Raw genomic sequence first — 57671 nt, 5'->3', positions numbered from 1 at the left:
CATGCTGGTCAATAAAAATTTACCCGAAATCAACTCTTACTGGGCCAGACTGATGTTTTCCGGCCAGGGATCTCCACCGTTGCAGGTAGAATCCGTCGATGAGGCACTTGATATTATCGCCAGCAAAAAAGGGGCCATTGGATACATAGACAGGAAAAAACTGGACAAGAGAGTAAAGTTGATTTATGACCCGACACAGTAAACGAGCATCTGCATGTTAAGACTGCTACGCACCAGTATCGTCTATCGCAGCGCATTTTTTGTGCTCGGCATCGCTTTACTTGTCGGCATTTTTTTTGCCGTACTGAGCTATCACTTCTCTGCTCAATCAGAGCAGAAGCTGGCAAACCAGCGCACCCAGGCTTCGCTCAGCACCATAGAGAACACGGCAGGCATAGCATGTTTTGTGCTTGACCAGAATCTGGCGGCAGAACTGGCGCGCGGCCTGTTGAAAAATGGCGATATCAGCCGGGTGCAAATTGTCTCTGAAGGCAAAGTGCTGGCGGAGGCCGGCAAACCAGGTCAAGGTGCGACAGGGCAATCTGCACTTACCATCTTGCAGGGAATTAACTCATCAAATCAGCTGGTGCATGCCATCCATTCCCCTTTCAATCCCAAAGAGAAAGTCTGCGACATATATCTGGAACTTAACCTTGATTTCATCAGGGAGCAAAGCACAACCAAAGCGCGCTTCATTGTCTATCTCTTGTTGCTGCAGGCCTTGGCCATGGCCTCGGCTGTGGTCTATGTGGTCCATACCATGATTACGCGCCCCATCAAAAACATCTCAGACAGATTGCATAAACTTGCGCCAGAATCAGGGGAAAAACTGCAACTCCCTGACGGTAGCGAAAAGGATGAGATCGGTCAGTTGGTACGTGACGTCAACACCCTGGTGGCCAGCCTGTTGACAACACTGGATGACGAGAGAGCCCTGCGGATAAAACACGCCATAGGCGAGAAAAAATTTCAGACCATTTTTGAAAATGCAGAGACTGGCATTTTTCAGCTTAATTTTTCTGGCGAACTGCTATCTTACAACCCCGCTTTCATACGCATGTTCGGCCTCAAGGATATACCTGGAGCTGACGGCTATTCAAATGCCCTGACCTCATTGCTGGAGGGTCAGGAGCTGCGTCTGCATCTGATGATAGATGCCGCGATCAATGAAGCAAAAGTGATGTCCGATGACTTCTACGTGCAACTGGCCAGCCCCTCCGGCAAGAAATGGGTCAACCTTGTCATCAGCCCAGCCGACGACGGTGTCTTGCAGGGGTTGGCCAATGACATCACGGCAAGCAGGCTCAGGGAAGAAAGCGCCAATCAACTGGCCGTAACTGACCATCTGACTGGTCTCAACAATCGCCTGGGATTTGAAAAAGAAATCGCCCGTCTGGCCAAGGAACATGCCGGTGGTAACGCACACGGATTTTTCCTGCTGATGATAGATCTGGACAAGTTCAAACAAGTCAATGATACCCATGGACACACGGTAGGCGACCAGGTATTGATCCATTTCGCTAACCTGGTCGCCAACACCGTCAGAAAATCAGATTTTGTCGCCAGGCTCGGGGGTGATGAATTCATCATCCTGTTAAAAAACCTGACCAATCTGACAAAAGCCGAAGAAATTGCGCAAAAAATCATCGCACAGGTTTGCCAGCCCATAGAGATTACCGACGATTTGTCTGTGCAAATCGGCGCCAGCATAGGTGTCAGCTATACCGGACCAAATGACTTCAACCCAGATGAACTTGTAGAGCAGGCAGATGCCGCCATGTATCAGGTAAAACGTAGCGGCAGAAATGCATACAGAGTCGTTGACCTCGACATCTACAACCCCAGTCAGACAACAGGCTCAGCATGAGCAGTCAGTATATCTGTGACTGCCGCCTGATATAGCGCATTGGGTCTGAAAGCGGCTTCCCGCGAACAGGTGTAGGTGAACTTGATGACGTGATCATCATCGCACTGTATCGCCTGCCTGAACAGCGCCGGCCATGGATCAAAGTGAGTATAGGATTGCACTATCTTGTTGAGGCAGGCGTCAATACTGAGCAAAGCCGGCGCACCAACCGACACATAGGCAACACATAAAGCCAGCCATATGTCCTGCAACCTGCTTTTTAATTGATCTGCCTGCATATAAGGCAACAGTTGGCGGGCAGCATTTACACCGGTAACCATGTGCAGGATAGTAAAGTCCCTGGTCTGCCAATAGGCAGAAATAGCCCAAAGCGCCAGTTCATCAAGTAAATCTTCTGAATCCGGCATGGCAGGGAAATTTTCTTGAAACAACTCGTCATTGATGACTGCCTGCATTTTCTCGACAATCATGCGTCCTGGATAAATCTTGCCAGCCATTGCTGTCGACAGGCTTTCAAAACCTGCGGCGGCCGATGCGGCGGCTACCCTGCCCTCCATATCAATCTCAATTGCAAAGTTTGCTACTACCAGTGCGGCCAGTCCGGCCGCCATTTCATATACATGTTCCGTCTGCAAGCCGTAGGCCAGACGTATCAGTGCGTGAAACGCTGTGGTCGCAGGTGCAAAGGGAATGATTGCCAGAACTTCCCTGATCACTTCACCTGCCCCCCGTTCAATCATGCTAGCCGCAAAACATTCCTGCAAATCACGAAAACTGCTCCGCTGACCCAGGTATTGCGCAAAATATGGGTACTCGACAACCGGCCCCAAAGCTGACGCTGGCAAGGCATACTGTTCGCGCCAGTGCTCAAAGAATGCCCGGAGCCTGTCTGGCCCCGCTCCCATGGCAGCCAAAGCCGTCAATGCCATGGGACAATGATTGGTCGTTCCCCTGCCGTTCAGGGCAAATTCACGGTTCTTATCCAGCAATGCAATCAGGGTATGGTTGTTGCTCAAAGTATTCATGCCGTCTCACTATGGTGAATGATGGATACACATAGTATGCAAGTTAAAGTAAACTTTAAGTCAAGCGGATTTTTTGAGGAGCAAAAGATGATTCCCATTGACGAGAATAAGCTGATCAGCATAGGTGAATTAGCCAGGCGCTCTGGCATAGCCGCCAGTGCATTGCGGTTTTATGAAAGCCGGGGATTGATTGTCAGCGTGCGCAGTTCATCGCAGAGGCGACAATTTCATCGTGAGGTGTTACGCAGGGTCGCCTTCATCAAGGCGGCGCAAACGGCGGGGTTGACACTGGAAGAAATAGAAAACACGCTGGCATCACTACCTGATCAAAGAACACCGACCAAACAGGACTGGGAAAAATTGTCCCGGTCCTGGCAATCCCTGGTGGAACAGCGCATCAATGCCCTGGTTGCTTTGCGCGATCAACTGACATCCTGCATAGGCTGTGGCTGTCTGTCGCTCAAGGTGTGCGCTTTATACAATCCCCAAGATATTGCCAGCAATAAGGGCGCGGGCCCGCGTTATCTGATGGGCGACAGACCCAGGAAATAGGTACCCGTCACAACAGTAGGCTCTGATGCGACAAAGGCCTGACCTGCATGGGTCTTCTGGCAAATCTAATTGATGGGTTATGCCGCCTGCTTAAGGCTCAGCATCGGTCTCATTTGTTTCATTTGCTGTCCCCAGCAAACTTTGTGCTGTATCGGTCGGCAAGGCTTCAACGTTTTTCAGTTTTCTGGTCATTTGCCTGGTCCTGACTTCTGCCTGGTCTATATTTTTTGCGGCTTTTTCCAGCGCCAGCTTGGTCGCCGTCAGCACATCGGCAAATTTGCCAAATTCAGTCTTGACAGCACCCAGCACCTGCCAGACCTCAGACGAGCGCTGCTCCAGCACCAGACTGCGAAAACCCATCTGCAAGCTGTTCAATAATGCCGACAGGGTTGAGGGGCCAGAAATCGAGACACGGCAAGTGCGCTGCAATTCATCCGCCAGGCCAGGTCTGCGCATGACCTCGGCATACAAGCCCTCGGTAGGCAAGAACAGGATGGCAAAATCAGTCGTCAATGGTGGCGACAGGTATTTTTCAGAAATGGTCTTGGCTTCCAGGCGTATGGCTCTTTCCAGCTCTTTACCGGCTTGTGCCACACCTTCGGCATCAGCGCGCTCTGCGGCATCAAGCAAGCGTTCATACTGCTCTTTGGGAAACTTGGCATCAATGGGCATCCATACCGGCGCCTTATTGTCTTCTTTGCCTGGCAGCTTGATGGCAAATTCCACCCTCTCCCCCGTGCCCGGCACGGTCTCTACATTTTTTGCGTACTGGTCCGGTGTCAGCATTTGTTCAAGCACCATCTCCAGTTGCACCTCTCCCCAGGTGCCACGTGTCTTTACATTGGTCAGAACGCGTTTGAGGTCACCAACGCCGATGGCCAATTGCTGCATTTCGCCCAGGCCCTGATGCACTTTGTCGAGGCGGTCTGACACCAGCTTGAAGGACTCGCCCAAGCGCTGTTCCAGTGTCGCATGCAATTTTTCATCGACAGTCTTGCGCATTTCTTCGAGTTTGCCGGCATTATCAGCTTGCAGTTGCTGGATTTTTTGCTCCAGCGTTGCGCGGATTTCGTTCATGCGCAGGGCATTCGATTCTGTCAGGCCCAGCAAGCTCTGATTCAAGCTGTCGCCAAACCGTTTCAGGCTTTGCGCCTGCTCATCACGAGCGACCTGACCCTGCAAAATGAACGCCTGCCTGAATTGCTCCAGTTGCTGGGCATTGGTTTCATTGAGTTTGACCAGTTGCTGGGAGAACGCATCGATCTGGCTATTCTGCATGGTCGCGACACTGGTCAGTTGCGACGCCAGGTTTTGTTGCAGTTGACTGAAATTCCCCGCCAGTTCTTGTCGCCCGGTCTGTGCTGTCAGCTGCACCTGCTCCCGCAAAGCGCGCTCACTGCGCTCCTGCGTCAATTGCGACTGCTGCTGAGCCCCACGCAATTGCTCCTGCAATGCCTGGATAGCCTGCACATCATCACCGACCCGGGCAGTTTTGCCACGCAGAAGCAGCAACAGATTCAAGATCACGGCAAAAGCTGCCAGCAGCAATATCAGGACTTCAAACAAACTCATAGAAGGAAGGCTTAGAGAAAAAATTGGTCGGTTTTCAGATACCCGCTTAACCGGGTCGATTACGCATCCAGTCTGCAGTCTGGTAAAACGATTGCATCAGGTGTTGCTGCAAATCCTGTTCCACTTCCATGTCCTGCATGGCCCAGGCCATGCAGCGCAACCACTGGTCACGCTCACTGCTGGCAATGGCGAACGGCAGGTGACGTGCACGCAGACGAGGATGCCCGAACTGCTCAATGTACAGATTGGGGCCACCCATCCAGCCGGACAAAAACCAGTACAGTTTGTCGCGTGAACCATCCATAGGCGTCGGATGGAGTGCTCTTATGCCAGCAAATTCTGGTTCCAGTTCCATCAAATCATAGAAACGATCTACCAGGGCACGCAGCTTCTCTGCACCACCCAGCAATTCATATAAATTGACCTGGGCTTCTTCATTATTCTCAACTTCAGTATTCATGTCATGATTATTGCTAAATCAACTACAAGTCAGAGCGCCGGCCTTGCCTGACTCACCCACAATTGCACAGAAGGCCGTTGCCATTGATGTGCTGCGAACCTGGCCAGTTTTTCAGGCACGTGGTCACCGTGCATGGCCAGGCGGTTAATCATCAAGGCAAGATCAAGATCAGCGACAGACCAGTCGCCAAACAGATTATCGGCATTGTCTTGCAGCAAGGCTTCTCCAGCCAGGAACAATTGCGCCGCGGCTGCCTTGGCAGCATCAGACAAGGGTTCCAGCTTCTTGCCATAAAAAATAACCTGTGTATTACGTTCTACCCGTATCGGCATCAAGGCGCTGCGTATCCAGGCCTGTACTTGTCGCGCCCTGGCGTGGTCTTTAACATCCTTAGGGTAAACTGGCTGCTGTGGAAATACTTCATCCAGATATTCGGTAATCGCAGACGACTCAGACAGGGCAAAGCCATTGTGCACCAGGGTAGGTACGCGCTGGGTCAGGGATGTGGCAGCATAATCCGGTGCGTGCTGGGCATTGGCTTCCAGATCGACGGTCAACAAATCAAAGTCCAGGCCTTTTTCATGCAGCGTGACGAATACCGACATGGCATAGGGACTGGTAAATTGTGAGTCCACGTAAAGCTTGATATCTTGTTTTTCCAAGTTAAATCTCTGTTATATCAAAAAGGTATTTGGTCGTGATTCCATCAGGCCTCGCGCAAGCTCTGCAGCGGCGGCTGGTTCAATACATTACGCAAACCCAGCCAGCCGCCGATCAAGGCACAGCAGGCGCCGACAACAAGTCCTGCCAGCCAGACCAACGGCGAAAAACTCCATTCAAAATTGAAGCTGAAGCGAGCCAGCACCCAGCCTATAGCCGACGCACCACTGGCAGCCAGCACACCTGACAGGCCACCTATCAGCAAAAACTCTATCCACTGCGCCTGTGACAATTGCTTGCGTGTTGCACCCAGCGCACGCAACAATGCAGCTTCGCGCATGCGCACATCCTGCGAACCTGCCAGTGCGGCATACAAAACCAGCACACCTGAAGCCAGGGTGAACATGAACAGAAACTCGACCGCAGTAATGACCTGATCAAGTACGTCCTGCATTTGTCTGAGCATGTCACCAACATCAACCACGGTCAGGTTGGGAAAATCCTGCATCATACGATTGACAAAAGTCTTGTCGGTCGGCGGCAAACGGAAGGCGGTAATCCAGGTTTGCGGCGTATCTTCCATGGCCTTGGGATTGATAATCACAAAGAAATTGACGCGCATAGACCCCCAGTCCAGCTTGCGCAGGCTGGTGATCGCTGCCGTCACTTGTTGCCCGGCAATATCAAAGGTCAGCTTGTCGCCCATCTTCAGTTTCAAGGTTTTGGCTATCCCCTCTTCCACCGATGCTTCTGCCTGGCTTGTCTTGCCATCGTCATACCATTTGCCAGCACTGATCTTGTTCTGGGCCGGCAATTCGGTCATGGTCGACAAATTGAATTCCCTGTCCACCATGCGTCTGGCCTGGTCTTCGGCATAGGTATCAGCCGTGATCTGCTTTTCATTCACTTCTATCAAACGTCCTCGTATCATGGGATACAGGCGCGGTTGACCAAATGAAGCCAGACGACTGGCGATGTCTTCTTTCTGGTCAGGCTGGATATTGATGATGAATTGATTCGGCGCGTCTGCCGGTGTGGCTTTTTTCCAGGCAGTGATCAGGTCCCCACGCACTACCGTCAGCAATAACAGCGCCATCAACCCCAATGCCAGAGACACAACCTGCACCACCGTAGCACCAGGCCGCCTTTGCAGGGCAGTAATAGCGAAACGCCACGCAGAATGCGGGAACAGACCGCGCATGCGCTTGAGTGAAAACATCCCCAGCCAGGCGACCAGTGCAAAGACCAGCAAGCCTATCAGGAAGCCGGCTGCCGTCATCAGGCCCAGCTTGAGGTCCGATGTCTGCCACAGCAGCAACGCAATGAACATCCCCAGGCCGGAAGCATAGGTCAACAGAGTCATGGCCTTGGGTGCATCTTGCTCACGTCGTATCACGCGGTTATGCGGTACATTGCGCAGTTGCAGTATCGGTGGCAAGGCAAAACCGAGCAAAAGTAACAGTCCGGTCGCCACCCCCTGCACGGCAGGCAGGAAGTTGGCATCGGGCAAGTCCTTGGAAACCAGTTTGCCCAGCCATTCCAGCAAGAGGTAATGACCGGCATAACCGAGGGCCACACCAGCAGCACTGCCAAGGAGACCCAATATCAGGAATTCGATCAGATACATGGAAGTGACCTGATTTTGCGTCAGGCCCAGACAGCGCAGCATGGCGCAGGCATCCAGGTGGCGCAACATGAAACGGCGTGCCGCCATGGCAATAGCGACGGCAGCCAGCATGGCTGACAGCAGACTGACCAGAGACAGGAACTGGTCAGCCCGGTCCAGTGTCGCACGCATCTCCGGACGGCCAGACTCCAGGGATTCCAGGCGTATGCCCTTCAATTTATTGCCATCTATCCTGGCCTGCAATTCTTTTTGGTAAGCAGAGATCAGCTTTGCATCTCCTGCCATCAACAAACGATACGTCACACGGGAGCCATTCTGTATCAGTCTGCTGGCGGGGATATCACTGAGTGCGATCATCGCACGTGGTGCGAAATTCATGAAACCTGCGCCACGGTCTGGCTCCGTACCTATGGTTTGGGTTACTGTCAGTTGTAATTCACCGAGCTTCAACTTCTGCCCAACGCTCAAGTTCAGTGCAGACAACAGCGCCGGATCCACCCAGACCGTGCCTGGCTGAGGTATGGTCCTGGTGACGACTTCCGTCTCGCCCTGATTCAATTTGACATTGCCGCGTAGAGGGTAGTCCGTACTGACAGCCTTCAGGGAAACCAGTTTGGAAGCAATGGCGTCACCCTCACCCGCCAGCGCCATGCTGGGGAAGACCACCGTTTCAGCTATCTTCAGCCCCCGTTTTTCCGCCTCGTTGCGCCATTCCGGGTTAATGGGCTGATCAGCCGCAACCAGCAAATCTGCCCCTAGCAGTTGATGGGCGTCACGGTTGAGTCCGCTGCGCATCCTGTCGGTAAAAAAACCAACCGAAGCCAGAGAGCCAACGGCGATCATCAGGGCAATCAACAAGAAACGCAGTTCACCGGCACGCCAGTCACGCATAGTCATACTGAGAGAGAGTCGGAACATGGTTACCTTGCCATCACAAAATCAAGAAAAAACTTCAGTGTCGCCAGCACAATAGTCGTAGTGTGTTGGCGGCAGGAATAGTTCAACAAAAATCACTGCAGGAGTAGACCATGCTCTTGCAACTTATACCGGATCCAGGGCGCGGCTGAAATCTTCAAGCAAATCCTGGGTATCTTCAATACCGACAGATACCCTTATCAAAGAGTCAGCAATGCCCATTTCTGCACGACGTTCGGCGCCCATTTCAAAGAAGATGGTGTGCGCAACCGGAATCACAAGGGTACGGGTATCACCAAGATGAGTAGCATTGATCGCCAGTTGCAGACGGTTAAGATAATCGAAGCAATCAATTTCCGGTTTCAGCTCAAAGCTGAACAAAGCGCCATAGGCACGGAACAGGTCACTGGCCAGGGCATGTTGCGGGTGTGATGGCAAGCCTGGGTAATGCACAACGGCGACGCGCGGATCAGCGTCGAGCATCTTTGCCAGGGCCAGCGCATTTGCACATTCCCTTTCCATGCGCAAGGCCATGGTCTCTGCGCCGACGGCAATCTGATGGGCCGCCTCCGGCGACAATGAGGCACCAAAATCACGCAAGGCCTTGGCCCTGAGTTGCGCCAGCCCTTGCATGCGCACTGACTGCTTGCGGAAATTGGCAGCAATATTCGGATAGGTAGCCCAGTCGTATAAACCGGTATCCGTCAGTACGCCACCCAGTACATTGCCATGACCGGCGATGGACTTGGTCAAAGAATTGATCACCAGACCCGCCCCTACCGTCTTGGGACGGAACAGATAAGGCGAAGTCATGGTGTTATCAACAACAAACAGAATACCTTTTTCCCGGCACAGATCACCAATACGTTTCAAATCTGCTATTTGCGTGCGTGGATTGGCGATGGTTTCAACAAATACCATGCGCGTTGCCGGCGTCAACACAGCTGCAACATGATCAACATCGGTCGCATCCACCATGGATACATCAACACCCTGGGCGCTGATGGTTTGCCAGAGGCTATTGGTATTACCAAACAAAAAAGAAGATGAGACCAGATGGTCCCCCTGTCGTAACAATGCCTGGAACACGGCGCCAATGGCTGCCATGCCAGTGGCAAAGGCAATACTGGCCTGACCATCTTCCATCTTGCTGATTTTTTCTTCCAGGGCAGATACTGTAGGGTTGCCCTGACGGCCATACCGGTAGCCCGATTGTTTGTTCTGGAAGACTGCAGCCAGATCACGTGCATCACTATAGCCGTACATGACTGAGGTATGAACAGGTTTGTGTATAGAGCCATGCTCTATTTCTTTTTGACGATCGCTATGCAGTATGGTGGTGGTAAAGCCGTATTGTGGTGTTGCGCTCATGGTGCTGACTAAGTCTAGGTATATGGATGAGAAAATAAAAACGAGTTCTGGGAGTGTAACCCAGAACCCGCTTTTTTTACGTTACCGCATACGCTGGCAATTCACTGCTGTGCCATCTAAAGCAGGAAAGCCTCTATCAACTCTGCCATTTTCTCTGGCTGGTCATGGTGCAGCATATGCCCTGCATCCATGATCATCTCTCTTTGCAATTGTGGAATATGTGCCAAACGCCTGTCGATTTCCACTCTTGCTTCTTCTTTCGGCCCCATCCAGTGCCAGACATTGGTGTCGTCAGCTTCGATCCACAATACCGGTGCAGTGATTTTTTGCCAACATGCCATGACTTCTTCCACTCGGTATAAAAGTGGGCTGCTTTGCTTATGCGCCGGGTCCCCCAGTATTTCCCAGCAACTGGCACTGGTTTCTTTGGCCCAATGACCTGATAGAAATGCGGCTTTTTCGTCAGACAGGCGTGGATTAGTCTTTTGCAGACGCGCGGCTACTTCTGCCTGCGAAGCATAGGTACGCAATACCGCCTTGCTCTCCAGTTCATCCAGCCATTTTCGGTAACGACCAGGCGCCTGTTTGGGATGCGTCAGGGGCATGCCAAAGCCCTCCAGGTTGATCAGCTTGCTGACACGCTCAGGGCGGATACCCGCATAAAGCCCGGCCACATTACCTCCCATACTGTGACCAAGCAAATTCACTGGCTGGTCTGGCGAATAGTGCCTGAGCAAGGCGTCAAGATCACCGAGATAATCAGGGAACCAGTAAGTATCCGTCCCGGGTGATGCAGTCAGGCCAAAGCCGCGCCAATCAGGCGCAATCACCCGCCAGTCCTGCTTGAGACAATCAACCACAAACTGGAATGAAGCAGAGACATCCATCCAGCCATGCAGCATGAAAATAACGGGGGAGTCTTGTGGTCCCCAATGACGCACATGATATTGCAATCCACGGATGTTAAGAAATGAAGAATGCGAAGGAGTGTATGCTGGCTTCATAAGAATGTAATATTTTTCATCAAGAAGAACGGACAAATGTCAGCCAGCCCGCCAGATTATCAAGTAGCATGATAACAAGCCAGACTTGCAACACGCTTGCAATATGTGATCGGCAAGCCAGAACAATAGCACGATCGTTCTATTATAGCGGAGACAGGATGAAGCATCTGAAAAAACAAAAAACAAAACTAAAAACAAATGTAAAAATCGACCAATATGAACAGCTATACCATGATTTCAGATGGGAGGTTCCTGACCACTTCAATATCGCCGAAGCATGCTGCCATCGCTGGGCTGCAGACGAGAAACGCGCCAAACGCACCGCTATCCTGCATGAAGACAGCGAAGGCAATAGCAGCCGCCTGACCTATGCGGAACTGCACCAGCAGGCCAACCAGCTTGCCAATCTCCTGCTGCAGGAAGGCGTACAGCGTGGCGATGTCATCGCCTGCATCCTTCCACAAAGACCAGAAACAGCAATCACCCTGATGGCCAGCCTGCAAATTGGCGCCATTGTCATGCCGCTATCTTTTCTGTTCGGGCCTGAAGCACTGGAATACCGGCTGCAACATAGCCAAGCCGTAGCAATAGTCCTTGATGCCACTGGCATCAAGGCTTTCGAAGAAATCAGGGATAAATGTCCTGAGCTGAAGACCGTCATTACCGTTGATTGCCAGAGCAGCGAAGACTTGCCCCCCAGCATAGATTGGAGCAGCCATCTGCCCTACATGTCAGCCTCGGGCACGATTGCCGACACCCGCTCAAGCGATCCTGCAATCCTGATTTACACCAGCGGCACGACTGGTGCACCCAAGGGTGCGCTGATTCCCCACTCTGCCATTATTGGCAATCTGACCGGTTTTGTCGCTTCACAAAACTGGTTCCCGCAAAAGCACGATGTGTTCTGGTCACCGGCAGACTGGGCCTGGACTGGAGGCTTGATGGATGCACTCTTACCCAGTCTGTATTTTGGCATGCCCATACTCGGTTATCAGGGACGTTTTACTGCCGAAACAGCATATTATCTGATGGAAAAATATCAGATAAGCAACACCTTCCTGTTTCCGACTGCGTTGAAAATGCTGATGAAGGCAGAAGCCAGACCAAGGAAGAAATACAAACTGGCCCTGCGCGCCATCATGTGTGCCGGTGAAGCCGTTGGCGATACCGTTTTCAACTGGTGTGAACAGGCACTTGAAGTTACCCCAAATGAAATGTTTGGCCAAACCGAGATGAATTACATCGTTGGCAATAGCCATCAACACTGGCCAGCCAAGCCTGGCAGCATGGGCCGTCCCTATCCTGGCCACAGAGTTGCTGTCATTGATGACGACGGCAATGAAGTCGCAGATGGGGAAACCGGTGAAGTAGCGGTGCACCGCTATGACTCTTATGGGCATCCCGACCCCGTCTTCTTTCTTGGTTACTGGAAAAATGATGAAGCCACGCGCAACAAGTTTACCGGTGACTGGTGCCGCACAGGCGACCTGGCCACGCGCGATGCAGATGGCTACCTCTGGTATCAGGGGCGTGCAGACGACATGTTCAAGGCTGCGGGCTATCGGATAGGCCCGTCAGAAATCGAAAATTGCCTGGTCAAACATGCGGCTGTGGCGAATGTGGCGGTTGTGCCCAAACCCGACAGGGAAAGAGGCAACCTGGTCAAGGCATACGTCGTCTTAAGCCAGGGTTACGAAGGCAACGATGATCTGGTCAGGGAATTGCAGACCCATGTCCGTGGCAAGCTTGCCCCTTATGAATACCCCAAGGAAATCGAATTCATCGATGCCTTGCCCATGACAACAACTGGCAAAGTGCAGCGCCGCATCCTGCGCCTGAGAGAACAGGAAAGAGCTGAAAAATAAGTACAGAAGCACTTTATTGCTGCGCAGCTACCGTGGTACTGATCAGTTCAGCAACCTGGTCAGCGACTTCAGCGATGGTTTTTCCATACACGGTGGAAATAAAGGCGGCACCATCGAATACATGCTCGCGTCCTATGGCCACATTGCCCGTCACTATGCGGGAGAATTCCTGCTGGACCAGCAATTGACCCGAGCGTGCGTCAAAAATGCGGACGTCAAGTTCTATCGCACGCGTCCTTTTCTGCGTCAAACCGAACAGATTGGTGTCTATTTTCGTACCTGCATTGCGGACTTCTCCGGCAACGATATACCGGCTATGATAAGTATTGCCGAGTTGGCGCACCAGTAAAGTCGGCGGCTCGTCCTGCTGCCATTCAAAAGACAGGAGATCCGGCGAGGTATGCACCTGATACCCGCCCGTCCGCATCAGCCGACGGGCAATTGCCCTGGGCAGGCCTTGCGCGATATTGTCAATGTCCTGCACCTGCACCGGTTTATTGACTGCAAACCCGGTCAGCAATAGCGCCTTGGAGGGTGGCAAACCGGGATCGGCCATTTGTGCATGAGAGTGCGCAGCAAAGAATGCGCCAAAGAATAGCAGCACGACCCGGCTTACCATTGAACAGTTACACATCATAAGGTTTCAGGCTCACTGATTGATCTTGTTTTGATTACGACAGTAACAGCAGCAACTTTAAGCATCCAGTAAAATCACCATGAGAAAACAATATTAATCAATCCAGATCATGAGCCAAATCATGGATTCCAGCCTTAAAATCAGCCTGGTCAAAGCCGACGATGCTGCCGCCGTCCTCGCTTTTGAACTGGAGAACCGTGCCCATTTCGAAACCTGGATAGCAAGCCGTGGCGATGCCTTTTACTGCCTGCAAGAAGTCCGTACCAGTCTTGAGCATGCCCAGTATGCGGCCAGCGTGCAACGCGAATTTCACTTCCTTGCCTGGCTGGAAGATGAAGTGGTCGGCCGTGTCACCCTGCGCGGTGTAGAGCAGGATCAGTACCACAAAGCCTCCTTGGGCTATCGTTTCAGTCAGCGCCACGGCGGTCGTGGCTATGCCACGGCTGCCGTCAATGCGGTTATTTCCAGTGCATTTGATGAATTGAAGCTGAAACGCATTGAAGCCATTGTCATCATTGACAACCTGCCATCACAAGCCATCATGCGCAAATGTGGTTTTACACAATGGGGGCATTCACATGCATCAGTACTCAGGAATGGTCATTGGCTCGATATGCTGCACTACGAAAAGTTGAGCAAACCATAAGGTACTGGCGTTTTACAGTTCATCCATGCCTTATTGCAGTTCATCGCAAAATGCCAGCGTACGATAGAGAAAATGGCGATACTGACTTATCTGTTGATTCTGACATGCCTCTGAACAAATCAGGAAGAACCAGATGAGACAGAACCGTCTACACAATTTCCGGAGATATCCATGCGCCACGTTTTGCTGTTGTCAACATTACTGCTGAGTTCTGCCGCCTTTGCTGACGAGCAAAGCCGCAACCTGCCCAATTTCAGCACCATCAAATCCCGCAGCGCCTTCAATTTGATCGTTGAAGTCGGCAAGGCACAGTCTGTACAAGTGAAAGGCAGCGAAAAGTTCATCAGCAATGTCAGCACTGAAGTGGTGGGCGATGAACTGCTGATTACCTACAAAGAAAAAAATTCCCTGAAAATCAGCGACACGGCACAGGTAATTATCACCGTCCCTGAACTCAGTAAATTCAAGATGGAAGGCGCGGGCAAGACAACCCTCAACAATATCTCTGGCAATAATTTCTCTCTCGCTTACGAAGGTGCAGGTATGCTCGTCGCCAGCGGTAAAGTGAAGTCCTTCAGTCTGAGAGCCAAAGGCGTTGGAATGGTCGAAACCAAGGACCTGATTGCCGAGCAAGTCGACGCCAAGGTGGAAGGCATAGGCTCCATATCAGTCACGGCAACCGATAACCTGAATGCATCCGTACAAGGCATAGGCAGCCTGACTTATTACGGTCACCCACGCAATGTCAATAAATCAGTAGACGGTATAGGCAGTGTGCGCTCCGGCGACTGAGCAAGCTCAGATGACAGGATGATGATCAACCAGCGCCATCCTGCAGAGCCTGCAATTCACGATCATCGAAACCGGCCGCCCGCCTGGCTTCCAGGTTAAATGGTCCGCGCAAAGGCGGCGCTTTGTATTTTTGGGCCAGTTCAGCGTAGGTGACGACGACGTCAAGCCCTCGCTCGGCACAAAGCTGCTTATACCAAAAGTTACCAATGGCGACATGACCGACCTCATCGCGCAGGATGATGGCCAGAATATCGGCCGCAGCCTGATCCCCTGCCTGAGCCAGTTTTGCCATGACAGCTGGCGTTGCATCAAGACCGCGCGCTTCCAGGGTGCGCGGCACCAGTGCAAGTCGCGCCAGCAAGTCTGCCCTGGTCTTCTCCGCCATCTCCCATAAACTGTTGTGGGCAGAAAAATCCCCGTATGCATAGCCTTGCGTATGCAAATGCCCCTCAAGCAACTGAAAGTGATACGCCTCTTCTTTTGCGACTTTCAACCAATCCAGGTAAAACTGGACTGGCATCCCTGCAAAACGCCAGAGTATATCCGCCGCCAGATTGACTGCATTCAATTCTATGTGCGCCAGCGCATGTAACAATACTGCCCGGCCCTCCACCGTATGCATGGCGCGCCGCCCCACTTTACCGGGCGGCACCAGTTCGGGTCTGGGCAGCCGCCCTGGTATTCCGGCAGGCTCGGCAATGACTGTATCTGGCAATATAGCCATATTATTATCAATAGAATAAAGAATAGCGCATTTACGCCCGGGGTCAGGCTCCAGCAAAGCAGTCAATGCCATCGCTCTTAATTCATTAGCAAGTTTATCTCTCATATCCTCGTGAAGTCAGGCAAGCATGCCCGCACAGGTTTACAATACGGGTTTCATACAATAATGCGCTATTTTACGGAATAAACATGCCCATTTACCAATTTGGTGACCTGATACCCGACATTGACGCTTCTGCCTACATCGCAGACAGCGCCAATGTCATAGGCAAAGTTCGCATAGAAGCCAATGCCAGCATCTGGTTTGACGTGACCATACGCGGCGACAATGAATTGATCACCGTCAGCGAAGGCAGCAATATCCAGGAAAGCAGTATTTTGCATACTGACCCCGGCTACCCTTTATTGGTCGGTAAAAATGTCACTGTCGGCCATCAGGCCATGCTTCATGGCTGTACCATCGGTGATGGTTCGCTGGTTGGCATACAGGCTGTCGTCCTGAATGGCGCAAAAATAGGCAAGAACAGCCTGGTCGGTGCCGGTGCACTGGTCACCGAGGGCAAAGAATTTCCTGACAATTCCCTGATCATAGGCTCGCCTGCCAAAGCGGTCAGAACCTTGACCGAAGACGATATCGCCGGGCTGAGACGCAATGCCGACACCTATGTGCGTCGTGGCCAGGCATTCAAGACCCAACTCAAACGCATAGACTGATTACCGCAATAACAATGACCGATACCTTACAAAAATTCATGTTCGAACATGCCGGTGTACGTGGCGAAATGGTGGAACTTACCCATGCCTGGCAGCAGACACTGGCACACCACGAACTCCCGGCCCCGGTACAAACCATACTCGGTGAGTTGATGGCTGCATCCGCACTCCTGTCAGCCAACCTGAAATTCGACGGCACCATGGTCATGCAGATACACGGCGACGGCCCTGTAAAGCTGCTGGTAGTCGAATGCGATGGAGAACTGAAAATGCGGGCGACTGCCAAACTGCGCGAGCATGCCAGCATCGCCGATGATGCCAGCCTGACCGATCTCGTTCACGTGCATAACCAGGGACGTTTCGTGATTACCCTGGACCCTAACAACAAAGTACCGGGGCAGCAAGCCTACCAGGGTATAGTCCCTCTCGATGGTGACAGCATCGCAACGGTCATAGAAAACTACATGCAACGTTCAGAGCAACTTGATACCAAGTTGTGGCTGGCCGCTGACCAGCATGTGACGCGTGGATTATTGCTGCAAAAACTGCCAAAAATCGGGGGGGCTGAAGCCCAGGTTGAAGACGAAGCAGAGGCCTGGAACCATGCAGTCATGCTTGGTGATACCCTGAAAAAGCCGGAATTGCTGAGCACAGGCATAGATATACTCATGCATCGCCTGTTCTGGGAAGAAACCCTGCGCGTATTTGATCCCTTGCATCCCCAGTTCCAATGTAATTGTACACGTGAAAAAGTAGGCGACATGCTCAGAATGCTAGGCCAAGAAGAAGTCAGTTCCGCCATTGCCGACCTGGGCGCCCTGGACATCAATTGCGACTTTTGCGGCAAGCATTATGGCTTTGACAGGGTTGATTGCGCCCAGTTGTTTGTTGCCACTACCTTGACAGAAGGTACCCTGACGGCGACAGAAATCAAACATTAATCAATTCAGCCTGAAGGTCTGGTGTCGCCTGTGGCATCAGACCTGCCCCTCCCTACATCCCACCATCATTCGTCACTCTGCAAGATAGTTTGATCACGCCGTTTCAGCAATACTCAAGAATTCATGCAATTGTTGCCAGTCTAAAAACCTGGAGACTCTCAATGATTCAACAATGGTACAAAACAAATCCGGCCAATCCCAATCTTGGCTTGGCCGCTGTACGCATAGGCGTTGCACTGATCATCCTGATGCATCCCCTGCACGGTTACACCCATATTGAAAACATACCGCACTTTGGTGAATTCCTGACGTCCCTCGGTTACCCTTTCGGGCTGGCGCTGGCCTGGATGGTTTTATTGATACAGACAGCAAGCAGTCTTGCCCTGCTGGCCAACCGCTTTGTCGTGCCCGCCTGCCTGGGGCATATCATCATTATCTGTTTCGGTCAGATCCACGTCCACGCACAATATGGCTGGTATGTGGTCGGCCCTGGTAATGGCGGCCTGGAATGGGGATTTATCCTGCTTAGCAGCCTGATTGGCGTCTTGCTGGCATATTGGCCTGTCCGTAGAAAAAACTGATTTCCCGATTCCGCTGAACTGATATGAAAACCATCATCGCCCGCTTGTAGCGATGATGGCTTTATCATTTACACAACAATTCACCCTCGTTTTATTCCCGGAATTATTTTCAAAAACCGTTTGACCCTGACATAAGGTGAGGCTCTATAGTCTCTTCATTCAGGAGATTCATCATGTTATTGAAAATAGGCGAACTGGCCAGCCGCACTGGCTTGACCATACGTACGCTGCATCACTACGACAAAATAGGTTTGCTCAAGCCATCCATACGTTCGGATGCAGGTTACCGTTTGTATGACAGTGCAGACGTCAAACGCCTGCACCGGATACAGGCTCTGCGACGACTCGATCTGTCGCTGGCAGAAGTTGCCAGCATCATTGATGGCGAAGGCGCCGATTTGCAGGATGTCATCGCTGACCAGATATCCAGCCTGGACCAGCAGATTGCCCAGAGTGTGGAATTGCGTGATCGCCTGCACGAGTTGTCGAGCCTGTTACAGGCCAAACATGAACCCAATCTTGAATACTGGCTATCCACTTTGGAAATGATGAGCCTGCTGGGCAAGTATTTCAGTCGCGATGAAATACTGCACATGCGCGAACTGGAGTCAGGGGACAAAGGCAAGATAGACTTGCGCATGCAACCAATGGTCATTGCCGCCAGGGCTTTGCTTGATCAAAAAATCCCGGCAAACGACCCCAGGGCCAAGCAATTGGCCCAGAAATGGGTGCTCACCATGAACGACCTGATTCCCGATCCACGCCTGTTGAAGAAATTTTCAACAATGCACAGAAAAGAACCTTCTCTGCAAGCACTGAGCGGTGTTGATGATGAAATGATGGATTACATCACCATCGCCTCGATCGAGGTTCGTTATGACATTTATCGCAAATACCTGAGTGAAGAAGAACTGAAATATTTTCGCCCTTCTTTCGTAAAGAACGCTGAAAACTGGACCGCAATCTTTTCTGAAGTACGACAGAGAATGGTTGCCGGCCTGCCGCCAGAACACCCTGAAGTCCAGGCCCAGCTCCTGAAATGGCGGGCTTTGTTCATGGATGCCTGGGGGCACCACCTTCCCACCATGCAGAAGGTCAGGGCCATCCATGAAAAAGAACCCGACCTGGCCATCGGTGGCGGCATGACGCCCTCGCTCATGGTCTATGCACGTCAGGGCCTCGCCCTGCTGGAACAGAACGCCAGCCTTGCTGGCAAAACTCAATGAGAACACTCATTGAAAAACAAGGACAACTCCATGACAGACATCAAAACCCCGCCTCCCCAAAATGCACGTGCCGCCATTTTCAAGAACAGAAATTTTCTCTGGCTTACAGGCGGTGGTGCCATCTCCATGCTCGGCGATCAATTCACCCTCATCGCCCTTCCCTGGCTGGTACTAAAGATGACTGGCGACACCTTGATATTGGGCATAGTACTGGCATTGATCAGCGTACCGCGCGCACTGCTGATATTGCTGGGAGGCGCCGTAGTCGACCGCTACTCGCCCAAATCCGTGATGATGCAGACCAAGTACATCAATACTGCCCTGCTGGGTGTATTAAGTGCCCTCATCTTTTACGGCAGGCTTGAATTATGGATGATCTATGCCCTGGCGCTGGGTCTGGGCATATCAACGGCGTTCAGCATCCCCTCAGGTACTGCCATGCTGCCACGCGTGATGCAGCCGGCGCAATTACAGGCTGCCAACGGCATCATGCTGGGACTAAGGCAATTGACCATGTTTATTGGCCCGGTACTTGCCGGTGTCTTGATCAGCGTGTTTGGTTCGCAACATCAAGGTATCGTCAGTGACGCAAAGGGGCTGGCCGCGGCTTTTTTCTTTGATTGCTTTACCTATGCCTTTTCGGCCTGGACGTTGAGTCAAGTTGTCATGAACGACAAGGCATCACCTGCCGGCGCAAGTTCAGCAACAGGCACTGCGCCGATCTGGCAATCGCTGGCAGAAGGTCTGCGCTATTGCTGGAATGAGAAACAACTGCGTAGCTGCTTCATCTATTGGTCGGCCATCGCCTTTTTCATCATGGGCCCGGTACAGATCGCCTTGCCGGTCATGGCCAATCAGTTGAGCAATGATGCCAGTGCCCTCGGTTTGCTGGCAGGCGCCCATGGTGCCGGCACCCTGCTTGGCATGGCCTGGTCCGGCATGAAACCAGGGCTGCGATTTGGCAATCTGGGCAGTACCATGCTTCTGATAGATTTTATTATCGGCGTACTGTTCATACCGATGGGCCTGATCCAGGCCAGCTGGCAAGGCGCCTGCATCCTGCTTGTCGTCGGCACACTCGGAGGTTTTTTGCATGTCGCCGTCTTCACCTGGATACAGAAACAGGTTCCGCTGAACATGATAGGCCGGGCCATGAGCATGTTCATGTTTATCTTCATGGGCATAGGACCGGTGTCAGCCGCCCTTACCGGCTGGCTGCTGCGCAGCATCAGCATACAACAGCTGTTCATGGCCAGTGGCAGCTTGCTACTGCTCATCGTCCTGATGGCAACACAAGTCCGCACCATGCGAGAGGTGGCTGACAAAAGCCAGCCAGCCTGATGCAGGCAGGTAAAATGAAATAATGCATGGTGCTATAAGTGACTCAGGCCGCGGCAATCAAACGCCACATTGCCTGGGTCACAGCTGACCCAACTTCATTCATGTCCAGCACAATATCGAAGTGATGTCTGTCTTCGACGGTCAATGTTTCCACCTGTGCACCGGCACGGTGGAGAGTATCTGCAAATGCGGCCGTCTGCCGTTGAAAACCCTGGGTCTCCAAGGCACCCACAGCCAGCAGGACTGGTGCATGCACAGACAATTTTAGCAAGGCAGGACTCAGGCTGGCCGCGCATTGTGGCGTCAGTTTCATCCACTCGTTGATGTGACTGTCGCACAATGGACGAATATCAAACAGGCCACTGAGCATGCTGGCGCTTTTGATGACATCCCCTGGTAAGGCATGGCTCTCCTGCCAGCCATCCGTCAGCAGCATTGCACATAAATGCCCGCCAGCAGAACTGCCGGCGATATGCATCCTGTCCCGATTGATACCATAGTCAGGTGCATGATGATAAATATGGGCAATGGCTGAGCGACACTGTCCTACAATCTGCTCGAGGCTGGCGTCTGGAGCCAACGCATATTCAATCGCGACCACACTGACGCCCCGACGCGTCCAGGACTGCGCCATGAAAGCAGAATCCTTGCGTGACAGGGCACGCCAATATCCGCCATGCAGGTAAATCAGCACCGGATTACCCTGTGCATTGGGCGGAGCATGGAAAATATCGATTTTTTCAAACATCGTATCGCCATAGGCAACATCAAGACGGCAAGGCAGGCTGTTAGCGGCAGCCTGACTCAAATCGGCATAGATTTTAACGAATACAGAAAAATCAGCGACGGTAGCCCTGGCGTTGTATTGCACATCTCTTTCCTGGTGATTTGAAAAAAACAAATCGAGGTTGATATCATGCCTGCTCATCACGACCTTCCCATTTCATGTGCATCATAAAAACAATTCCATTGTTAAATTGCGCCAATTTCAAAAGCCAATAAATTGAACTGCAATGAACCTAAGGAATATCTGATTAAGTTCTAATTTTCTTTGATTCTCACCTATGTAAAGGACAGGGAGTAAAAATCGTGCTCAAAGCATGCTGATCTTCAGAGATTGGGGAGGTGCTTCCCCAATTTCCCCACTTCTCGTGCGATTTCTCGCACCTTGGGCACACTATGCCCCTTGCATGCGCATCAAGCGCCTGCGAACCATGAACAGGTTCGCCAGTGCACAGGTCACAAACAAGCGATGCGCATTCTTTTGCAAACCACGATATCTGACTTTGGTAAATCCAAACACACGCTTGATGATGCAGAAGGCATGTTCAACCTTGGCGCGCACGCTTGACTTGCGGCGGTTGGTCAGACGCTCTTCCTCTGTCAGGGTGTGGCTGCGCGTGCCCCGGATATTGGTAAAGTCTTTTACACCTGGGGCTTTGCTGCGTGCCGCCTGCTTTTGGCCTGTGTAAGCTGAGTCGCCCCAATATCGTTTCTCACGCCCGTGGAGTAAGTCTGGTAATACCTGGCTATCATGGGCATTGGCTCCCGTTACAACAACGGCATGGATCAGTTTGGTCTTGCTGTCGACGCCTATGTGGCCTTTCATACCGAAATACCATTGATTGCCTTTCTTGGTCTGGCGCATTTCCGGGTCGCGTTTGCCTTCTTTATTCTTTGTGGATGAAGGCGCTGAAATGATGGTGGCATCAACGATAGTACCGCCCGACACCCTCATTCCCCGCTCTTGCAGGTGACGGCCTACTTCTTCGAAGATACGCTTGCCAAGGCCATGGCGCTCCAGCAGGTGCCGAAATTTGCATACTGTTGTTTCATCCGGCACGGGTTCATTGCCCAGGTCAATAGCGGCAAAACTGCGCATGGAGACGGATTCGTATAAGGCTTCCTCAACAGCAGGGTCCGACAGGTTGAACCATTGTTGCAGGAAGTAAATGCGTAACATGCGCTCCACTCCAACAGGCGGGCGTCCGTTACCTGCCTTGGGATAATGGGGCTCTATCAGTGCGCATAGCATAGCCCATGGCACAACCTGATTCATCTCGGAGAGGAATACCGCCCGCTTTGTTGTCTTGGCGTAGCGTTCAAATCCACCTTCGGCAAATGTCGTCTGTTTCATGGCGTCTATGATTCTATGGGGAACATGCTTATATTAACGTCTCTTAATCAGAGTTCGTTTACTTAATCAGAGATTCCCTAAGGCAAGGGACTATGTTGACAATGATTTTGCCTTTGCTGACACTGCTCAAAAAAAGTAGCAAGATAGCAACTTTATTTTCCGAGATGCAATTATAAAAAACCAATAAGATATTATTGGGGGACCAATAGCCTGAGGGAAACCAAGGGAAACATCTATCACTGGCTTATCCTGGATAGACAAAGAAGAGAAGTGGAAGTTGGCGAGCCTGGTCTGCGGCACTTGCGGGAAATGACTGTGGCTGCTTCGTTCCCGACCTGACCAGATTGGCCATGCCGCAATGCGCAGGGGCCCGCCAGCCGTAATTATAGCGCATAGATTACAAACTTGCAGCAATTCAGATCACCCCGCCCCTTTCTCAACTGTTCGCCCCTTATTCAACTTTATCCCGGCTTCCCGCATTCCATCCGCCAAACGGTCCGTTTCATCGCATAAATACCTGGCATCCATCACCACGCCTAAGATACACAGGCCCGCAACTGCATCCTGAACGGGACACAGGTTATTTTAAAAAAGAAAAAGGATAATTTCATGGAACTCTGCATACAGCAACTTTCGAAAAAATATAGCAATGGCGTACAGGCGCTGGACAATATCAACCTGACGATACCGGCAGGCATGTTCGGTCTGCTGGGACCAAATGGCGCCGGAAAATCGAGCCTGATGCGCACCCTGGCTACCTTGCAAGATGCAGATTCGGGCAATGCTCTTTTCGATGGCTTGAACATCAGTGAAAACAAAGACCAGATCAGGCGCCTGCTCGGTTATCTGCCACAAGATTTCGGCTTGTACCCCAAAGTCACCGCATACGACTTGCTTGAGCATTTTGCCATTTTAAAAGGACTGGAAAACCGCAGTCAGCGCAAAGCCGTTGTTGAAGCCCTGCTGCATCAAACCAATTTATACGATGTCCGGAACAAACAATTGGGTGGTTTTTCAGGCGGCATGCGCCAGCGCTTTGGGATTGCCCAGGCTCTGCTCGGCGATCCGCGCCTGATCATCGTCGATGAACCGACAGCCGGCCTGGACCCCGAAGAGCGTGTGCGTTTTCACAATCTGCTGTCAGACATAGGTACGGAAAAAATCGTCATTCTGTCCACTCATATAGTTGAAGATGTTGCCGACCTGTGCAATCACATGGCCATCATCAATAAGGGGCGCGTCATTCTGACCGGTGAACCACTGGACCTGGTTGAGCGCATACAAGGCAAGATATGGAAAAAATTCATTGAAAAATCTGAACTGGCCCACTACAAGAGCGCATATCAACTGATATCAAGCCGTCTGACATCTGGCCGTACACTGATACATGTGTATGCCGACGACCAGCCTGACCATGAATTTTCCGCAGTACAAGGTAATCTCGAAGATGTGTATTTCTCCGCCATGACCGGCCTGCTATCGGCACCACAAGCGACACAAGCGACCGCCCGGCTTATGCCCGCTACTGCAGCTCCAATCACAACCTGAGGAACGGACATGCTAACGATCATCCTCTTCGAACTGAGGCAAAAGCTGCGCAGCCCGTCCACATATGTCTATTTTCTCGTTTTCTTCGGTCTGGCACTCCTGTGGGTTGCCGCAGCAGGCGGCGTATTCAGCGGAGCATCGATTGACTTCGGTGGAAAAATACATATCAATGCACCGGTGGCCGTCTTCCAGAGCATCACATTTCTCGGATATATAGCCATGAGTACTGTCGCGGCCATCATGGGGCAGGCGACGCATCAGGACATAGAACATCAATCCTGGCATTTTTTTTATAGTGCGCCAATCAGCAAGTTTCAATACCTGGCAGGTCGTTTTCTCGGTGCCCTGTCAAGCTCAATGATTATTTTCGCAGGGATGGGTTTGGGTGCCTGGCTGGGCTGCTACCTGCCTGGCATAGAGGTTGCGCGCCTGGGTCATCCGCAGTTAATGTCCTATCTTATCCCCTACGCCTACTCCGTACTGCCCAATTTCATTATTTTTGGTGGCATCTTCTTTACCATGGCAGCACTGAGCCGCCGCATGATGCCGGTGTATATTTCCAGTGTTGTACTGCTCATCGCCTACATGGTGGCACGTTCCTTCATGCGCGATCTGGACAACAAGATGCTGGCATCCCTGCTTGACCCTTTCGGCTCTGCGGCAGTCAGCTACATGACCGAGTACTGGAGTATTGCAGACAAAAATTCCAGGCAGATAGGTTTGAGCGGCAATTTCCTGCTGAATCGTTTGATCTGGGCCGGTGTTGGCCTGGCCTGCCTGTCCATATGCTACTGGAAATTCAGTTTTACAAATGTCGCTGGTACCGGCAAACAGAAAAAAGACGTCAAGGTCACGACCACAGGTAATACCGCCATCCCCAAAGTCATCCCTTCGTTCTCTGGCGCCAGAAACTGGAGGCTGTTGTTTGCTGAGACCATGCTGAATTTGCGCGAATCAGTAAAGAATGTGTATTTCATTGTCATCATGTTGTCCGGTGTGCTCTTCATGTTTGCTATTTCAAACACGGCGACCAAAATGTTTGGCACACCAACTTACCCGGTTACCTATGCCATCCTGGAACTGGTCGGGGGAAGTTTTGCCCTGTTCATGCTAACCGTCACCACCTTTTATGCAGGTGAATTGGTCTGGCGCGAGCGTGATGCGCGTGTAGCGCAATTGCTTGATGCCCTGCCAACACCCAACTGGCTGACATTCACATCCAAATTGATGGCGCTGATTCTCCTTCAGGGCATCATGTTGCTCGTTTTGATGTTATGCGGCATCCTGATACAAACGTTCAAGGGATATACAAACTACGAAATCAGCCTCTATCTGTACCAGTTATTCCTCCTGGACTGGCCTGCTTATGCACTGTTGGCCATACTGGCGATGTCGATACAGGCGATAGTCAATCACAAGTACCTGGGCTATCTGCTGATGATCGCCTATTACGTAGCACTGATTGCGCTGCCCGCGCTGGGCATGGAACATCCCCTGTTTCGCTTTGGCTATGCGCCGTCCCTGCCCTATTCAGACATGAACGCCTATGGACATGCACTGCCGCTGATACACTGGTATATGCTGCATTGGGGAGGAGCCTGTCTGGTATTAATTGCGGCGTCACTGATGCTTTGGGCACGTGGCACTGGCACGGAAATCCGCGGCCGCCTGCGCCTCGCCAAACAGGCCTTCAATGCAAGCAATGCCACGCTGCTGTTTGGTGGAGCGGGAATATATGCGCTGAGTGGCGCTGCAATTTTCTACTTCACGAATATTCTGCAGCCATACAAAAACAATTTTGAAAAACAGGCTGAAAATGCACAGTATGAGAAGCGCTACAAGAAATTTGCCAACCAGACACAACCACGTATCACCGATGTCAAACTCAAAGTTGATATCTACCCTGCAACACGTACCGCCCATATAGCAGGGGACTATGAATTGGTCAATCGCAGCCAGGCTCACATTGATGAAATATTCTTCACGCTTTCTGACGATATCGATGTCGAGAAGTTTGTCATCGATAGCGCCAGCACAAAGCATATTGCGGACAAAGACCTCCAGTTCCACAGCTACAAACTGCAACGTGCGCTGGCGCCAGGTGAAAAATTGCATCTGCATTTTGAACTGGCAGTAACACCAAAAACTTTTCTGGGCATGAGTTCAGGCCGGACTGTCCTGTACAACGGCACTTTCTTCAACAGCACACTGATGCCTCACATCGGTTACCAACCCGCCCTGGAACTCAGCGATGAGAAAACCAGACGCAAACATGGCTTGCCAGAGAAAGAACGCATGGCAGAACGCGATGATGCCCGGGCTCTGTCGAATAATTACATCTCCAACGATGCCGACTGGGTCAATTTTGATGCTGTCGTCTCCACCAGTGCGGACCAGATGGCCATTGCTCCAGGCAGCCTGAAGCGTGAATGGCAGGAAGATGGTCGTCATTATTATCACTATGCACCTGAACAGCCCATCCTGAATTTTTATGCCTTTCTGTCCGGACGTTATGCTGTCAAAACAGCACACTGGAAAGATATCGCCATAGAAATCGACTACCACAAAGGCCATGAATACAATCTTGAGCGCATGATCAAAGGGGTGCAAAAATCACTCGATTATTACACGCAACATTTTGGCCCTTATCAGCACAAACTGGTGCGCATCGTTGAATTCCCGCGCTACGCCAGTTTTGCACAGGCCTTCCCCAACACCATACCCTATTCAGAAAGCATAGGCTTCATCGCCAATGTCAATGACAGCAATACCAGAGAAGTCGATTACCCCTTCTACGTGACTGCCCATGAGGTGGCACATCAATGGTGGGCGCATCAACTGATCTCAGGCAATACCCGGGGTGGCACGATGCTGGTGGAAACCCTGGCGCAATACTCTGCCCTGATGGTCATGAAGCAGACTTACGGTGAGGCCACCATGCGACGTTTTCTCCGATTTGAACTCGATCGCTACCTCCAGGGTCGCAGCCAGGAAAGAAAAAAGGAATTGCCTCTGGCCCAGAACGAAAACCAGAACTATATCCACTACTCAAAAGGCAGCCTGTCCATGTATTTGCTGCAAGACCTGATTGGTGAAGATAAAGTCAACCTGGCTTTGCGTGATGTACTTGCCTCGCATGCCAATAAAGGAGCACCCTACCCCAGCAGTACGGTTATGCTGAATGCACTGCGTAGAGTAACACCAGCAGACATGCACTATCTGATTGATGACCTGTTTGAATCCATCATCCTTTTTGAAAACCGCGCCATCTCAGCCAGTGCAAAAGCACTGGCCAGTGGAGAGTATGAAGTCTCGCTAGCAGTCAGCAGCAAAAAACTGAAAGCCGATGAACTGGGAACAGAAAAAGAGATCGCTTTGCAGGACTGGATAGACATTGGTGTTGATGACAAGGACGGCAAGCCCCTGATTCGGGAACGCAAGCTGATCAATCACAAGGAAATGTCTTTCAAGCTCATCGTCAAAGGACTGCCAGGTAAGGCTGGGCTTGATCCCGATAACAAGTATGTGGACCGAAAACCGGACGACAATATGGTGAAGGTGGAAATGGAGAATAAGTAAGCATCAATGATGCGATGCACAAAAAAAGCGAACTCAGGTTCGCTTTTTTTACGCTCTCTACACTTAAACCTTATTACCAGAAAGTCACTAGATGATAGATATCAAGATCGAATTCTTCCGATCAATAAGCTGTAGCGGTTCCAGTCTGCAAAAATACCTTGTGGCAATATCAATTCCGTTAAAAATAGCCATTAAAATCGAAAAAATATCAATCACGGAAAATATATTTTCAATTTAACTTTTCAATTGAGAACTTTAAGACCAAAATATTGCCCAAAACCCGGCACCTATACTTATAAGATTCGCCTGTGCCGGCAATGTATATCAAATAAACAATATTCCTCCTGAGTCACAAGCTGCAGTACTTCCATCAAATTCAACCTGGACGTTAGCCATGCATAAACATCTTATTCGTAACTTGTTCGCTGTTGCATTGATACTGCCTGCTGCTGTTTATGCAGCGCACCCCAGCGAAACAGAAGCAGACCGCTGGAACCTGAAAGACATGTACCAGACCAAGGCAGACTGGGATAAGGACGCCATGACACTGGAAGTGCAGTTAAAGCAGATCCAGACCTGCAGCGGCCATCTGGGTGACAGTCTGGCACGCTTCAAGACTTGCATGGACTTGAATTCTGACCTGCTGAAACGTTTTGCCAAATTGTCGAGCTACGCTTTCCAGTTCCGTGACCAGGATACTGGCGACAATGCCGGCATGGACCTGGGCCAGCGCTCCGACATTCTTGGCAGCAAGGTGGAGGAAGCAACGTCCTTCCTGCGGCCGGAAATCCTGAGCATGGGCGCGAAAAAGATCGAAACCTTCCAGTCCAAGGACAAAGGTTTGCGCATTTATGCTCATCTGCTTGATGACATCCTACGCTCGGGCCAGCATACCCTAGATAAAAAAGGTGAAGAAATCATCGCAACATTTGGCATGGCGACCAATACTGCCAGTGCCGTGTATTCGACTTTTTCAAATGCAGAAATGCCCTGGCCCAAGGTCAAGCTGTCAACCGGCGAAGAGGTACGCATAGACCAGGCAGCTTATACAAAATATCGAGCAGCACCGAACCGTGCTGATCGCCAGCTGGTATTTGATGCCTTCTGGGGTAAATGGAAAGAATTTGAACGCAGCTACGGCGTGACCTTTTACGAGCAACTGAAGCGGGACTCTGCCTATGCCAAGGTACGCAACTACCCGGATTCATTGACACAGGCACTTGACAACAACAAACTGCCACGGGCAGTCTACGACACCCTGGTGAGCCAGACGCGTGCCAACCTGCCTACCCTGCACCGTTATTTCAAATTGCGTGCCAAACTCCTGGGAGTTCAGGATTTGCGCTATTTTGATATTTACCCGCCTCTGGTGTCGGGCAATTTCAAATACCCGATTGCAGACGGTATCAAACTGATGCTGGAATCGGTCAAGCCACTTGGCGATGACTACGCAAAAGCCATGGCCAAAGCCACCACGGAACGCTGGATGGATGTCTACCCACGTCCACGCAAGCGTTCCGGTGCTTACATGAATGGAGCCGCCTATGATGTCCATCCTTATCTGCTGCTCAATTACAACGACGACTATGAATCAGTATCGACCCTGGGCCATGAATGGGGTCATGCCATGCATTCCTATTTGTCCAACAAGCACCAGCCTTTCATCAGTGCTGACTACCCAACCTTCACGGCTGAAATCGCTTCAACGACTAACGAAGTTTTCCTGCTGGATCACATGCTGAAAATCGCCAAGAGCGATGATGAGCGTTTGCTCTACCTGGGCTCCGCCCTGGAAAATCTGCGCGGCACCTTCTTCCGCCAGGCCATGTTTGCTGACTTTGAACGCGAAGTACACAGCAAGGTTGACAAGGGAGAATCCCTGACTGGTGAAGCACTGTCGAAAATCTATGGTGACATTTTGAAGAGCTACCATGGCGACAAAGAAGGTGTGATGAAGATTGACGACACCTATGCGGTCGAATGGGCCTATATTCCGCATTTCTACAATCGCTTTTATGTCTTCCAGTATGCCACCTCCATTGCAGCAGGCTCGATGTTTGCTGATGAAATCCTCAAGGGCCAGGCAGGTGCAAAGGACAAGTATCTAAACATCCTCAAAGCCGGCGGCTCTGCCTACCCGTATGAGTTGGTCAAAGGCGCAGGGGTTGATCTTGCCTCACCTGCCCCTTACCAGGCTGTGTTTGCCCGCATGAATAAAATCATGGACCAGATCGAGGCAATACAGGCCAAACGTTAAGCCTCCCCCAATCAGTCAGCCAGTGCGCCTATCAGGCAACTGGCAAACTAAAAGCTTCTTCCGCAAACCGGAAGAGGCCATTTATTTTTAAACAAATATTTTCGAACAAAATGGAAAAGACTATGCAAAAGAAATGGTTATTTATGGCCCTGGCCTTCCCAGGTCTGTCCATGGCCGCCGAAGGCATGTGGACCATGGACAATCTCCCCACCAGCAAACTCCAGGCTGAATACGGTTTCAAACCAAGTGCAGAATGGGTAAAGAACACCATGCTCGGTTCTGTCAAATTACCTGGTTGCTCTGGCTCTTTCGTTTCCAAAGATGGCCTGGTCATGACCAATCACCATTGCGCATCCGGTTGCATAGAACAATTGTCCAGCGCCAAGCAAAATTATATAGAAAACGGCTTCCTGGCAAAGAAACGTGAAGAAGAGCAAGCCTGCCCGGCCATGGAATTGAATCGTCTGGAAGAAATCACCGACGTTACCGCAGAAGTTAAAAAAGCCACAGCAGGTCTGGATGGCGCGGCCTATAAACAGGCGCAGAATGTCATCAACAACAAACTGACAGCCGCCTGCGTAGGTGATGACAAAGAAAAGATCCGCTGCGACATCGTCGATCTTTATCACGGTGGCCGCTACCATCTGTACAAATATCACCGCTATGCGGATACCCGTCTGGTATGGGCACCAGAAAAAGCGATTGCCTTCTTTGGTGGCGACCCCGACAATTTCAACTTCCCGCGTTATGACCTCGACATCACCATGTTGCGCGTCTACGAAAATGGCAAGCCAGCTGAAATCAAGAATTTTTTCCCGTTCAGCAAAAATGGTCCGCAAGAAGGTGAGATGACCTTCATCACGGGCCACCCTGGTTCTACCCAGCGTCAATTGACGATTGCCCAATTGAGCAGCCTGCGCGATATCGGCTTGATCGATAATCTGCAGCACATGGCTGAATTGCGCGGCGTCCTGACGCAATACCGCAAATCCAGCCCTGAGGCCGCACGCACGGCAGATCAGATGTTGTTTGGCATTGAAAACAGCTATAAATCCGGCGTAGGTCGCCTGCAAACCCTGCTTGATCCTGAATTTATCGCACGCAAACAGGCTGAAGAAACAGCCTTGCGCCAGTTCGTTGATTCCAAGCCGGAGCTGAAGGAAAAAATCAGCGGCGCGTGGGACGCCATCGCCAAAGCCCAGGAAAGCTATCGCCAATTGCACAGGATTTCCAGCATGACCGAAGGTGCTGCGGCTTTCAACAGCAATTACTTCCGTCTGGCCCGCATCCTGGTTCGCGCGGCTGATGAGAAAGGTAAAAACAGCGCTGACCGTCTGCCGGAATTTGCAGAGACCCGCCTGCCGGCCGTACAGCAATCCCTGTTTTCCAAAGCACCTATCTATCCGGAGTTCGAAAAAGTCAAACTGACGCATTCCTTGACCAAAATGCGTGAAGACCTCGGTGCAAATCACGCTTTCGTCAAGCAGGTACTGGGAAAACTGTCGCCTGAGCAACTGACCGAAAACCTGGTCAGCAAAACCCGCCTGGCCGATATCGAATACCGCAAAACCCTGTGGAACGGCGGCAAGGAAGCCATTGCGCAATCAGATGATCCTTTCATCAAGCTGGCCCTGGCAGTCGATGCAGAATCACGCAGCATACGCAAACGCCTGGAACAGGAAGTGCAGTCCGTAGTGCAGAAAAATTCCGAATTGATTGCACAGGCACGCTTTGCCCAATCCGGCACCAGCGTTTACCCGGATGCGACCGGCACCCTACGTCTGTCTTATGGTGAAGTCAAAGGCTGGGAACTTGGCGAAAACAAGGTCAAGCCTTTCACCAATTTTGCCGGTGCGTTTGAGCATGACACAGGCGCATTCCCATTTGCCTTGCCAGCATCCTGGCATGCGGCAAAAGGCAAGCTGAACCTGCAACAGCCCTATAATTTTGTCACCAATAACGACATCATAGGCGGCAATTCCGGCAGCCCTTTGATCAATAAAAACGGTGAAATCGTTGGCCTGGTCTTTGATGGCAATATCCACTCCCTGGGTGGCGCATTCTGGTTCGACAGCCGCAGTAACCGTGCCGTAGCTGTCCATAGCGGCGGCATACTGGAAGCCATGGACAAGATATATGGCGCCAAGGAACTGTTGAAAGAACTGACCAGCAAATAAGCAGTTACAGCCCATTATCAATCAAAGCCTCGCTGCCGTCCGGCAGCGAGGCTTTTTTCATGTCATCACATTAATTACAGCCTTCTTCTTTGATACTGCTTTGATACTGATCAACAGACAAGCCTGCTTCACAAAGTAAAGTAAATAAAAAATAGTAAGGAGGCCACGATGTCTGTCCGTAATATCTACCCCGTTTCGCTCAGTATCATACGTGACGAGCATGAGCATTTATCATCAGTGATACAGGGGATGCTCTACTTTGTCCGGCAAATTGCACACGGTGGTCCTTGCCCGGACCTGAAAGTGTTCCGCGCCATGCTTTATTACATCAAGGAATACCCCGAAAAAAATCATCACCCCAAGGAAGATCTATACCTATTTGCCAAAATCAAGGAGAGAACACATCAACTCGACGGTGAACTTGATGCCTTGAGTGAGCAGCATAGCAAGGGGGAATTGATGGTGCGTCAACTGTCAAACGCTTTGCTGGACTATGAATTCTGTGGTCAACCTGCTTTTGCCCTTTTCAATGCACAGGTTGAACAATATGCACAATTCTATTTTGCCCATATGCGGGTAGAAGAGGAGCGTATCATTCCTATCGCCAGGCAAATCCTGAATGACCAGGACTGGCAGGAGGTAGATGCGGCATTTTTGGAGAACCGCAAAATACTTGATGATGCAGGTGAACGTTATAAATATGAACAGTTGTTCTCACTCATCGTCAACATCACTCCCGCCCCCATCGGTGTTGCAAATCCGCTCTGAAGGCACTCATCGTCTTGAAGAAAGCACAATACCGCCCACTATGCAGATAAAAGCCGCCACATGGAACAAATGCGGAGTATCTCCCAAAAAGGCAGATGACATTATTGCCGCGAACAGGGGTGTCAGGTTATTGAAAAAAGCAGCCACATTCGGCCCAACCCGCTGAACGCCCAGTCCCCAACAACGAAAAGCAATCACTGCGGGGCCGATTGCGACAAATGCCAGGGCAGCAAACAGCATGGGATTCCAGTGTATGACCGGCTTCATCAACATCCACTCGGCAGCAGAAAAAGCAGCTGACCACAAGACACCAAAACTGACTTGCGCCAGCAAAAAAAAGGCCCAGTGTTCCCGCAATTGCGTATGATCCCCGCGTGTCAGCAACCAGCTATACAAGGACCAGGTGATTGTCGCAATGATCATAAATATATCGCCAGGCACCAGACGCAAGGCCAGCAATTGCGCCAGTTCGCCCCGGCTGAGGACAATCAATACACCAGCGATTGACAAAGCCGCACCAGCCAATTGCCAGCGCGTGATTTTAGCCTGAAAAAACAGGCTGCCGACAATCAGCATCCACACCGGCATGCTGGCTGCCACCAGGGTTACATTGATGGGAGTGGAACTTTGCAACGCCAGGTATTGCAAAGCGTTATATAAGCCAACCCCGAGCAGACCCAATATGGCATACCTGCGCCAGTTGGGCCATAGTACGCTGTCACGACGAAAAATAGGAAACGCCATTGGCAACAGTATCAGGAAAGCCAATACCCAGCGTATGAGGTTTAACGTAATCGGCGGTACCATATCATGTATCATGCGCCCAACGATGGCATTGCCAGACCACAGCAAAGGTGGGATGACAAGCAAAATGATGGTGCCGGGCGTTAGTTTATGATTCATGAATGAACAACAGACTCAGGTTGACAGCAGGCGGCGCGTGCAGTTGACAGGCGGCCTGCACAAAATCATGAGCATACAGCAAGCAAGGTTTGCCTGCTTTACCTGGCTTACGCATTATCGTTGCAAACTCTCCCACACTTTTTGCAAGCGCTTGACCGATACCGGCATGGGAGTACGTAACTCCTGGGCAAACAAGGACACCCTGAGTTCTTCCAGCAGCCAGCGGAATTCCAGCAGCTTGGGGTCAGCGTCCACGCCCGACTTACGCGGATGCCGCTGCCAGCCCTGGGCCACACTATTCCACTCTGTCAGTAGCTTCTGGTCACGCGCCGGGTCGGCGCGCAGCTTGTCCATACGTACCGTGATGGCCTTCAGATAACGTGGAAAATGTGATAACTGACTGAAGTCGTTCTCGGCAATAAAACGCTTTGTCACCAGCATCTGCAATTGCGCCTGCATGTCACTGGCAGCGTGAGCATGAGCCTTTATACTCTGCAGCTTCTTGGGCAGGCTGTGATATTCTGCCAGGATCAGTGCTGCGGTACGGGCAATTTCATTGGCCAGCAGATTCAACCTGCCCTTCCCCTCATCCCTGCGTTTATTAAATTCACCGGAGTTGGTCGGCAAAGGGTTTTGCAAGAAGGCGCTTTCTATCGCCACCTGTATGATCTGGTCGCGCAATTCCTCTTGCGAACCCAATGACATGAATTGCATGCCCATTTGCTGCAAACCAGGGATGTTTTTTTCCAGGAACTTGATCTGCTCTTTCATTTGCAGCGCAAACAAACGACGCAGGCCTGTTCGATGTATGCGTGCCGCCTCATCGGGATCATCAAATACTTCAATATGACAATGCACAAGCTTGTCCACCAGTGCAGGATAACCGATCAGAGTTTGCTTGCCTTGCTGTACCTCCAGCAATTCTGGCAGGCTGTCAAAGGTCCAGGCAGTCAGGTTTTCCTGTTTGAAAACCGGCGCAGCAGCTTGCACATTGACAGGTACCATTTTTTCGCCCTGACGACCAGACTTGACTTCAGCCATTCCGGCGTGTTTGCTCACTGAAGCATTGGCATCCAGCAAAGCCAGTTTCTCCGCGCTGGCGATACGCTGGAAACTTTCACGCGCCTGCCCGCCAAATTCGGCTCGCAGACTGGCCAGATTACGCCCCATTTCCAACTGGCGACCATGCTCATCAACGACCTTGAAATTCATCGTCAAATGGACAGGCAGGGTTTCAAATTTAAAATCTGTAGTCTTGCACAGCAAACCTCTCTGTTCGCGTATGTCGGCAATGACAGCATCGAGGAAATTACCACGGCCAAAATCATTACGTTCGCAAAAACCTGCTGCATATTCAGGAATAGGCACACAATGGCGACGTATCTTTTGTGGCAAAGACTTGATCAGCAAATGTACTTTTTCTTTCAGCATACCGGGCACCAGCCATTCACAGCGATCAGCAGAGACCTGATTCAATGAAAACAGTGGCACAGTCAGGGTCACGCCATCGCGTGGACTACCTGGTTCAAAGTGGTAACTGAGCTGCAGCGCAACACCCGAAACCTGCATGGCCTTGGGGAACAAATCCGTGGTCACACCGGCGGCCTCGTGCCGCATCAGCTCGTCCTTGTTCAGGTGCAAGAGCTTGGGGTTATCCTTTGTTGCCTCTTTATGCCATTGTTCGAACAGCACACTATTATAGATACCGGCAGGCAGCAATTTGTCATAGAAAGCTACGATCAATTCTTCATCCACCAGCACATCCAGGCGACGCGACTTGTGTTCAAGGTTTTCTATCTCACGCACCAGCTTCTGATTGTAGGCAAAGAACGGGGCACGGGTATCAAACTCACCGTCGACCAGGGCATCTCGAATGAAGATTTCACGCGCTTCCACCGGGTGAGTCAGACCATACTGAGTACGCCGCTGACTATACACGACCAGCCCATACAAGGTAGCACGCTCAAAGGCTGACACCTGACCTGCCCGTTTTTCCCAGCGGGGTTCACCATAGGATTTTTTCAGTAAATGACCACCTATTTTCTCCAGCCAGTCCGGATTGATCTGGGCAATGCAACGACCATATAATCTGGTTGTATCGACCAGTTCAGCCGCCATGATCCAGCGCCCGGCCTTTTTAGCCAGTGCCGAGCCTGGCCAGATATAAAACTTGATACCGCGCGCACCAAGGTAATGCGCCTCCTCATCTGACTTGTATCCGATGTTGCCAAGCAGGCCAGTCAGTAATGACAGATGCAATTGTTCATAGGTCGCCGGGGCTTCGTTCAAGCGCCAGCCCTGCTCCTTGACGATGGTCAGCAATTGCGAATGCACCTCGCGCCACTCACGCAAGCGCATCTGGCTGAGGAAATTGGCACGGCAATTATCTTGCAACTGGCGATTGGTTTTTTTGTGCTCTATGGCGTCTTCAAACCATTTCCAGATTTTCAGGTGTGACTGGAATTCGGATTTTTCATCGGCAAATTTCTTGTGTGCTGCATCAGCGGCGGCTTGCGCATCCATAGGGCGGTCACGCGGGTCCTGCACTGACAGGGCGGCAGCAATGATCAACACTTCCTGCAAGGCCTGGTTGTCCCGTGCCGCCAGTATCATGCGACCAACACGGGGATCCAGTGGCAATTTTGCCAGCTGTCGCCCCACTGGCGTCAGTTGATTGCTTTCATCCATGGCCCCCAGTTCTTGCAAGAGCTGGTAACCGTCAGCAATAGCGCGGCCTGGCGGTGGCTCAATGAAAGGGAAAGTCTCTACGTCAGTCAGGCGCAGGGATTTCATGCGCAGGATAACCGCAGCCAGTGATGAACGCAGTATCTCGGGTTCGGTAAATTTTGGTCTTTGCAGGTAATCCTGTTCATCGAACAAGCGTATGCAAACACCTGCTGCGACACGGCCACAACGACCGGCGCGCTGGTTGGCGGCAGACTGCGCTACAGCCTCCATCTGTAATTGTTCGACCTTGTTCCTGTAACTATAACGTTTGACACGCGCCAGCCCAACGTCAACGACATAGCGTATCCCGGGTACAGTCAGCGAGGTTTCAGCCACGTTGGTGGCAAGCACGATGCGACGGGCATTGGACGACTTGAACACTCTCTCCTGCTCTTGTGCCGACAGACGGGCAAACAGGGGCAGGATTTCTACATGGGGTGGATGATGCTTGCGCAAAGCCTCGGCAGCATCACGAATTTCGCGCTCACCCGGCAAGAACACCAGTACGTCACCAGAACCTATGCGGCACAACTCATCGACGGCATCAGTGATTGCCGTCATCAAGTCACGCTCTTTATCTTTTTCCGTATCCTGTATCGGGCGATAACGGACCTCTACCGGGTACAGGCGACCAGACACTTCGATAACTGGTGCCGGTTTGGGTTCAGCACCACGGGTATCGGCAAAATGATTGGCAAAACGCTGTGCATCTATCGTTGCTGAGGTAATGATGATCTTCAAGTCCCGGCGCTTGGGCAATAACTGCTTGAGATAGCCGAGCAGGAAGTCAATATTCAGGCTGCGCTCATGCGCCTCATCAATGATGATGGTGTCGTATTGTTTTAACAGCGGGTCGGTCTGGGTTTCTGCCAGCAGAATACCATCAGTCATCAGCTTGACCGACGCCCCCTTGCTCAGGGTATCGGTAAAGCGCACTTTAAAACCGACATGCTCACCCAGTGGCGAATTCAGTTCCTGCGCAATACGCTTGGCTGTTGACGAAGCAGCAATACGGCGTGGCTGCGTATGGCCGATCAAGCCTTTTTGCCCGCGCCCCAGTTCCAGGCATATCTTGGGTAATTGCGTGGTCTTGCCAGAGCCGGTTTCACCACAGACGATGATGACCTGATTTTTTTTCAATGCTTCGGCAATTTCTGCACGCTTGCCGGATACCGGCAATTCCTCCGGAAAACTGATGGGCGGCAAAGGATTACGCAAGGGCAAGGCCAGTTCCTCAGCTGCAACTGATACCGTTTTTTTCCTGTGGCCATCCCGGCGACCATCTAGCGCAGGCTTCGCCGCCTTGGCAGCAGACGATGATGGCTGTCGACCAGGTTCAGATGACTGCCTTCGATCATCTCGCTGCGCAGGAATTTTTTTTTCCTCTGCGTTGACAGCAGTATCCGGCTGACGCTGCCTGACAGGGTTGTCAGCCTTGGCAGCAGTCTCGCGCAATTGTTGACGAAGCTCTCGCAAACCTGATAATCCATCTGTTGTATCAGGCTTTGCTTTTGCGGGGAGAATTTTGGGTGTTTGATTTGAAGACATAGCGCTGCGCATTATCCCAGATTTTCAGACAAGGCAGGGAATGTTGTTTGACAAGCCACTCTTCTTTCTGAATGCGATAAATAGTACGCACAATTTTTACTCGATTTTAACCTATACTGAACATCACAAATGGCAGTCTGCTTTGCATCTCGACGACTAAAACTGAGGTGACACAGGAGGGTATGATGAGAACATGGACGATACTTTTCTTCTCTTGCTTATTGAGTGCATGCGCCACCCCTCCAGCGCAAAAATTAAGCCATTTGCAATTCCATGACCAGGGCTTCCAGGCCAGTCCCACCCCAATAGATGCCAGAGAAGTCCTGGCCGTCAGCAAAGAAATGAAAACCTATTTGCAACAGGTCATTATGCCGGAAATCCAAAGAAAGAGTCCGCAACGCGCCCTTTTCAACGCCCTGGCCAACAAGAGTCAGATCCGGCTTGAGTATGATGCTGAAATGACACGCAATGCTGCACAGGCTTTCCAGGTGCGCTCGGGTAATTGTCTGTCGCTGGTATTAATGACCGCAGCCCTGGCAAAGGAAATGGGGCTCGATGTGCAATACCAGAATGTCTTGCTCAATGAGTCCTGGAGTCGCGCCAATGATCTCTATTTTGCCGCTGGTCATGTCAACATCATACTTGGCAAGCGATCTGGTTTTCTACGCAATACGGATGAATACAATCAGTCAATGATCATTGATTTTTTGCCGCCCAGTGAAGTCCTCGGGTATAAATCCGTTGTGATCGGTGAAAACACCGTACTTGCCATGTATATGAATAATCGGGCAGCAGAATTGCTGGCGCAACATAAAGTCAATGACGCCTACTGGTTCGCCCGCGCAGCCTTGCAAATCGATCCGGATTTTCTGATTGCCTATAACACCCTTGGAGTGGTGTACAGGCAGCACGGTGATATGCAACTGGCAGAAAGCGTATTCAAACAGATACTGGCAAGCGAACCAAAAAATACCATGGCGCTGAGCAACCTGGTAGAACTGCTGCGCAAGACAGAAAAAACTCAGGAGGCGCAAATCTATGCCACTCGCCTTGAACAGTTGCAGCCCTATCCGCCATTCCATTTTTTCAATCGCGGCGTTACTGCCATGGAGCGCGGTGACTATAAAGAAGCAAAAGCCATGTTCAAACGTGAAATCCAGCGTGACCCGGATTACGATGAATTCCATCTATGGTTGGCGCTGGCCCATTTGAAACTGGGTGAAATATCCGATGCCACCGAAGAATTACTGTCTGCCAAGGCAAATAGCACGACACGTAAGGCCCATGATCTGTATGTCAGCAAGCTTGAGCGCATCAAGGCCAGCTATACGCATTAGCCTCTGCAATAAAACATGTTGACACACCGATGACCGACTGAGTCTGCAATACCAGGTCATGTAAAAATTCGACCACCTTGATCTGTCACCTGTATTTGGGTATCAGATTATAATTGTTTGGCGAAAGTCCCAGCTCAACCCACCCAGTAATTACGCAAAAGCACATTGCTCTTTAATCAACATCGCGCAAAAAAAGGCCCTGAATGAAGACCTGGATCATTTTGCTACTCACCAGCTTACTGACTGCCTGCGCCAGTACGAATGCGTCCAAAATCGCCAGCATGCAATTCAACGATACCGGCTTTGCGCCTCCTAGCACTATTATTGATGCAGATCAGGTGATGGCTGTCAGCAAAGAAATGCATTCCTACCTTAAAAACGAGGTCGTCCCCCAGTTCCTCAATAAGGGACCACATCGCGCCTTGTTCGATGCCATTTCCAGCAAAAGTCAGATCAGGCTTGAATATGACGCAGAACTGACCCGGAATGCCGCACAGGCATTTCAGGCACGCTCAGGTAATTGCCTGTCATTGGTACTGATGACCGCCGCCCTGGCCAAACAATTGGGACTGGAGGTCCAATATCAGAACATCATTCTGAACGAGTCATGGAGCCGCGCTGATGATATCTATTTTTCCACCGGTCATGTGAATATTGTTCTGGGAAGGCGCCAGGGACTTACCCATAGCACGGTAGACTACGCACAAACCATGGTCATTGATTTTCTGCCACCCGCTGAATTGCGTGGACAACGCTCCGTACCACTCAAGGAAATCACCGTCATTGCCATGTACTTCAACAACCGTGCTGCCGAATCACTGACAAAACATCAGGTAGATGATGCGTACTGGTATGCACGCGCAGCTTTACACAGCGATCCGACTTTTCTCGCTGCCTACAATACCCTTGGGGTTGTATATAGACAGCACGGGGATCTCGTATTGGCAGAAAGTGTCTTTAAACAGATACTCGATACTGATGTAAACAATACAATGGCCTTGAGCAACCTGATTGAAGTACTGCGCAAGACCGAACGTCCGGCAGAAGCGTTGACCTATCAGGGCCGGCTCGAACAGTTACAACCTTACCCTCCGTTTTATTTTTTTAACCGTGGCATAGCGGCAATGGAGCGCGGCGAGTTCAGGGAGGCCTGCAACCTTTTCAAACGCGAAATCAGACGCGATCCCAATTATGACCAATCCCACTTCTGGCTAGCACAAGCCTACCTGAAACTGGGCGAGATAGCCGATGCGCGCGAAGAACTGGTGTTGGCGCAAGCCAGCAGCACAACCCGCAAATCACATGATATATATGCCGGCAAGCTGGAAAAAATCAAAGCCGCATACAGTCATCAATGAACCATCATTAATACATCTGCGAAATTGTCTGAGATCACGCACGTTATTGGTCAACTGGCAGAACCCGGGGCCGCCCGCCAAAACAGTGTGGGCTGCTAATAATACATGGCGATGTGGAAATTCGACCACGATGTCAAGCCATGTATTTTCGCGTCTCAGATTATAATTGGCGGATGGAAAATCCCGTTCAATTCGTTCAATGGCTGCGCTCGGTCGCACCATATATTCATGCCTTTCGTGGAAAGACCTTTGTGGTCGCCTTTCCCGGAGAACTGGTTATGGCAGGCGCCTTGCCAGTGCTGGCGCAAGACTTATCACTTTTACATGCACTTGGCATCAAAATTGTCATCGTACATGGCTCACGACCACAGGTGGCCGAACAGCTGGCGCTGCGTAACGTCGAAGGCCATTTTCACAATGGCATACGCATTACCGACACTGCTGCCCTGGAGTGCTCCAAAGAAGCGGCTGGCGAATTGCGCCTGGACATAGAAGCTGCATTCAGCCAGGGCCTGCCCAACACACCCATGGCCCATTCAGCCATACGCATTATTTCTGGCAATTTTGTCACAGCCAAACCCATAGGCATCGTTGGCGGCGTTGATTTCCAGCTCACAGGTATTGCCCGCAAAGTGGCGTATGACACCATGCACCGCATTCTGGATGCTGGCAACCTCGTCCTGCTGGGGCCACTGGGTTTTTCACCAACCGGCGAAGCATTCAACCTGACCATGGAAGACGTGGCAGTATCGGCGGCAACAGCCCTGCGCGCCGACAAACTGATCTTCATCACGGAGACGCCGATGATGGTGGACCAGGACAATGATGAAATCCGCGAATTGTCCTTCATGCAGGCCGAGCAGGAATTAAAAGCCAATTACCTTCCGCCTGACTCTGCCTTTTACCTGGAACATGCCATCAAGGCATCGCGCGGCGGTGTGCCACGGATACACATCGTGCCTTACAAGATGGATGGATCTGCGTTGCTTGAACTGTTCACCCATGATGGCGTCGGCACCATGGTGTCATCGGAAAACCTGGAAAGCCTGCGCGAAGCCACCATTGAAGACGTTGGCGGCATCATCAAGCTGATAGAACCGCTGGAAGCCGACGGCACTCTGGTCAAGCGTGGCCGCGAACTGATAGAACGGGAAATCAATTACTTCTCTGTCATCGAGCATGACGGCGTGATTTTCGGTTGTGCCGCCCTCTATCCCTTCCCTTTCGAAAAGATGGCAGAGATGGCCTGCCTCACTGTCAACCCTGATGTACAAAGTCAAGGGGACGGCGAACGGATACTCAAGCATATGGAAAAGCGCGCAAGGAGGGCCGGTTTCCACAGTCTGTTTGTATTGACGACACGTACTGCCCACTGGTTTTTGAAGCGCGGTTTTGTCAGTGCCTCAGTCGATGACCTGCCCAAAGACAGACAAAAAATGTACAACTGGCAACGCAAGTCTTTGGTACTGATCAAGCAACTGTAGGCGTCAGGCCGTATAATTCAGCATGTGGTTTTCAAGATTTCAAGATTTAGCAAAAAGGAGTAACACCATGGCCCGTATGGTCCACTGCATCAAACTAGACAAAGAAGCCGAAGGCCTGGATATCCCGCCATATCCAGGTGAACTGGGCAAGAGAATTTTTGAAAGCGTATCAAAAGAAGCCTGGGCTGCCTGGCTCAAACACCAGACCATGCTGGTGAATGAAAACCGCCTGAACCTGGCTGACACCCGTGCCCGTAAATACCTGGCGACACAGATGGAAAAGCATTTCTTTGGCGATGGCGCCGATGCTGCTTCCGGTTACGTGCCACCAACAGAGTAAGCAATAAAAACACACGAAAAAGCCCGCTATTGCGGGCTTTTCCATTTTAACTGCTCAAACCTGCTCAGACTGGCAAGAGTTTGCTGCGACTCAGAATTTCAACGTCTTGACACCTTCTGCCGTGCCCAACAGGCAGACATTGGCTCCTTGTCGCGCAAACAAGCCCACCGTCACCACACCGACGATATTGTTGATCTGTGCTTCCGTCGCAACCGGGTCAGTGATCTGCATACCGTGTACGTCGAGTATCATATTGCCATTATCTGTCAGCAAAGGCTGACCATCTTTCATGCGCAGGCGGGCATCACCTCCCAGCGCATTGAGCTTGCGGGCAACAACAGCATGCGACATGGGAATGACCTCCACCGGCAGCGGGAACTTACCCAGCACATCAACCAGTTTTGAGCCATCAGCGATACAGATGAATTTTTCAGCAACCGAAGCGACGATTTTTTCACGTGTCAATGCAGCGCCACCACCTTTGATCATCGCACCTTGCGCAGTAATTTCATCTGCACCATCAATATAGACGGGCATGGATGTCACCTCATTCAAATCGAGTACGGCAATGCCGTGGCTGCGCAGACGTGCGGCCGTTGCTTCTGAAGAGGCAACGGCTGCCTTGATCTTGTGCTTGATTTTGGCCAACTCATCAATAAAGAAGTTCGCTGTCGAGCCCGTACCGACGCCGACGATTTCGCCCTCTACAACGTAGGCAATAGCGGCCTGGGCTACGGCAAGTTTCAATTCATCCTGGGTCATGGTGCAATTCCATCCTGTTAAAAATTGGCTGAATTTTACAGCAGCAGGCCAGCTTCTTTCCAGTTTCAAGCCAGATCAGACTGGCCACAAGGGAGGTTCATCCATTAAAGCCACCTGCTCGCGCAACTCCAGTATACGGTCTTGCCAATAGCGCTGGCTATTAAACCAGGGAAAAGCCGCTGGAAAGGCTGGATCATGCCAGCGCTGGGCCAGCCAGGCCGAATAATGGATCAGCCGTAATGTGCGCAGCGCTTCGATCAAATATAGCTGGCGTGAATCAAATTCAAAGAAATCTTCGTAACCAGCCAGGATGTCAGTCAACTGACGCTGCATGTCAGCACGATCACCGGATAGCAGCATCCATAAATCCTGTATGCCAGGGCCCATGCGGCTGTCATCAAAATCAACGAAATGCGGTCCTGCCTGTGGACCGGACTCCAGCCATAGTACATTACCCAGGTGACAGTCGCCATGCAGGCGTATAGGCTGGATATCGCCAGCCCTGTCATAGCAACGCTGTATACCATCCAGGGCTTGCTGGCTGACGCTGGCGTAGGCGGCCAGCAGGTCGGCAGGGATGAAATCATGCTCCAGCAACCAGGCCCTTGGTTCCAGGCCAAAGGTCTGGATATTCAAAACAGGGCGGTCCTGATAACTGGCTGCTGCTCCCACAGAATGGATACGACCTATAAACCGGCCCAGCCATTCCAGCGTGGCCCGGTCGCCAGTTTCCGGCGCCCTGCCGCTTTGTCTGTCAAACAAGGCGAAGCGAAAGCCCTGATAGTGGCGCAGACTGTCACCATTTTCGGCCTGCGAAGCCGCAATGACCGGGATTTCATGCGATCGCAACTCGCGGACAAAAGCATGCTCTTCCTGAATCGCCGCATCGGACCAGCGCAATGGCCGGTAAAACTTGGCAATTACAGGGGCTGCATCTTCAATACCGATCTGGTAGACGCGGTTTTCATAACTATTCAGAGCCAGCATGCGGCCATCGCTGCGCATGCCACTGCTTTCAACGGCATCAAGCACCAGTTCAGGGGTCAGGCCGGCAAAGGAATCGGGGGAAATCATTTCTGTCATAACCGTCATTGTACGTGTGCCAGCGTATCCATAGTGCAAAAGTCCTGCACAACCGGCAAACAAAGCGCTAAACTTCGGGTATTTTCATACTTGCCTAACAAGAGTCACGCCATGCATCTCGACGAACCACTAAGCGACAAAGAATTCAACGAACTCGACAAATTCCTGATGTCGGACAAGGTCGGCGATGACGGCATGACCATGGACGCCCTGCACGGCTATCTGACGGCCATCGCCCTGGGGCCAGAGATGATACCGATGGCTGAATGGCTACCGCTGGTCTGGGGCCTGCCAGACCAGGGCGAACCCAAATTCAAGAACGATAAGGAAATGCAACGCATTACCGGCCTGATCGCCCGCTTCATGAATGAAATCCAGATCACCTTTGAAGTTGCACCGCAGGAATACGAACCCCTGTTCTGCGTCATGGAAAAGAATGGCAAGGAATTGATAGATGGTGAAACCTGGGCCTGGGGCTTTTGGGAAGGCATGCAATTGCGCGAAGAAGCCTGGGAAGCCGCCTGGGAATCTGAAGAAATCGGCCCTCTGCTGCAGCCAATTTACCTGCTCGGTGCAGAAGAAATCGAAGAAGACGAATTGAGGTTTGTCGATACCCCGGAAAAATGCCACGAACTGGCGCTGTCGCTGGAAGCATCCATCCCCGCCATACGCCGCTTCTGGGTGCCTTTACGTAAATCCGGCGTCACCACAGTCAAGCGCGAAGCCCCCAAGGTCGGCAGGAACGACCCTTGCCCTTGCGGCAGCGGTAAAAAGTACAAGGTCTGCTGCGGTGCCGAGCCTGTGTTGCACTGAAAAAGCCTTTCAGCAAAACAGTCATTCCTGCTTGCGCTGGAGGGAAACCTCTAGCGCAAACCTGTGCCAGCAGCAGATCTTCATGCTATTTTCATGCCTCTCAATTACATGCTGGAGACCATCATGAGCTTGCAAGAACAATTCAACCAGGCATTGGCTGATTCAAAAAACCTGCCAGAACGCCCTGACAATATGACGCTGCTGAAGATTTATTCCCTGTTCAAGCAAGGCAGTACAGGGGATGCAAGTGGTGATCGCCCTGGCATGACCGATTTTGTCGGCCGTGCCAAATTCGATGCCTGGGCAGGCCTGAAAGGCACGACCCAGGAAGCCGCCATGCAACAATACGTAGATCTGATCAATTCCCTCAAGGGTTAAGCAAATCTCCGGGCCTGCCGCCGGTCAGGCCTGCTATCAGATTGTCTGCTGCACGATTCGCCATGGCCCGCCGTGTCGCCTCTGAAGCACTTGCGATGTGCGGCGTCAGCACGACATTTTGCAAAGTCAGAAAATCGGGATTGAATTTAGGTTCATTCTCAAAAACATCCAACCCCGCCGCCGCGATACGCTTGCTGCGTAATGCTGCAATCAGGGCAGCATCATCAACGATGCCCCCGCGAGCCAGATTGACCAGAGTAGCCGTCGGCTTCATCAAATTCAGTTCGGCCTCTGCAATTGTGTGACGCGAAGCTGGTGAATACGGCAAAACCAGCACGACATGGTCGGACTGACGCAACAAATCCTCTTTGCTAACGTATTGCGCATGATTGGCATGCGCCTCCTGCTCAGCACTGAGCCTCGAACGATTGTGGTACACAACTTTCATATCGAAACCCATGGAACGCCGCGCTATGGCTTGTCCTATCCTGCCCATACCGATGATGCCGAGTGTGGATCCATGCACATCCGGTCCAAGAAAATAGTCATAGCGCCATTTGGTCCAGTGCCCGGCACGCAGCCAGTGTTCTGACTCAGTCACGCGTCTCGCTGTCGCCATCAGCAGGGCCCAGCCGAAATCGGCTGTGGTTTCATTCAAGACTTCCGGGGTATTGCTGGCCATTACGCCATGTGCGGTGCAGGCAGCCACATCGATGTTGTCATAACCAACAGCCATGCTGGCCACCATTTTCAAGCCCGGCAGCTGCTGCAAAAGTTCGGCATTGATTCTGGCGCTGGCAGTTGCCAATGCGCCAGCTTTGCCCTTGAGTCTGCTCGCCAGCTCAGATGGCGTGAAAATAATATCATCCTGATTGGAGTCGACTTCAAAATACTCTTCCAGTCTGCTCAGGACCTCCGGAAATATTGCTCTTGTTACCATGATTGCTGGTTTCATATGCGCACTCAATTCAATGATCAAATAAATAATTTGTCAAAACAGATCCGAGGCAAATCATACCTTGCCGCCAGCGATTTTTAAGCTGTTCTATAGCAGATCAACAACTTTCATCTGAGCACAGAATTGCACTCAAGAAAATTCATGACTGATGACACTGATCAACATTCTCACAGCCTGACTGACCTATAATCCGGGGTGAAGCCAGTCGCTGCTGCGCAAATAGCAATGTATCCAGGTTTCCGTCAGCATTTGCTTATGCGCAAAGTATATAAGCGTGATTTGTGAGAACTGCTAAATTGCCTTAAAATACAAGGCTTTGCAGCCATGCGCCTGTTTTCTGCGCTTTTGCTGTGCCCAAATCCCGAATTTTTAGTTTAGATTGGACTGTTATGACCCACGTTGTGACCGAATCCTGCATCCGCTGCCGTTATACCGATTGTGTGGATGTCTGCCCGGTGGACTGTTTCCGTGCTGGCCCGAATTTCCTCATCATCGATCCTGATGAGTGTATAGATTGCGCCGTTTGCGTCGCAGAATGCCCGGCCAATGCGATTTTTGCGGAAGAAGACGTGCCAGCTGACCAGCAGCAATTCATCAAGATCAACGCTGATCTGACGCGTAGCTGGCCTTCGATTACTAAAACTGTCGCACCATTACCAGATGCTGATGACTGGAAAGATGTCAAAGACAAATTGCAATATCTGCAAAAGTAATACGGAGCATCAGCTAAGCAGCTCTAACCACTCCGCAATATCAGGAATCATCTCGTCGTATGGAAAATAAACAAACTACCACGGCCAAGGCCGTCATTGAAGCAGATGCCGTTATCGTAGGTGCGGGCCCGGTTGGCCTGTTCCAGGTATTTGAATTGGGCCTGCTTGAAATCAAAGCCCACGTTATCGACTCACTGGCAGTTGTTGGCGGCCAATGCGTGGAACTCTACCCCGACAAACCCATCTACGACATCCCTGCCGTGCCAGTCTGCACCGGCCAGGAACTGACTGATAACCTGCTCAAGCAGATAGAACCATTTGAACCGACTTTCCACCTGGGACAGGAAGTTACCCTGGTAGAGCGTCGTGAAGATGGTCGTTTTGACCTGGAAACATCGACAGGCACACGCTTCATCACCAAAACCATCTTCATCGCTGCCGGCGTTGGCTCCTTCCAGCCGCGCACCCTGAAGGTTGAAGGCATAGAAGCGTTCGAGAACAAGCAAGTCTTTTATCGTGTCAAAGACCCGAGCCAGTTCCATGGCAAAAACCTGGTTATCTGTGGTGGCGGTGATTCCGCCCTCGACTGGGCGCTGAACCTGGTTGGCAAGGCTGAGTCCGTGGTCCTGCTGCACCGTCGCGAAGACTTCCGTGCTGCACCGGCCTCTGTCGCCAAGATGAAGGAACTGTGCGACAACTATGAAATGCAATTGACCATAGGCCAGGTGACAGGCATAGAAACCAAGGATGACCTGCTATCTGAAATCAAGGTTACCGGCGCCGATGGCGTTACCCGTCGCATGCCGCTGGACAATCTGCTGGTATTCTTCGGTCTGTCGCCAAAACTTGGTCCTATCGCAGAATGGGGTCTGGACATAGAGCGTAAGCAACTGAAGGTCATGAACACAGAAAAGTTCGAAACCAATGTTCCAGGGATATTTGCCGTAGGCGACATCAATACCTACCCAGGCAAGAAAAAACTGATCCTTTCCGGCTTCCATGAAGCTGCATTGGCGGCATTTGGTGCTGCACCGTATATTTTCCCTGACAAGAAAATCCACATGCAGTACACCACGACATCGCCGAAGCTGCACAAGATTCTTGGCGTCGAAACACCGGTTTTTGATTAACTCAACATCCGGGTAGTAAAACCACTCAACAAAAAACAAAAAAGCGCAAATTTTTGCGCTTTTTTGTTTTTAAAACTACTGAGCCTGTCCTGACAATGACTATCCTGCCGGACTGTCACAGTGACATCGAGAGTGAAGGACACGCGGTAAATCAGGGCAAGCCAAGATGTTAATAAAAAAGCGAAGAGATAGCATAGCTATCGCGAGTATTTGCAACGCAGCCATGATCGTCCCACACTTGGCAGGCTCTCCGACTTTCACTGCTAAAGTCCATTAGAATTTGGGCACCGCCGAATCTGATTCCTTGAATTGATTGGCAATCTGATGAAACTCATCCGTGATTTGCAAAAACGCCTCAAGGATATCCGGATCAAAGTGACTGCCGTTTCCCTTGCGCATGATGCTGATCGCCTCTTCGTGACTGAACGCCGGTTTATAGATGCGCCGGGAAATCAGGGCATCGTAGACATCAGCTACCGCCATCAAACGTGCCGACAAAGGGATGGCGTCGCCCACCAGGTTTTCCGGGTAGCCTGAACCATCCCATTTTTCCTGATGCGAATAAGTAATCTCACGGGCAAAACGTAAAAACTCATTACTCTCACCCAGGTATGTTTCTACCGAGATGATGGTCTCACGCCCGTAAGTAGTATGCAACTTCATTACCTCAAACTCTTCTGAGGTCAGTTTGTCGGGTTTCAAGAGAATATTGTCCGGTATGCCAACCTTGCCGATGTCATGCAGAGGAGCAGATTTATAGAGCAGCTCAATATTTTCATCACTTAATTCATTGGAAAAACGTGGATGATTCTTCAGCTTGCGCGCCAGTGCCGCCACATAATTTTGCGTGCGACGGATATGATTGCCGGTTTCATTGTCGCGCGTCTCGGCCAGCGAGGCCATGGCCATGATGATGGCGTCCTGCATCTTGGCCAGTTTGCGCGTCCTGTCTTGCACCAGACTTTCAAGATGCTTGTTTTGGTCCTGCAACAAATGTCTTGCGCGCACCAGGTTGAGCTGGGTTGCCACCCGCGCCAGCACAATAGGCGGGCTAATAGGTTTGCTGATGTAATCAACGGCACCCAGTCGCAAGCCCATTTCTTCGTCTTGCACCTGGCTCTTGGCCGTCAGGAAAATGATGGGTATATCCACGGTGGCAGGATCAGCCTTCAGGCGCCGGCAAGTCTCGTATCCGTCCATCTCGGGCATCATGACATCAAGCAGTATCAAATCAGGGCCGGGCCGGCTGGAAGCAATCTGCAAGGCTTTCAAGCCATTGGTAGCAATCTTGATCTTGTACTGGTCTTTCAGCAACCCCGACAGCAGCGAGATATTATCCGGCGTGTCATCCACAATCAGGATAACCTGCTTGGCGTTTTGATCGAATACTTCACTCATTTATCACCTCTGCAAGAAGTAAATGGTCCCGCTCTTCCCTGATGTCTGACATCAAACTGAATCCCATCAAATCAAAGTATTTCATATCCGAGGTTTTTTGCATTATTGCTCAACAAGCTCAACGCCGCATCGTAGTCAAATTGCCGTACGGCACGCATGATCTGCTTGTGCACGTCCGCCCCAAAGGCATTGGCAATCATTTCACCTGACTCTAACAGCAAGTCGACTGCCTCGCCATCGTAATCACGCAACAAGTTACAGCATTTTACAAGCAGAGCCTGCATCAACTCATGATCGACCACCAACACTTCTGTTGCCTTGACCTCAGTTTTATTTGACGATTTCTCCAACGCCAATACCTGATCTATGGCATTGACGGTGGCATGCATTTTTTCTGCACATTCAATCAGCAAAGGCTGCAAATCCACAACTTCGGCATCGCCATGCAGTTTCAATTCCAGCTCGGTTGCCAATGGCTGTATCGTTTTTGCCCCGATCAGACCTGCCACGCCCTTGAGAGTATGCGCCAGCCTTTCTGCCAGCAAATTATCACCCGCCTCCAATGCAGCAGTTATGTGATCAATCACATTTCTCTGGTCATCACAAAACCGCGATAGCAGCTCCAGGTAAAAAGGGCGATTACCCAGAGTACGGCTCAAGCCCTCTTCCACATCAATGCCCTCGATACGCAAACTATTGCCTCCTTCCTGCATTGGCAACTGCAGGTTATCGAAACTATTGCCTGACACGTGATCCGGGCACCAATGAGATATGGCGTGATACAACTCTTTCGGACTGATAGGCTTGGCCAGATGTGCGTTCATGCCAGAGGCAAAACACAGCTCACGCTCTTCCACCATGGCATGGGCGGTCATGGCCACGATAGGCAGGCCGTCAAATATCGGATTCGCACGTATGTGCCTGGTTGCTTCATGTCCATCCATTTCCGGCATTTGCACATCCATGAATACCACGCCATAGTAGTCCGGTCCGGCATTCCTCACCATTTCCACAGCGACACGGCCATTACCGGCAATATCCACGGCGACGCCCGCGGCCTCCATCAACTCGCGGGCAATTTGCTGATTGATCTCATTGTCCTCAACCAGCAGCACACGCAAATTCGCGTACTTGGGCACAAGGATGCCGTGATTGTTCGGTATGGCATAACTGGTACTGGAAAACAATTCGACCAGACAATCAACCAGGGTTGAGGCATTGACCGGCTTGGTCAGGAATCCGTCAGGCAAGGCGATGTCCTCACGATAACTGACTTCTTCACGACCATGGGCACTGACCAGTACCGTCAAAGGCGCGGGCTGCAATGAACCATCGCGCTTGAGATAAGTAATCAGTTCCAGTCCATCCATTTCGGGCATGCGCAGATCAGTAAATATCACGCCATAAGGATGGGTAAGATTACATTCCCGCACAGCCTGCAGGGCTGCCGCACCGTTATCAACGACATCAATATCTACCGGCAATTCAATCAGTATCTCCTGCAGGATTTCAGCAGCGGCCGGATTGTCATCAACAATCAGCAAACGCATACCATTGATGGCTCCCGGCACAACCTGATGCTGCACAGACGGTTGCGCAATACCGAACCAGCTGCTGAAGCGCACGCTGGTGCCGCGTCCGGCCTCACTGTCCAGGCTGATTTCCCCTCCCATCAATTCGACCATTCCCTTAGAGATGGACAGGCCCAGACCGGTACCGCCAAATTTGCGCGTGGTCGACTCATCGGCCTGACTGAAAGGGCGGAACAGTTTTTGCGCCTGCTCTTCCGTCATGCCTATGCCAGTGTCACGCACTTCAAAACTCAATTTAACCTTGCCCGCAGACATTTCCTGCATGTGGCAATTGACGTAAATCTCACCTTGTTCGGTGAACTTGATGGCATTATTGATCAGGTTGATCAATACCTGCCCCAAGCGCAAAGGATCGCCGTTCAGGTAGCGTGGAATATCGGGCGGCGCCCTGAACAAAAATTCCAGTCCTTTTTCGTCAGCCTTATCCGTAGTGACGGCAGAAATATTGTTGAGGACATCATCTAGATTGAAATCTACCTGCTCGATATTCAATTTACCTGCTTCGATCTTTGAAAAGTCCAGAATATCGTTGATGATACCTAGCAGTGAAATACCTGCCTTGTGAATTTTTTCCACATAGTCTTTTTGTTTGGCATCCAAGTCAGTCCTGAGTGCCAGATGGGCCATGCCTATGATGGCATTCATCGGCGTACGAATCTCATGACTCATGTTTGCCAGAAACATGGACTTGGCTTCGGTCGTCTCTTCTGCATGACGACGCGCCATCTCTGCTTCTTTCAATTCATTTTGCATTTGCAAGGTTTGCAGACGTATCTGCTCGGCCATGCTTTCCTTAAGCTGGGACTCAAGTAATTTTCTCTGCGTAATATCAGACACAAAAGACAGAGTAGCCGAGCGGCCCTCCCAATCGATCAGGACGGCAGACAATTCCACCCAGATAATGCTGCGGGTCAGATTGTTTTCTATCCGGAAGTGATAATACTGTTCGACCACTTCACCGCGCAGCCGTCTGGTATGGTGATCAATCACCATGGGCCGGTCTTCAGGATAAATCGCTGTGATGAAAGACATCTGAGCAAGCTGCTCAGCGTTATATCCGGTCAGGCTCTGCACGCGCGGATTGGCAAAGACGATACGTCCATCCTGCACCACAAGAATACCTTCAGTGACATTATTGATCAGTTGCCGGTAATGCTGCTCGGACTTGCTCAGGTCCTCTTCCAGTTGACGTCGGGCAGAAATATCCATGACGACCCAGACCGTGCCATGAGTCAGGTTCGTCTTGTCAACCGCACGTCCGGAAAAATGTACCCAGAACAAGCTGCCATCGGAGCGACGCATCTTCAGCTCTGTTTCATAGGCATCACCAAGCAATACTGATCGATTGACGGCGGCCCCGGATTCCAGATACGCCTCGCGGGATGCATAGAAAGGCTCCAGCGAAGCGCCGAGCACCTTGTCGCGTTCTACCCCGAATATCTGGCACAGGGGTGTGTTCACCCATTGCACGCGCCCCTGATTATTCAGAAACACCATGCCAACGATGGAATTTTCCAGTATTGTCTCGCGCTCTGCCAGCATGCGCTTGAGTTCATCTTCGAGCTGGCGTCGTTCTACCATGGCTCTTTCAGCCATGCGCCTTGCCAGGTCAGCCTCTTTTAATTCGTTACGGATATGCAAGGTCTGCACATGAACCCGGGTAGCCAAGCCCTGGGCCCGACCAAATAAATCCAGGTAACGTTTTTGCTCGTAATAGGCTTTTTGCCACTCGCCCTGCTCAGTAAATATCTCGGACAACTCCTTGATGGCTCGCAAGGGCATATAGATGTAGCCCTTACCGCCTATCTCATCGATTGCACGCGTCAAGTCGCGTATGGCTTCAGGGTAGCGCTTGTGGCAGCGGTGCAAATGCCCACTGACCCACCAGCTGTACGGCTTCAGGTGTTTGTCTTCGAAATTGTCGAGCAGGCTCATGGCTGTCGCACTGAGTTTGTCAGCCTCTTCCAGCTGCCCGCGCATGGCCAGGGTATAGGCTGCCACTGACAGGCAGAAAGCCCTGCTGGAGGTGTCTGAGCCAGCGCCGCTTTTAATGCCAACAATGTAAGAAGCAATGGTCTGATAAGCCTCTTCGTACTTGTCCAGCGACACCTTGCACAGGGCCAGCATGGTCGACACAAATGGGGCCAGCCAGCGCTCGGAAGAGTTGACAGCGATTTCCCTTGCTTCCTGCAGCAAGACTTCGGCATCTTCGGCATTGCCGCTGACATAAAAAATCTCACCCAGATTGGCCGTCACCTGTGCAACACGATTTGGCATCTGCAAGGCGCGCGCATCATTAAGAGCAGTATAAAAATGTCGTATTGCTTCTTCGGTATAGCCAAGCTCTTGCGCCAGAATACCCAGGGTATTGTAGACAACAATGGATATGCGGCTGACCTTCATGCGCAAGGCCGGGACGATACGGGCATGAGTCAGTGCATAAGCTTCCTGCACCTGGCCGCGGCGACGCCATACGGCGACAGTACCAAACAGGGCGAAGGCCATGCCCTCATGTTCGTCAACAGATTCAAACAGGGTAGCAGCGCGCTCGAAAACCGGGGCTGCCTTATCCATCTGATCGTCGAAATAATCAGCAAAAGCATCAATCACATCGGCTGCAATCAGTGCATTCGGATCGTTACGGCCTGACTCCTGCTGCCGGATGGATGCGGCGACCTTACGACCATCGCCAGGTGTGTCGCGCATCAAGTCCAGGGCGTTCATGCAAAGCTCGCGCCAGTGGATTCCTGCCAGAGAACTATCTTTACTCATTCTACTCAGCTCTTCAGTAAGAAATGATGCCATGAAAAATCAAATCGATAACTGCACATGGTCCAGGCTCATTGTTTTGATTCATTATTTGCCAGACAATCAGACATACCGCCATCTTAACTGCTATGAAGAAGCTTATGAGAGGTTTATCAATAAGCATCATCAGAACTGTCGCTTTTTTTAGAAGCCACATCACTACACTATTTGAATTCACGGCAAAAATTACAACGACCAACTGCAGAAAATAACTTAAATATCAACATTTCCACAAGAAATCATTGCATATCGGTCAATAATTTAACATTAATTCACACCAACTGGTTAAGCAATTCCTTTGCTCGGCCCCAAATTTTTAAAACTGGTTTATGATGCATTGCAACAGTACAAATCAGTGTTTTTTCTAAGCTTTTTTCGCTTGGTCATACGTCTGGAACAGTCGTGTAGTTTCAACAGATATGTCCCTGCACCCTATTTGAAAGATTCACTATGCTTTATCAAATTCATGAGCTTAATCGCGCTTTTCTGAATCCCTTGACGCAATGGGCAGAAGCATCTTCCAAACTGTTCACAAACCCGGTTTCGCCGCTGGCGCATACGCCCTATTCGCAAAGAATAGCAGCCGGATATGAATTACTGTTCCGTCTTGGCAAAGATTACGAAAAACCAGAATTTGGTATCACCTCCACGACAATAGACAAGCAGGTCGTTGAAATCTCACAAAGTACTGCCGTCATCAAACCTTTCTGTAAGCTTCTGCATTTCAAGAAAGTACTCAGTGACAAGGAATTCGCCAAACTTGATCAGCCCAAGGTCTTGCTTGTAGCACCGTTGTCAGGCCACCATTCGACCCTGTTGCGCGACACGGTACGTGGTCTGCTACCCAAGCATGATGTGTATATCACCGACTGGACGGATGCTCGCATGGTGCCTTTGTCTGCCGGCCCTTTCCATCTGCATGACTACATCTATTACATCCGGGACTTTATCCACTTCCTCGGTGCAGACACCCATGTCATTTCAGTTTGCCAGCCTACTGTACCGGTCCTGGCCGCCATCTCTTTGATGGCAACAGCCAAAGACCCTTTGCTGCCAAAAACCATGACCTTGATGGGAGGGCCAATAGACCCGCGCAAATCACCTACTCAGGTCAATAACCTGGCTACGGAAAAGAAATTCTCCTGGTTTGAAAACACGGTGATTTACAGCGTTCCAGCCAACTATCCTGGCTACGGCCGCAAGGTTTATCCAGGCTTCCTGCAACACACAGGTTTTGTTGCCATGAATCCTGACCGTCATGCGCAAAGTCACTGGGATTACTACCAGCATCTGGTGCAAGGTGATGATGAATCCGCAGAACAGCATCGCAAGTTTTATGATGAATACAATGCGGTGCTCGACATGCCTGCTGAATACTATCTGGAAACCATCAAGACAGTGTTCCAGGAATTCCGCCTGCCCATGGGCACCTGGGAAGTCGAAGGCAAGCTGGTCAGGCCCCAGGACATCAAAACTGTCGCCCTGTTCACGGTCGAAGGTGAACTCGATGACATTTCCGGTGCCGGTCAAACCCAGGCAGCACACGACTTGTGCAGCAACATTCCTGCCAGCATGAAACAGGATTATGTAGCCCCGGGTGCCGGTCATTACGGCATATTCTCAGGCCGTCGCTGGCGCGACATCATCTGTCCGAAAATCGGTGAATTCATCAAAGAACATTCCTGAACCATCTTTGCAAATCAGTTTCACTTCAAGCCACCCTCTGAAAAGACGGTGGCTTTTTTATTTGTAGTCACCTGACTTTGGGGGGATAATCATGCCTCTCTTATGTTTTTTGTGATGCGCCGTGCCCGATACCCTTGCAGACCAGCTTGAAAACGCCTTACCGCAAACCCAGTGTACAAAATGCGGTTACCCTGCATGCCGCCCCTATGCCGAAGCCATCGCCAACGGCAATGCAAACTACAATCAATGCCCGCCTGGTGGACAGGAAGGTATACTGCGCCTGGCCAATATCCTTGGCAAGCCGGTCATCCCGCTTGATGTCAGCCATGGTCTGGAAAGAGAAAGACCGGTAGCCCAGATAGACGAGGCCTATTGCATAGGCTGTACGCTGTGCATACAGGCATGCCCTGTCGATGCGATTATCGGCGCGCCCAAACAAATGCACAGCATTCTCAGCGATCTCTGTACTGGCTGCGATCTCTGTGTAGCACCCTGCCCCGTTGATTGCATCAGCATGGTGCCACTAACCACAGGAAAAACTGGCTGGGATGCCTGGAGCCAGCCCCTGGCCGATAAGGCTCGCCAGCAATTCAACTTCCGCAATCAACGGCTAATCAGGGAAAAACAGGAGAATGACGAGCGCCTTGCAGCCAAGGCAGCCGCCAAACTATTGGCACTGGAAACAGAGCCAGCCCTGAGTGCAGAAGAAATCGCCAGCAAGGAGCGCAAAAAAGCCATCATTGCTGCTGCAATAGAAAGAGCTCGCCTTAAAAAACTGCAGGCCGGGACAGACGATAATAACAAGGATAAAAAGGAATGAACGCAGCAAAACGCCACGCCATTTTTGCACGCCTGCAACAGCAAAACCCGCACCCGACGACAGAACTGGAATACACGACACCGTTTGAATTGCTGATCGCCGTCCTGTTGTCGGCACAGGCTACCGATGTATCAGTGAATAAAGCAACGCGCCTGCTTTACCCTGTCGCCAACAAGCCAGAAACAATTCACGCCCTGGGTGTAGATGGCCTGATCCCTTACATCCAGACCATAGGCCTGTTTCGCACCAAGGCAAAGAATGTGATCGAAACTTGCCGCATACTGATGACAGAACATGGCAGTGAAGTACCGCGCCAGCGCGAAGCGCTGGAGGCCTTACCAGGGGTCGGTCGCAAGACTGCCAATGTAGTCATGAATACCGCATTTGGCGAACCCACCATCGCCGTTGATACACATATCTTTCGCGTGTCAAACCGTACCGGTATCGCCCCTGGGAAAAATGTCGATATCGTCGAAGAAAAATTGATGAAATTTGTCCCACCAGAATTCAGGCAGGACGCCCATCACTGGTTGATCCTGCACGGACGTTATACCTGCATTGCCAGAAAACCCAAATGCTGGAACTGCATGATTGCCGACCTGTGCGAATTCAAGCAAAAAACACCCTTGCCTGAGACCGTATAAAACATAAGGGTATCCATGGAAAAAGAGCCTGCAGGCAAGCCCTTTTTAAACTCTAAGGAACGTCTAATTAAGTTCTAATTTTTCAGATTTAAAAATCATGGTCAGGCCAAGGCATAAAAATTGCCGCCGGAACATGATGATTTCTATAAATTGGGGAAGCCATTTCCCCATTCTTCTCAACTCTTGGGCGATTTCTCGCCCATC

At 51.1% G+C, this 57671-nt stretch carries 45 protein-coding genes and 1 other RNA gene (1 of these 46 running past the window's edge); 27 read left to right on the top strand and 19 right to left on the bottom strand.

What is annotated here, in order from left to right:
• Together LZ463_RS21400 and LZ463_RS21395 are read left to right on the top strand one after the other, a co-directional pair.
• Positions 1 to 202, top strand: the end of a protein-coding gene (locus tag LZ463_RS21400; protein ID WP_241458282.1) for a hypothetical protein. 230 nt of this gene lie to the left of the window's left edge; 202 of the gene's 432 nt are visible here — the last part of the coding sequence; its start codon lies beyond the left edge, outside the window; the stop codon is at positions 200 to 202.
• A 12-nt stretch (positions 203 to 214) separates the two neighbouring features.
• Entirely contained in the window at positions 215 to 1867 is a 1653-nt protein-coding gene (locus tag LZ463_RS21395; RefSeq protein WP_241458280.1) for an EAL domain-containing protein, read from the top strand.
• Here the strand turns inward: LZ463_RS21395 and LZ463_RS21390 are convergent.
• Positions 1846 to 2892 (bottom strand): questin oxidase family protein, encoded by a 1047-nt coding sequence (locus LZ463_RS21390; RefSeq protein ID WP_241458278.1) that lies wholly within the window; start codon positions 2890 to 2892, stop codon positions 1846 to 1848. The genes LZ463_RS21395 and LZ463_RS21390 overlap by 22 nt on opposite strands.
• Before the next feature lie 87 nt (positions 2893 to 2979).
• On the opposite strand from LZ463_RS21390, the gene soxR reads away from it, so the two are divergent.
• Positions 2980 to 3444, top strand: a complete 465-nt coding sequence (soxR, locus tag LZ463_RS21385) for a redox-sensitive transcriptional activator SoxR (RefSeq protein WP_241458276.1) — start codon at positions 2980 to 2982, stop codon at positions 3442 to 3444.
• Between the two features lie 90 nt (positions 3445 to 3534).
• Here the strand turns inward: soxR and LZ463_RS21380 are convergent, their stop codons facing one another.
• The 6 genes from LZ463_RS21380 to LZ463_RS21355 form a co-directional block, all read right to left on the bottom strand.
• On the bottom strand, positions 3535 to 5016 hold the full coding sequence (locus tag LZ463_RS21380; protein ID WP_241458274.1) for a DNA recombination protein RmuC: 1482 nt from the start codon (positions 5014 to 5016) through the stop codon (positions 3535 to 3537).
• A gap of 46 nt (positions 5017 to 5062) precedes the next feature.
• A complete protein-coding gene (locus LZ463_RS21375; RefSeq protein WP_241458272.1) occupies positions 5063 to 5476 on the bottom strand; it encodes a group II truncated hemoglobin in 414 nt (137 codons plus the stop codon).
• 29 nt (positions 5477 to 5505) lie between these two features.
• Positions 5506 to 6138, bottom strand: coding sequence for a glutathione transferase (yfcF, locus tag LZ463_RS21370; RefSeq protein ID WP_241458270.1), 633 nt, complete (start codon positions 6136 to 6138; stop codon positions 5506 to 5508).
• A 44-nt stretch (positions 6139 to 6182) separates the two neighbouring features.
• On the bottom strand, positions 6183 to 8681 hold the full coding sequence (locus LZ463_RS21365; protein WP_241458268.1) for an ABC transporter permease: 2499 nt from the start codon (positions 8679 to 8681) through the stop codon (positions 6183 to 6185).
• Between the two features lie 123 nt (positions 8682 to 8804).
• The gene (locus LZ463_RS21360; RefSeq protein ID WP_241458266.1) at positions 8805 to 10049 is read right to left on the bottom strand and encodes a cystathionine gamma-synthase family protein; all 1245 of its coding nucleotides are present in this window, start codon (positions 10047 to 10049) and stop codon (positions 8805 to 8807) included.
• A gap of 116 nt (positions 10050 to 10165) precedes the next feature.
• Positions 10166 to 11053, bottom strand: coding sequence for an alpha/beta fold hydrolase (locus tag LZ463_RS21355; RefSeq protein ID WP_241458264.1), 888 nt, complete (start codon positions 11051 to 11053; stop codon positions 10166 to 10168).
• Positions 11054 to 11211: 158 nt separating this feature from the next.
• On the opposite strand from LZ463_RS21355, the gene LZ463_RS21350 reads away from it, so the two are divergent.
• Entirely contained in the window at positions 11212 to 12918 is a 1707-nt protein-coding gene (locus LZ463_RS21350) for an acetate--CoA ligase (RefSeq protein WP_241458262.1), read from the top strand.
• 13 nt (positions 12919 to 12931) lie between these two features.
• Here LZ463_RS21350 and LZ463_RS21345 read toward each other — a convergent pair whose 3' ends face one another.
• The gene (locus LZ463_RS21345; protein WP_241458260.1) at positions 12932 to 13555 is read right to left on the bottom strand and encodes a flagella assembly protein FlgT middle domain-containing protein; all 624 of its coding nucleotides are present in this window, start codon (positions 13553 to 13555) and stop codon (positions 12932 to 12934) included.
• Positions 13556 to 13676: 121 nt separating this feature from the next.
• Here LZ463_RS21345 and LZ463_RS21340 point away from each other — a divergent pair, with 121 nt between their 5' ends.
• Together LZ463_RS21340 and LZ463_RS21335 are read left to right on the top strand one after the other, a co-directional pair.
• Positions 13677 to 14201, top strand: coding sequence for a GNAT family N-acetyltransferase (locus LZ463_RS21340; RefSeq protein ID WP_241458258.1), 525 nt, complete (start codon positions 13677 to 13679; stop codon positions 14199 to 14201).
• A 171-nt stretch (positions 14202 to 14372) separates the two neighbouring features.
• Positions 14373 to 14993 carry a GIN domain-containing protein gene (locus LZ463_RS21335; RefSeq protein ID WP_241458256.1) on the top strand — a complete coding sequence of 207 codons (621 nt, stop codon included), beginning with the start codon at positions 14373 to 14375 and terminating at the stop codon, positions 14991 to 14993.
• A 25-nt stretch (positions 14994 to 15018) separates the two neighbouring features.
• Here the strand turns inward: LZ463_RS21335 and LZ463_RS21330 are convergent, their stop codons facing one another.
• Complete coding sequence (locus LZ463_RS21330; RefSeq protein WP_489686139.1) at positions 15019 to 15822, bottom strand: ferritin-like domain-containing protein; 804 nt, start codon at positions 15820 to 15822, stop codon at positions 15019 to 15021.
• A gap of 83 nt (positions 15823 to 15905) precedes the next feature.
• Between LZ463_RS21330 and LZ463_RS21325 the strand changes: the two genes are divergently transcribed.
• The 5 genes from LZ463_RS21325 (at position 15906) to LZ463_RS21305 (ending at position 20519) form a co-directional block, all read left to right on the top strand.
• Entirely contained in the window at positions 15906 to 16430 is a 525-nt protein-coding gene (locus LZ463_RS21325) for a gamma carbonic anhydrase family protein (RefSeq protein WP_241458254.1), read from the top strand.
• Between the two features lie 14 nt (positions 16431 to 16444).
• Entirely contained in the window at positions 16445 to 17371 is a 927-nt protein-coding gene (gene hslO / locus LZ463_RS21320; RefSeq protein ID WP_241458252.1) for an Hsp33 family molecular chaperone HslO, read from the top strand.
• Positions 17372 to 17532: 161 nt separating this feature from the next.
• Complete coding sequence (locus LZ463_RS21315; RefSeq protein WP_241458250.1) at positions 17533 to 17952, top strand: DoxX family protein; 420 nt, start codon at positions 17533 to 17535, stop codon at positions 17950 to 17952.
• Positions 17953 to 18125: 173 nt separating this feature from the next.
• Entirely contained in the window at positions 18126 to 19178 is a 1053-nt protein-coding gene (locus LZ463_RS21310) for a MerR family transcriptional regulator (protein ID WP_241458248.1), read from the top strand.
• 30 nt (positions 19179 to 19208) lie between these two features.
• A complete protein-coding gene (locus LZ463_RS21305; RefSeq protein WP_241458246.1) occupies positions 19209 to 20519 on the top strand; it encodes an MFS transporter in 1311 nt (436 codons plus the stop codon).
• A 43-nt stretch (positions 20520 to 20562) separates the two neighbouring features.
• Here the strand turns inward: LZ463_RS21305 and LZ463_RS21300 are convergent, their stop codons facing one another.
• The 3 genes from LZ463_RS21300 to ffs form a co-directional block, all read right to left on the bottom strand.
• The gene (locus tag LZ463_RS21300; RefSeq protein WP_241458244.1) at positions 20563 to 21447 is read right to left on the bottom strand and encodes an alpha/beta hydrolase; all 885 of its coding nucleotides are present in this window, start codon (positions 21445 to 21447) and stop codon (positions 20563 to 20565) included.
• A gap of 249 nt (positions 21448 to 21696) precedes the next feature.
• Complete coding sequence (locus LZ463_RS21295; protein ID WP_241458242.1) at positions 21697 to 22656, bottom strand: IS5 family transposase; 960 nt, start codon at positions 22654 to 22656, stop codon at positions 21697 to 21699.
• Between the two features lie 276 nt (positions 22657 to 22932).
• An RNA gene (gene ffs, locus LZ463_RS21290) (signal recognition particle sRNA small type) lies at positions 22933 to 23031 on the bottom strand.
• Between the two features lie 234 nt (positions 23032 to 23265).
• Between ffs and LZ463_RS21285 the strand changes: the two genes are divergently transcribed.
• From LZ463_RS21285 to LZ463_RS21265, 5 genes are all read left to right on the top strand, one after another.
• Positions 23266 to 24204: an ABC transporter ATP-binding protein gene (locus tag LZ463_RS21285; RefSeq protein ID WP_241458240.1), complete on the top strand. Its 939-nt coding sequence runs from the start codon at positions 23266 to 23268 to the stop codon at positions 24202 to 24204.
• A 9-nt stretch (positions 24205 to 24213) separates the two neighbouring features.
• On the top strand, positions 24214 to 27783 hold the full coding sequence (locus tag LZ463_RS21280) for an ABC transporter permease/M1 family aminopeptidase (protein ID WP_241458238.1): 3570 nt from the start codon (positions 24214 to 24216) through the stop codon (positions 27781 to 27783).
• A gap of 394 nt (positions 27784 to 28177) precedes the next feature.
• Positions 28178 to 30040: an oligoendopeptidase F gene (gene pepF, locus LZ463_RS21275; protein ID WP_241458236.1), complete on the top strand. Its 1863-nt coding sequence runs from the start codon at positions 28178 to 28180 to the stop codon at positions 30038 to 30040.
• 122 nt (positions 30041 to 30162) lie between these two features.
• Positions 30163 to 32217 carry a S46 family peptidase gene (locus LZ463_RS21270; protein WP_241458234.1) on the top strand — a complete coding sequence of 685 codons (2055 nt, stop codon included), beginning with the start codon at positions 30163 to 30165 and terminating at the stop codon, positions 32215 to 32217.
• Between the two features lie 168 nt (positions 32218 to 32385).
• Positions 32386 to 32985, top strand: a complete 600-nt coding sequence (locus LZ463_RS21265) for a hemerythrin domain-containing protein (protein ID WP_241458232.1) — start codon at positions 32386 to 32388, stop codon at positions 32983 to 32985.
• Positions 32986 to 32991: 6 nt separating this feature from the next.
• Here LZ463_RS21265 and LZ463_RS21260 read toward each other — a convergent pair whose 3' ends face one another.
• The gene (locus LZ463_RS21260; RefSeq protein ID WP_241458230.1) at positions 32992 to 33888 is read right to left on the bottom strand and encodes a DMT family transporter; all 897 of its coding nucleotides are present in this window, start codon (positions 33886 to 33888) and stop codon (positions 32992 to 32994) included.
• Positions 33889 to 34002: 114 nt separating this feature from the next.
• On the bottom strand, positions 34003 to 38163 hold the full coding sequence (gene hrpA / locus LZ463_RS21255) for an ATP-dependent RNA helicase HrpA (RefSeq protein ID WP_489686138.1): 4161 nt from the start codon (positions 38161 to 38163) through the stop codon (positions 34003 to 34005).
• Between the two features lie 182 nt (positions 38164 to 38345).
• Between hrpA and LZ463_RS21250 the strand changes: the two genes are divergently transcribed.
• The 4 genes from LZ463_RS21250 (at position 38346) to LZ463_RS21235 (ending at position 42682) form a co-directional block, all read left to right on the top strand.
• On the top strand, positions 38346 to 39500 hold the full coding sequence (locus tag LZ463_RS21250) for a tetratricopeptide repeat protein (protein WP_241458228.1): 1155 nt from the start codon (positions 38346 to 38348) through the stop codon (positions 39498 to 39500).
• Between the two features lie 203 nt (positions 39501 to 39703).
• Positions 39704 to 40858 (top strand): tetratricopeptide repeat protein, encoded by a 1155-nt coding sequence (locus LZ463_RS21245; protein ID WP_241458226.1) that lies wholly within the window; start codon positions 39704 to 39706, stop codon positions 40856 to 40858.
• Between the two features lie 173 nt (positions 40859 to 41031).
• The gene (gene argA, locus LZ463_RS21240) at positions 41032 to 42342 is read left to right on the top strand and encodes an amino-acid N-acetyltransferase (RefSeq protein ID WP_241458224.1); all 1311 of its coding nucleotides are present in this window, start codon (positions 41032 to 41034) and stop codon (positions 42340 to 42342) included.
• 67 nt (positions 42343 to 42409) lie between these two features.
• Positions 42410 to 42682 carry an oxidative damage protection protein gene (locus tag LZ463_RS21235; RefSeq protein ID WP_241458222.1) on the top strand — a complete coding sequence of 91 codons (273 nt, stop codon included), beginning with the start codon at positions 42410 to 42412 and terminating at the stop codon, positions 42680 to 42682.
• 90 nt (positions 42683 to 42772) lie between these two features.
• On the opposite strand, the gene rpiA is transcribed toward LZ463_RS21235, so the two are convergent.
• Complete coding sequence (gene rpiA, locus LZ463_RS21230) at positions 42773 to 43444, bottom strand: ribose-5-phosphate isomerase RpiA (RefSeq protein WP_241458220.1); 672 nt, start codon at positions 43442 to 43444, stop codon at positions 42773 to 42775.
• Between the two features lie 75 nt (positions 43445 to 43519).
• A complete protein-coding gene (locus LZ463_RS21225) occupies positions 43520 to 44536 on the bottom strand; it encodes a serine/threonine protein kinase (RefSeq protein WP_241458219.1) in 1017 nt (338 codons plus the stop codon).
• Between the two features lie 102 nt (positions 44537 to 44638).
• On the opposite strand from LZ463_RS21225, the gene LZ463_RS21220 reads away from it, so the two are divergent.
• Positions 44639 to 45340, top strand: a complete 702-nt coding sequence (locus LZ463_RS21220) for a UPF0149 family protein (RefSeq protein WP_241458217.1) — start codon at positions 44639 to 44641, stop codon at positions 45338 to 45340.
• A gap of 123 nt (positions 45341 to 45463) precedes the next feature.
• Complete coding sequence (locus tag LZ463_RS21215) at positions 45464 to 45718, top strand: acyl-CoA-binding protein (RefSeq protein WP_241458215.1); 255 nt, start codon at positions 45464 to 45466, stop codon at positions 45716 to 45718.
• On the opposite strand, the gene LZ463_RS21210 is transcribed toward LZ463_RS21215, so the two are convergent.
• The gene (locus LZ463_RS21210) at positions 45708 to 46673 is read right to left on the bottom strand and encodes a 2-hydroxyacid dehydrogenase (RefSeq protein ID WP_241458213.1); all 966 of its coding nucleotides are present in this window, start codon (positions 46671 to 46673) and stop codon (positions 45708 to 45710) included. The two genes, LZ463_RS21215 and LZ463_RS21210, sit on opposite strands and share 11 nt — an antisense overlap.
• A 392-nt stretch (positions 46674 to 47065) precedes the next feature.
• Here LZ463_RS21210 and fdxA point away from each other — a divergent pair, with 392 nt between their 5' ends.
• A complete protein-coding gene (gene fdxA / locus LZ463_RS21205) occupies positions 47066 to 47389 on the top strand; it encodes a ferredoxin FdxA (RefSeq protein ID WP_241458211.1) in 324 nt (107 codons plus the stop codon).
• Between the two features lie 59 nt (positions 47390 to 47448).
• On the top strand, positions 47449 to 48519 hold the full coding sequence (locus LZ463_RS21200) for an NAD(P)/FAD-dependent oxidoreductase (RefSeq protein WP_241458209.1): 1071 nt from the start codon (positions 47449 to 47451) through the stop codon (positions 48517 to 48519).
• A 273-nt stretch (positions 48520 to 48792) separates the two neighbouring features.
• Here the strand turns inward: LZ463_RS21200 and LZ463_RS21195 are convergent, their stop codons facing one another.
• Positions 48793 to 49917, bottom strand: coding sequence for a response regulator (locus tag LZ463_RS21195; RefSeq protein WP_241458207.1), 1125 nt, complete (start codon positions 49915 to 49917; stop codon positions 48793 to 48795).
• Between the two features lie 71 nt (positions 49918 to 49988).
• Positions 49989 to 54281, bottom strand: a complete 4293-nt coding sequence (locus tag LZ463_RS21190) for a response regulator (protein ID WP_241458205.1) — start codon at positions 54279 to 54281, stop codon at positions 49989 to 49991.
• 486 nt (positions 54282 to 54767) lie between these two features.
• Between LZ463_RS21190 and LZ463_RS21185 the strand changes: the two genes are divergently transcribed.
• The 3 genes from LZ463_RS21185 to nth all read left to right on the top strand — a co-directional run bounded on the left by LZ463_RS21185 (position 54768) and on the right by nth (position 57467).
• Complete coding sequence (locus LZ463_RS21185; RefSeq protein WP_241458203.1) at positions 54768 to 56003, top strand: polyhydroxyalkanoate depolymerase; 1236 nt, start codon at positions 54768 to 54770, stop codon at positions 56001 to 56003.
• 121 nt (positions 56004 to 56124) lie between these two features.
• Positions 56125 to 56823 (top strand): electron transport complex subunit RsxB, encoded by a 699-nt coding sequence (rsxB, locus tag LZ463_RS21180; RefSeq protein WP_241458201.1) that lies wholly within the window; start codon positions 56125 to 56127, stop codon positions 56821 to 56823.
• The gene (gene nth / locus LZ463_RS21175; protein ID WP_241458199.1) at positions 56820 to 57467 is read left to right on the top strand and encodes an endonuclease III; all 648 of its coding nucleotides are present in this window, start codon (positions 56820 to 56822) and stop codon (positions 57465 to 57467) included. The genes rsxB and nth overlap by 4 nt, the downstream gene beginning before the upstream one ends.
• Positions 57468 to 57671: the final 204 nt, after the last annotated feature.

It is taken from the genome of Undibacterium paludis, from assembly GCF_022568815.1.
In the GTDB taxonomy this organism is placed as follows: domain Bacteria; phylum Pseudomonadota; class Gammaproteobacteria; order Burkholderiales; family Burkholderiaceae_D; genus Undibacterium.
The sequence above is the reverse complement of the archived record's forward strand: the minus strand, read 5'-3'. Positions and strand labels throughout refer to the sequence as shown.

Excerpts from the sequence above, each read along its gene's own strand:
- LZ463_RS21395 (WP_241458280.1), top strand. The coding sequence starts at position 215 with ATGTTAAGACTGCTACGCACCAGTATCGTCTATCGCAGCGCATTTTTT.
- LZ463_RS21390 (WP_241458278.1), bottom strand. The coding sequence starts at position 2,892 with ATGAATACTTTGAGCAACAACCATACCCTGATTGCATTGCTGGATAAG.
- soxR (WP_241458276.1), top strand. The coding sequence starts at position 2,980 with ATGATTCCCATTGACGAGAATAAGCTGATCAGCATAGGTGAATTAGCC.
- LZ463_RS21380 (WP_241458274.1), bottom strand. The coding sequence starts at position 5,016 with ATGAGTTTGTTTGAAGTCCTGATATTGCTGCTGGCAGCTTTTGCCGTG.
- LZ463_RS21375 (WP_241458272.1), bottom strand. The coding sequence starts at position 5,476 with ATGAATACTGAAGTTGAGAATAATGAAGAAGCCCAGGTCAATTTATAT.
- LZ463_RS21365 (WP_241458268.1), bottom strand. The coding sequence starts at position 8,681 with ATGTTCCGACTCTCTCTCAGTATGACTATGCGTGACTGGCGTGCCGGT.
- LZ463_RS21360 (WP_241458266.1), bottom strand. The coding sequence starts at position 10,049 with ATGAGCGCAACACCACAATACGGCTTTACCACCACCATACTGCATAGC.
- LZ463_RS21355 (WP_241458264.1), bottom strand. The coding sequence starts at position 11,053 with ATGAAGCCAGCATACACTCCTTCGCATTCTTCATTTCTTAACATCCGT.
- LZ463_RS21350 (WP_241458262.1), top strand. The coding sequence starts at position 11,212 with ATGAAGCATCTGAAAAAACAAAAAACAAAACTAAAAACAAATGTAAAA.
- LZ463_RS21345 (WP_241458260.1), bottom strand. The coding sequence starts at position 13,555 with ATGATGTGTAACTGTTCAATGGTAAGCCGGGTCGTGCTGCTATTCTTT.
- LZ463_RS21340 (WP_241458258.1), top strand. The coding sequence starts at position 13,677 with ATGGATTCCAGCCTTAAAATCAGCCTGGTCAAAGCCGACGATGCTGCC.
- LZ463_RS21335 (WP_241458256.1), top strand. The coding sequence starts at position 14,373 with ATGCGCCACGTTTTGCTGTTGTCAACATTACTGCTGAGTTCTGCCGCC.
- LZ463_RS21330 (WP_489686139.1), bottom strand. The coding sequence starts at position 15,822 with ATGAGAGATAAACTTGCTAATGAATTAAGAGCGATGGCATTGACTGCT.
- LZ463_RS21325 (WP_241458254.1), top strand. The coding sequence starts at position 15,906 with ATGCCCATTTACCAATTTGGTGACCTGATACCCGACATTGACGCTTCT.
- hslO (WP_241458252.1), top strand. The coding sequence starts at position 16,445 with ATGACCGATACCTTACAAAAATTCATGTTCGAACATGCCGGTGTACGT.
- LZ463_RS21315 (WP_241458250.1), top strand. The coding sequence starts at position 17,533 with ATGATTCAACAATGGTACAAAACAAATCCGGCCAATCCCAATCTTGGC.
- LZ463_RS21310 (WP_241458248.1), top strand. The coding sequence starts at position 18,126 with ATGTTATTGAAAATAGGCGAACTGGCCAGCCGCACTGGCTTGACCATA.
- LZ463_RS21305 (WP_241458246.1), top strand. The coding sequence starts at position 19,209 with ATGACAGACATCAAAACCCCGCCTCCCCAAAATGCACGTGCCGCCATT.
- LZ463_RS21300 (WP_241458244.1), bottom strand. The coding sequence starts at position 21,447 with ATGAGCAGGCATGATATCAACCTCGATTTGTTTTTTTCAAATCACCAG.
- LZ463_RS21295 (WP_241458242.1), bottom strand. The coding sequence starts at position 22,656 with ATGAAACAGACGACATTTGCCGAAGGTGGATTTGAACGCTACGCCAAG.
- LZ463_RS21285 (WP_241458240.1), top strand. The coding sequence starts at position 23,266 with ATGGAACTCTGCATACAGCAACTTTCGAAAAAATATAGCAATGGCGTA.
- LZ463_RS21280 (WP_241458238.1), top strand. The coding sequence starts at position 24,214 with ATGCTAACGATCATCCTCTTCGAACTGAGGCAAAAGCTGCGCAGCCCG.
- pepF (WP_241458236.1), top strand. The coding sequence starts at position 28,178 with ATGCATAAACATCTTATTCGTAACTTGTTCGCTGTTGCATTGATACTG.
- LZ463_RS21270 (WP_241458234.1), top strand. The coding sequence starts at position 30,163 with ATGCAAAAGAAATGGTTATTTATGGCCCTGGCCTTCCCAGGTCTGTCC.
- LZ463_RS21265 (WP_241458232.1), top strand. The coding sequence starts at position 32,386 with ATGTCTGTCCGTAATATCTACCCCGTTTCGCTCAGTATCATACGTGAC.
- LZ463_RS21260 (WP_241458230.1), bottom strand. The coding sequence starts at position 33,888 with ATGAATCATAAACTAACGCCCGGCACCATCATTTTGCTTGTCATCCCA.
- hrpA (WP_489686138.1), bottom strand. The coding sequence starts at position 38,163 with ATGTCTTCAAATCAAACACCCAAAATTCTCCCCGCAAAAGCAAAGCCT.
- LZ463_RS21250 (WP_241458228.1), top strand. The coding sequence starts at position 38,346 with ATGATGAGAACATGGACGATACTTTTCTTCTCTTGCTTATTGAGTGCA.
- LZ463_RS21245 (WP_241458226.1), top strand. The coding sequence starts at position 39,704 with ATGAAGACCTGGATCATTTTGCTACTCACCAGCTTACTGACTGCCTGC.
- argA (WP_241458224.1), top strand. The coding sequence starts at position 41,032 with ATGGAAAATCCCGTTCAATTCGTTCAATGGCTGCGCTCGGTCGCACCA.
- LZ463_RS21235 (WP_241458222.1), top strand. The coding sequence starts at position 42,410 with ATGGCCCGTATGGTCCACTGCATCAAACTAGACAAAGAAGCCGAAGGC.
- rpiA (WP_241458220.1), bottom strand. The coding sequence starts at position 43,444 with ATGACCCAGGATGAATTGAAACTTGCCGTAGCCCAGGCCGCTATTGCC.
- LZ463_RS21225 (WP_241458219.1), bottom strand. The coding sequence starts at position 44,536 with ATGACGGTTATGACAGAAATGATTTCCCCCGATTCCTTTGCCGGCCTG.
- LZ463_RS21220 (WP_241458217.1), top strand. The coding sequence starts at position 44,639 with ATGCATCTCGACGAACCACTAAGCGACAAAGAATTCAACGAACTCGAC.
- LZ463_RS21215 (WP_241458215.1), top strand. The coding sequence starts at position 45,464 with ATGAGCTTGCAAGAACAATTCAACCAGGCATTGGCTGATTCAAAAAAC.
- LZ463_RS21210 (WP_241458213.1), bottom strand. The coding sequence starts at position 46,673 with ATGAAACCAGCAATCATGGTAACAAGAGCAATATTTCCGGAGGTCCTG.
- fdxA (WP_241458211.1), top strand. The coding sequence starts at position 47,066 with ATGACCCACGTTGTGACCGAATCCTGCATCCGCTGCCGTTATACCGAT.
- LZ463_RS21200 (WP_241458209.1), top strand. The coding sequence starts at position 47,449 with ATGGAAAATAAACAAACTACCACGGCCAAGGCCGTCATTGAAGCAGAT.
- LZ463_RS21195 (WP_241458207.1), bottom strand. The coding sequence starts at position 49,917 with ATGAGTGAAGTATTCGATCAAAACGCCAAGCAGGTTATCCTGATTGTG.
- LZ463_RS21190 (WP_241458205.1), bottom strand. The coding sequence starts at position 54,281 with ATGAGTAAAGATAGTTCTCTGGCAGGAATCCACTGGCGCGAGCTTTGC.
- LZ463_RS21185 (WP_241458203.1), top strand. The coding sequence starts at position 54,768 with ATGCTTTATCAAATTCATGAGCTTAATCGCGCTTTTCTGAATCCCTTG.
- nth (WP_241458199.1), top strand. The coding sequence starts at position 56,820 with ATGAACGCAGCAAAACGCCACGCCATTTTTGCACGCCTGCAACAGCAA.